The 56,460-nt window shown below is 66.9% G+C and carries 60 protein-coding genes (1 of these 60 only partly in view); 42 read left to right on the forward strand and 18 right to left on the reverse strand.

Annotated elements, in window-relative coordinates; genetic code table 11:
- The first annotated feature begins 42 nt into the window (after positions 1-42).
- The 8 genes from groL to BKG60_RS20025 all read left to right on the forward strand — a co-directional run bounded on the left by groL (position 43) and on the right by BKG60_RS20025 (position 8,714).
- The gene (gene groL / locus BKG60_RS19990) at positions 43-1,665 is read left to right on the forward strand and encodes a chaperonin GroEL (protein WP_070185068.1); all 1,623 of its coding nucleotides are present in this window, start codon (positions 43-45) and stop codon (positions 1,663-1,665) included.
- 219 nt (positions 1,666-1,884) lie between these two features.
- On the forward strand, positions 1,885-3,171 hold the full coding sequence (locus BKG60_RS19995; protein WP_075909894.1) for an Rv0361 family membrane protein: 1,287 nt from the start codon (positions 1,885-1,887) through the stop codon (positions 3,169-3,171).
- An 8-nt stretch (positions 3,172-3,179) separates the two neighbouring features.
- Positions 3,180-4,169: an AAA family ATPase gene (locus BKG60_RS20000; protein WP_242671624.1), complete on the forward strand. Its 990-nt coding sequence runs from the start codon at positions 3,180-3,182 to the stop codon at positions 4,167-4,169.
- 5 nt (positions 4,170-4,174) lie between these two features.
- Positions 4,175-5,074: a DUF58 domain-containing protein gene (locus tag BKG60_RS20005; protein WP_070185252.1), complete on the forward strand. Its 900-nt coding sequence runs from the start codon at positions 4,175-4,177 to the stop codon at positions 5,072-5,074.
- A complete protein-coding gene (locus tag BKG60_RS20010) occupies positions 5,064-5,537 on the forward strand; it encodes a hypothetical protein (RefSeq protein WP_070185251.1) in 474 nt (157 codons plus the stop codon). The genes BKG60_RS20005 and BKG60_RS20010 overlap by 11 nt, the downstream gene beginning before the upstream one ends.
- A complete protein-coding gene (locus tag BKG60_RS20015) occupies positions 5,528-6,595 on the forward strand; it encodes a hypothetical protein (protein WP_075909896.1) in 1,068 nt (355 codons plus the stop codon). Before BKG60_RS20010 ends, BKG60_RS20015 begins: the two co-directional genes overlap by 10 nt.
- Positions 6,592-7,644: a hypothetical protein gene (locus BKG60_RS20020; protein ID WP_075909897.1), complete on the forward strand. Its 1,053-nt coding sequence runs from the start codon at positions 6,592-6,594 to the stop codon at positions 7,642-7,644. Before BKG60_RS20015 ends, BKG60_RS20020 begins: the two co-directional genes overlap by 4 nt.
- Complete coding sequence (locus tag BKG60_RS20025) at positions 7,644-8,714, forward strand: hypothetical protein (protein WP_075909930.1); 1,071 nt, start codon at positions 7,644-7,646, stop codon at positions 8,712-8,714. The genes BKG60_RS20020 and BKG60_RS20025 overlap by 1 nt, the downstream gene beginning before the upstream one ends.
- Positions 8,715-8,734: 20 nt before the next feature.
- Here BKG60_RS20025 and BKG60_RS20030 read toward each other — a convergent pair whose 3' ends face one another.
- Entirely contained in the window at positions 8,735-9,115 is a 381-nt protein-coding gene (locus BKG60_RS20030; protein WP_070946534.1) for a hypothetical protein, read from the reverse strand.
- A gap of 72 nt (positions 9,116-9,187) precedes the next feature.
- Between BKG60_RS20030 and BKG60_RS20035 the strand changes: the two genes are divergently transcribed.
- On the forward strand, positions 9,188-10,009 hold the full coding sequence (locus BKG60_RS20035; protein ID WP_075909898.1) for an SDR family NAD(P)-dependent oxidoreductase: 822 nt from the start codon (positions 9,188-9,190) through the stop codon (positions 10,007-10,009).
- On the opposite strand, the gene BKG60_RS20040 is transcribed toward BKG60_RS20035, so the two are convergent.
- Entirely contained in the window at positions 9,998-10,555 is a 558-nt protein-coding gene (locus BKG60_RS20040; RefSeq protein ID WP_075909899.1) for a carboxymuconolactone decarboxylase family protein, read from the reverse strand. The genes BKG60_RS20035 and BKG60_RS20040 overlap by 12 nt on opposite strands.
- Entirely contained in the window at positions 10,552-12,288 is a 1,737-nt protein-coding gene (locus BKG60_RS20045) for an N-acyl-D-amino-acid deacylase family protein (protein WP_075909900.1), read from the reverse strand. The genes BKG60_RS20040 and BKG60_RS20045 overlap by 4 nt, the downstream gene beginning before the upstream one ends.
- A gap of 87 nt (positions 12,289-12,375) precedes the next feature.
- Here BKG60_RS20045 and BKG60_RS20050 point away from each other — a divergent pair, with 87 nt between their 5' ends.
- Positions 12,376-12,768, forward strand: a complete 393-nt coding sequence (locus tag BKG60_RS20050; protein ID WP_070185259.1) for a VOC family protein — start codon at positions 12,376-12,378, stop codon at positions 12,766-12,768.
- Between the two features lie 3 nt (positions 12,769-12,771).
- On the opposite strand, the gene BKG60_RS20055 is transcribed toward BKG60_RS20050, so the two are convergent.
- Both BKG60_RS20055 and BKG60_RS20060 read right to left on the reverse strand, forming a co-directional pair.
- Complete coding sequence (locus BKG60_RS20055) at positions 12,772-13,266, reverse strand: hypothetical protein (protein ID WP_070185244.1); 495 nt, start codon at positions 13,264-13,266, stop codon at positions 12,772-12,774.
- Positions 13,266-14,777, reverse strand: coding sequence for a serine/threonine-protein kinase (locus tag BKG60_RS20060; protein ID WP_075909901.1), 1,512 nt, complete (start codon positions 14,775-14,777; stop codon positions 13,266-13,268). The genes BKG60_RS20055 and BKG60_RS20060 overlap by 1 nt, the downstream gene beginning before the upstream one ends.
- 55 nt (positions 14,778-14,832) lie before the next feature.
- Between BKG60_RS20060 and BKG60_RS20065 the strand changes: the two genes are divergently transcribed.
- The 6 genes from BKG60_RS20065 to BKG60_RS20095 all read left to right on the forward strand — a co-directional run bounded on the left by BKG60_RS20065 (position 14,833) and on the right by BKG60_RS20095 (position 21,159).
- Entirely contained in the window at positions 14,833-15,351 is a 519-nt protein-coding gene (locus BKG60_RS20065; RefSeq protein ID WP_070185258.1) for a mycothiol transferase, read from the forward strand.
- Positions 15,348-15,920: a phosphatase PAP2 family protein gene (locus tag BKG60_RS20070; protein WP_075909902.1), complete on the forward strand. Its 573-nt coding sequence runs from the start codon at positions 15,348-15,350 to the stop codon at positions 15,918-15,920. Before BKG60_RS20065 ends, BKG60_RS20070 begins: the two co-directional genes overlap by 4 nt.
- 417 nt (positions 15,921-16,337) lie before the next feature.
- Positions 16,338-17,486: a hypothetical protein gene (locus tag BKG60_RS20080; protein WP_075909904.1), complete on the forward strand. Its 1,149-nt coding sequence runs from the start codon at positions 16,338-16,340 to the stop codon at positions 17,484-17,486.
- Between the two features lie 199 nt (positions 17,487-17,685).
- Positions 17,686-19,215 (forward strand): aldehyde dehydrogenase family protein, encoded by a 1,530-nt coding sequence (locus tag BKG60_RS20085; RefSeq protein ID WP_075909905.1) that lies wholly within the window; start codon positions 17,686-17,688, stop codon positions 19,213-19,215.
- A gap of 205 nt (positions 19,216-19,420) precedes the next feature.
- On the forward strand, positions 19,421-20,278 hold the full coding sequence (gene ppk2 / locus BKG60_RS20090; protein WP_070185238.1) for a polyphosphate kinase 2: 858 nt from the start codon (positions 19,421-19,423) through the stop codon (positions 20,276-20,278).
- Positions 20,279-20,313: 35 nt separating this feature from the next.
- A complete protein-coding gene (locus BKG60_RS20095; RefSeq protein ID WP_075909906.1) occupies positions 20,314-21,159 on the forward strand; it encodes a hypothetical protein in 846 nt (281 codons plus the stop codon).
- Between the two features lie 42 nt (positions 21,160-21,201).
- Here BKG60_RS20095 and BKG60_RS20100 read toward each other — a convergent pair whose 3' ends face one another.
- The gene (locus BKG60_RS20100) at positions 21,202-23,223 is read right to left on the reverse strand and encodes a prolyl oligopeptidase family serine peptidase (RefSeq protein ID WP_423226859.1); all 2,022 of its coding nucleotides are present in this window, start codon (positions 23,221-23,223) and stop codon (positions 21,202-21,204) included.
- Positions 23,224-23,292: 69 nt separating this feature from the next.
- On the opposite strand from BKG60_RS20100, the gene BKG60_RS20105 reads away from it, so the two are divergent.
- The 5 genes from BKG60_RS20105 to BKG60_RS20125 are packed head-to-tail and all read left to right on the forward strand — an operon-like array spanning position 23,293 to position 26,285.
- A complete protein-coding gene (locus BKG60_RS20105; protein WP_075909907.1) occupies positions 23,293-23,787 on the forward strand; it encodes a DUF779 domain-containing protein in 495 nt (164 codons plus the stop codon).
- Between the two features lie 35 nt (positions 23,788-23,822).
- Positions 23,823-24,101, forward strand: a complete 279-nt coding sequence (locus BKG60_RS20110) for a putative holin (RefSeq protein WP_075909908.1) — start codon at positions 23,823-23,825, stop codon at positions 24,099-24,101.
- Complete coding sequence (locus BKG60_RS20115; protein WP_242671627.1) at positions 24,094-24,588, forward strand: hypothetical protein; 495 nt, start codon at positions 24,094-24,096, stop codon at positions 24,586-24,588. The genes BKG60_RS20110 and BKG60_RS20115 overlap by 8 nt, the downstream gene beginning before the upstream one ends.
- A 30-nt stretch (positions 24,589-24,618) precedes the next feature.
- Positions 24,619-26,019: a dihydrolipoyl dehydrogenase gene (gene lpdA, locus BKG60_RS20120; RefSeq protein ID WP_070185232.1), complete on the forward strand. Its 1,401-nt coding sequence runs from the start codon at positions 24,619-24,621 to the stop codon at positions 26,017-26,019.
- Positions 26,016-26,285: a flagellar basal body-associated FliL family protein gene (locus BKG60_RS20125; protein ID WP_075909909.1), complete on the forward strand. Its 270-nt coding sequence runs from the start codon at positions 26,016-26,018 to the stop codon at positions 26,283-26,285. The genes lpdA and BKG60_RS20125 overlap by 4 nt, the downstream gene beginning before the upstream one ends.
- Before the next feature lie 56 nt (positions 26,286-26,341).
- On the opposite strand, the gene BKG60_RS20130 is transcribed toward BKG60_RS20125, so the two are convergent.
- Together BKG60_RS20130 and ramB are read right to left on the reverse strand one after the other, a co-directional pair.
- The gene (locus BKG60_RS20130; RefSeq protein ID WP_075909910.1) at positions 26,342-26,893 is read right to left on the reverse strand and encodes a carboxymuconolactone decarboxylase family protein; all 552 of its coding nucleotides are present in this window, start codon (positions 26,891-26,893) and stop codon (positions 26,342-26,344) included.
- Positions 26,894-27,009: 116 nt separating this feature from the next.
- Entirely contained in the window at positions 27,010-28,425 is a 1,416-nt protein-coding gene (gene ramB / locus BKG60_RS20135; RefSeq protein ID WP_070185229.1) for an acetate metabolism transcriptional regulator RamB, read from the reverse strand.
- Between the two features lie 131 nt (positions 28,426-28,556).
- Here ramB and BKG60_RS20140 point away from each other — a divergent pair, with 131 nt between their 5' ends.
- From BKG60_RS20140 to BKG60_RS20155, 4 genes are all read left to right on the forward strand, one after another.
- Positions 28,557-29,378 carry an acyl-[acyl-carrier-protein] thioesterase gene (locus BKG60_RS20140; RefSeq protein WP_070185228.1) on the forward strand — a complete coding sequence of 274 codons (822 nt, stop codon included), beginning with the start codon at positions 28,557-28,559 and terminating at the stop codon, positions 29,376-29,378.
- A gap of 278 nt (positions 29,379-29,656) precedes the next feature.
- Positions 29,657-30,943, forward strand: coding sequence for an isocitrate lyase (gene aceA / locus BKG60_RS20145; RefSeq protein WP_070185227.1), 1,287 nt, complete (start codon positions 29,657-29,659; stop codon positions 30,941-30,943).
- A gap of 94 nt (positions 30,944-31,037) precedes the next feature.
- On the forward strand, positions 31,038-31,898 hold the full coding sequence (locus tag BKG60_RS20150) for a 3-hydroxybutyryl-CoA dehydrogenase (RefSeq protein WP_075909911.1): 861 nt from the start codon (positions 31,038-31,040) through the stop codon (positions 31,896-31,898).
- Between the two features lie 152 nt (positions 31,899-32,050).
- Positions 32,051-32,926 (forward strand): cyclopropane mycolic acid synthase family methyltransferase, encoded by an 876-nt coding sequence (locus tag BKG60_RS20155; protein ID WP_070185226.1) that lies wholly within the window; start codon positions 32,051-32,053, stop codon positions 32,924-32,926.
- 42 nt (positions 32,927-32,968) lie between these two features.
- Here BKG60_RS20155 and BKG60_RS20160 read toward each other — a convergent pair whose 3' ends face one another.
- The 3 genes from BKG60_RS20160 to BKG60_RS20170 form a co-directional block, all read right to left on the reverse strand.
- Positions 32,969-33,865: an endonuclease domain-containing protein gene (locus BKG60_RS20160; protein ID WP_075909933.1), complete on the reverse strand. Its 897-nt coding sequence runs from the start codon at positions 33,863-33,865 to the stop codon at positions 32,969-32,971.
- Between the two features lie 127 nt (positions 33,866-33,992).
- Complete coding sequence (locus tag BKG60_RS20165) at positions 33,993-34,859, reverse strand: polyphosphate kinase 2 family protein (protein ID WP_070185223.1); 867 nt, start codon at positions 34,857-34,859, stop codon at positions 33,993-33,995.
- A 4-nt stretch (positions 34,860-34,863) separates the two neighbouring features.
- Positions 34,864-35,568, reverse strand: a complete 705-nt coding sequence (locus BKG60_RS20170) for a TetR/AcrR family transcriptional regulator (RefSeq protein ID WP_070185222.1) — start codon at positions 35,566-35,568, stop codon at positions 34,864-34,866.
- Between the two features lie 106 nt (positions 35,569-35,674).
- Between BKG60_RS20170 and BKG60_RS20175 the strand changes: the two genes are divergently transcribed.
- The 6 genes from BKG60_RS20175 to deoC all read left to right on the forward strand — a co-directional run bounded on the left by BKG60_RS20175 (position 35,675) and on the right by deoC (position 39,666).
- Positions 35,675-37,003 (forward strand): DUF445 domain-containing protein, encoded by a 1,329-nt coding sequence (locus BKG60_RS20175; RefSeq protein WP_075909912.1) that lies wholly within the window; start codon positions 35,675-35,677, stop codon positions 37,001-37,003.
- Positions 37,004-37,092: 89 nt separating this feature from the next.
- Positions 37,093-37,497 (forward strand): helix-turn-helix domain-containing protein, encoded by a 405-nt coding sequence (locus tag BKG60_RS20180; protein WP_070185220.1) that lies wholly within the window; start codon positions 37,093-37,095, stop codon positions 37,495-37,497.
- Positions 37,498-37,557: 60 nt separating this feature from the next.
- Positions 37,558-38,199 carry a heparin-binding hemagglutinin gene (locus tag BKG60_RS20185; protein ID WP_070185219.1) on the forward strand — a complete coding sequence of 214 codons (642 nt, stop codon included), beginning with the start codon at positions 37,558-37,560 and terminating at the stop codon, positions 38,197-38,199.
- Positions 38,200-38,271: 72 nt separating this feature from the next.
- Positions 38,272-38,556 (forward strand): DUF2516 family protein, encoded by a 285-nt coding sequence (locus BKG60_RS20190; RefSeq protein ID WP_075909913.1) that lies wholly within the window; start codon positions 38,272-38,274, stop codon positions 38,554-38,556.
- Positions 38,557-38,560: 4 nt separating this feature from the next.
- Entirely contained in the window at positions 38,561-38,989 is a 429-nt protein-coding gene (locus BKG60_RS20195) for a DUF2599 domain-containing protein (RefSeq protein ID WP_075909914.1), read from the forward strand.
- Positions 38,989-39,666: a deoxyribose-phosphate aldolase gene (deoC, locus tag BKG60_RS20200; protein ID WP_075909915.1), complete on the forward strand. Its 678-nt coding sequence runs from the start codon at positions 38,989-38,991 to the stop codon at positions 39,664-39,666. The genes BKG60_RS20195 and deoC overlap by 1 nt, the downstream gene beginning before the upstream one ends.
- A gap of 16 nt (positions 39,667-39,682) precedes the next feature.
- On the opposite strand, the gene BKG60_RS20205 is transcribed toward deoC, so the two are convergent.
- Genes BKG60_RS20205 through BKG60_RS20225 form a run of 5 tightly spaced genes read right to left on the reverse strand, consistent with a single transcriptional unit; the run spans position 39,683 to position 43,253 of the window.
- Positions 39,683-40,588: an LmeA family phospholipid-binding protein gene (locus BKG60_RS20205; protein WP_075909916.1), complete on the reverse strand. Its 906-nt coding sequence runs from the start codon at positions 40,586-40,588 to the stop codon at positions 39,683-39,685.
- Positions 40,585-41,400: a carbon-nitrogen hydrolase family protein gene (locus BKG60_RS20210; RefSeq protein ID WP_075909917.1), complete on the reverse strand. Its 816-nt coding sequence runs from the start codon at positions 41,398-41,400 to the stop codon at positions 40,585-40,587. The genes BKG60_RS20205 and BKG60_RS20210 overlap by 4 nt, the downstream gene beginning before the upstream one ends.
- Positions 41,401-41,427: 27 nt before the next feature.
- Positions 41,428-42,237, reverse strand: coding sequence for a class I SAM-dependent methyltransferase (locus BKG60_RS20215; RefSeq protein ID WP_075909934.1), 810 nt, complete (start codon positions 42,235-42,237; stop codon positions 41,428-41,430).
- Complete coding sequence (locus BKG60_RS20220) at positions 42,212-42,724, reverse strand: DUF2505 domain-containing protein (protein WP_075909918.1); 513 nt, start codon at positions 42,722-42,724, stop codon at positions 42,212-42,214. Before BKG60_RS20220 ends, BKG60_RS20215 begins: the two co-directional genes overlap by 26 nt.
- A gap of 22 nt (positions 42,725-42,746) precedes the next feature.
- Entirely contained in the window at positions 42,747-43,253 is a 507-nt protein-coding gene (locus BKG60_RS20225) for a DUF2505 domain-containing protein (protein WP_075909919.1), read from the reverse strand.
- A gap of 26 nt (positions 43,254-43,279) precedes the next feature.
- Between BKG60_RS20225 and BKG60_RS20230 the strand changes: the two genes are divergently transcribed.
- Complete coding sequence (locus tag BKG60_RS20230) at positions 43,280-44,371, forward strand: UDP-N-acetylmuramate dehydrogenase (protein ID WP_075909920.1); 1,092 nt, start codon at positions 43,280-43,282, stop codon at positions 44,369-44,371.
- Between the two features lie 6 nt (positions 44,372-44,377).
- A complete protein-coding gene (locus tag BKG60_RS20235) occupies positions 44,378-45,706 on the forward strand; it encodes a L,D-transpeptidase (protein WP_075909921.1) in 1,329 nt (442 codons plus the stop codon).
- A 130-nt stretch (positions 45,707-45,836) separates the two neighbouring features.
- On the opposite strand, the gene BKG60_RS20240 is transcribed toward BKG60_RS20235, so the two are convergent.
- The gene (locus BKG60_RS20240) at positions 45,837-46,595 is read right to left on the reverse strand and encodes an SDR family oxidoreductase (protein ID WP_070945889.1); all 759 of its coding nucleotides are present in this window, start codon (positions 46,593-46,595) and stop codon (positions 45,837-45,839) included.
- A 251-nt stretch (positions 46,596-46,846) separates the two neighbouring features.
- Here BKG60_RS20240 and BKG60_RS20245 point away from each other — a divergent pair, with 251 nt between their 5' ends.
- From BKG60_RS20245 to regX, 6 genes are all read left to right on the forward strand, one after another.
- Positions 46,847-48,109 (forward strand): ROK family protein, encoded by a 1,263-nt coding sequence (locus BKG60_RS20245; protein ID WP_083650336.1) that lies wholly within the window; start codon positions 46,847-46,849, stop codon positions 48,107-48,109.
- 10 nt (positions 48,110-48,119) lie between these two features.
- Positions 48,120-49,424, forward strand: a complete 1,305-nt coding sequence (mshA, locus tag BKG60_RS20250; protein ID WP_075909923.1) for a D-inositol-3-phosphate glycosyltransferase — start codon at positions 48,120-48,122, stop codon at positions 49,422-49,424.
- On the forward strand, positions 49,421-49,918 hold the full coding sequence (locus tag BKG60_RS20255; protein ID WP_070185205.1) for a type III secretion system chaperone family protein: 498 nt from the start codon (positions 49,421-49,423) through the stop codon (positions 49,916-49,918). Before mshA ends, BKG60_RS20255 begins: the two co-directional genes overlap by 4 nt.
- A 50-nt stretch (positions 49,919-49,968) precedes the next feature.
- Positions 49,969-50,712 (forward strand): phosphoglyceromutase, encoded by a 744-nt coding sequence (locus tag BKG60_RS20260; protein WP_075909924.1) that lies wholly within the window; start codon positions 49,969-49,971, stop codon positions 50,710-50,712.
- A gap of 143 nt (positions 50,713-50,855) precedes the next feature.
- The gene (locus BKG60_RS20265) at positions 50,856-52,043 is read left to right on the forward strand and encodes a sensor histidine kinase (RefSeq protein ID WP_075909925.1); all 1,188 of its coding nucleotides are present in this window, start codon (positions 50,856-50,858) and stop codon (positions 52,041-52,043) included.
- 8 nt (positions 52,044-52,051) lie between these two features.
- On the forward strand, positions 52,052-52,738 hold the full coding sequence (regX, locus tag BKG60_RS20270; RefSeq protein WP_070185202.1) for a two-component sensory transduction protein RegX: 687 nt from the start codon (positions 52,052-52,054) through the stop codon (positions 52,736-52,738).
- 9 nt (positions 52,739-52,747) lie between these two features.
- Here the strand turns inward: regX and BKG60_RS20275 are convergent, their stop codons facing one another.
- Positions 52,748-53,524 carry a DUF3109 family protein gene (locus BKG60_RS20275; RefSeq protein ID WP_075909926.1) on the reverse strand — a complete coding sequence of 259 codons (777 nt, stop codon included), beginning with the start codon at positions 53,522-53,524 and terminating at the stop codon, positions 52,748-52,750.
- Between the two features lie 149 nt (positions 53,525-53,673).
- Between BKG60_RS20275 and BKG60_RS20280 the strand changes: the two genes are divergently transcribed.
- The 3 genes in view from BKG60_RS20280 to BKG60_RS20290 are tightly spaced (at most 29 nt apart) and all read left to right on the forward strand, a layout consistent with a single transcriptional unit that may run on beyond the window.
- Entirely contained in the window at positions 53,674-54,645 is a 972-nt protein-coding gene (locus tag BKG60_RS20280) for a Ppx/GppA family phosphatase (RefSeq protein WP_070185200.1), read from the forward strand.
- 29 nt (positions 54,646-54,674) lie between these two features.
- On the forward strand, positions 54,675-55,769 hold the full coding sequence (locus BKG60_RS20285; protein ID WP_075909927.1) for an FUSC family protein: 1,095 nt from the start codon (positions 54,675-54,677) through the stop codon (positions 55,767-55,769).
- A gap of 22 nt (positions 55,770-55,791) precedes the next feature.
- Positions 55,792-56,460: the 5' portion of a sugar phosphate isomerase/epimerase family protein gene (locus BKG60_RS20290; RefSeq protein ID WP_070185198.1), read on the forward strand. The gene runs 177 nt beyond the window's last position; the window shows 669 of its 846 coding nt (coding positions 1-669); the start codon lies at positions 55,792-55,794; its stop codon lies off the right edge, out of view.

Genomic DNA, 56,460 nt, shown 5'->3' on the forward strand with positions numbered 1-56,460 from the left:
CCAACGAACGTGCGATCCCCTAACCGGAGGAATCACTTCGCAATGGCCAAGACAATTGCGTATGACGAAGAGGCCCGTCGCGGCCTTGAGCGGGGCCTGAACGCCCTCGCTGACGCGGTAAAGGTGACGCTGGGCCCCAAGGGTCGCAACGTCGTCCTGGAGAAGAAGTGGGGCGCCCCCACGATCACCAACGATGGTGTGTCCATCGCCAAGGAGATCGAGCTGGAGGACCCGTACGAGAAGATCGGCGCTGAGCTGGTCAAGGAAGTCGCCAAGAAGACTGACGACGTCGCGGGCGACGGCACCACCACCGCCACCGTTCTGGCCCAGGCCCTGGTTCGCGAAGGTCTGCGCAACGTCGCTGCCGGCGCCAACCCGCTCGGCCTGAAGCGCGGCATCGAGAAGGCCGTGGAAAAGGTGACCGAAGGTCTCCTCAAGTCCGCCAAGGAGGTGGAGACCAAGGAGCAGATCGCTGCCACCGCCGGTATCTCCGCCGGTGACCAGTCCATCGGTGACCTGATCGCCGAGGCCATGGACAAGGTCGGCAACGAGGGTGTCATCACCGTCGAAGAGGCACAGACCTTCGGGCTGTCGCTGGAGCTCACCGAGGGTATGCGCTTCGACAAGGGCTACATCTCGGGTTACTTCGTGACCGACGCCGAGCGTCAGGAAGCCGTCCTGGAGGATCCTTACATCCTGCTGGTCAGCTCCAAGATCTCGACCGTCAAGGACCTGCTGCCGCTGCTGGAGAAGGTCATCCAGTCCGGCAAGCCGCTGCTGATCATCGCCGAGGACGTCGAGGGCGAGGCCCTGTCGACCCTGGTGGTCAACAAGATCCGCGGCACCTTCAAGTCTGTGGCCGTCAAGGCCCCGGGCTTCGGTGACCGCCGCAAGGCCATGCTGCAGGACATCGCCATCCTCACCGGTGGCCAGGTCATCAGCGAAGAGGTCGGCCTCTCGCTGGAGACCGCCGATGTCGCGCTGCTGGGTCAGGCCCGCAAGGTCGTCGTCACCAAGGATGAGACCACCATCGTGGAGGGCGCCGGCGACAGCGACGCCATCGCCGGTCGCGTGGCCCAGATCCGTGCCGAGATCGAGAACAGCGACTCCGACTACGACCGCGAGAAGCTGCAGGAGCGCCTGGCCAAGCTGGCCGGCGGTGTTGCGGTGATCAAGGCCGGCGCTGCCACCGAGGTGGAGCTCAAGGAGCGCAAGCACCGCATCGAGGACGCCGTCCGCAACGCGAAGGCCGCCGTCGAAGAGGGCATCGTCGCCGGTGGCGGCGTGGCCCTGCTGCAGTCGGCTCCGTCGCTGGAGGAGCTGCAGCTCACCGGAGATGAGGCCACCGGCGCCAACATCGTGCGTGTCGCGCTGTCGGCCCCGCTGAAGCAGATCGCCCTCAACGGTGGCCTGGAGCCCGGCGTCGTCGCCGAGAAGGTCACCAACTCGCCCGCCGGCACCGGCCTGAACGCCGCCACCGGTGAGTACGAGGACCTGCTCAAGGCCGGCGTTGCCGACCCGGTGAAGGTCACCCGCTCGGCGCTGCAGAACGCGGCGTCCATCGCGGCGCTGTTCCTTACCACCGAGGCCGTCGTCGCCGACAAGCCGGAGAAGGCGGCCCCCGCGGCCGACCCGACCGGTGGCATGGGCGGTATGGACTTCTAAGTCCTGCTCTTTACGGGAAATCCCCGGTGCGCCTGGCGCGCCGGGGATTTTTCGTCGGACCGAGCGGTCGGTTTGCTCGTCTGCACCCCATGGGCGCTGTGGCAAACCCGTGACCGGTGGGGTGAGATCACCGTGATACGGTGCGGGCGCTGATAGCTGTCGTGGTTTGTTTCGGGGGGAGATCGAATTGTCGACGTTCCGCGCGCGCAGGTTTGCTGCGTGACTCATCCGCCGCATTCGCCGTTCGGGGGACCGAACCCCGTCGACGACCATACGCCTCAGAATTCCGGCTATCGGCAAGCGCCGCCCCCGCCGCCTCCGGCTCCTGCTCCGCAGTGGGGTGCGCCCGCGCCGGGCGCCGCACCCCATCCCGGGTCGCACGGGTTCGACGCGCCCTCGCCCCCTGTGCAGCAGGCGCCGCCCCAGGCTGACTGGCGCGGCCCGTTGCAGCGCGACGTTCACAATCCCCAGATCGGGTTCCCTACACCGGTACCCGCGCCGCGTCGCAACAAGAAGGCATTGCTCATCACGGCCTGCGCCACCGGTGCGGTGTTGCTGATCGTCGGCGTCGTGGTGGGCATCGTGTCGTTCTCCGGCGGCGGCGCCGGTGGTATCGGTGGTGGCGGCGCCAGCACGGCCACCGACGCGGTCAAGGGCTACCTTGATGCCCTGTCGAAGGGAGATGCCAACGCCGCGTTGGCATTCGGATCCGACCAGCCTGCGTCGAAGGATTTTCTCACCGACGACGTCTTGAAGCAGCAGATCGCGAAGTGGCCGATCACCAACATCCGGATTCTCAACGCCAACGAGACCGGCGACATGGCGCAGGTACACGTGGTGGCCAACTTCGGTGACCAGACCTCCGACCAGACCCTGATGGTGAAGAAGCAGGACGGCGGCTGGAAGCTGTCCGGGGCGGCCGCCAAGATCAGCCTCACCGCGAGCGCGCTGACCACCAACCCGGTGACCGGCCAGCCCCTGCCCGCTCCGCCCGTATCGCTTTTCGGCAAACCGATTTCGGGTTCATCGGTGGTTTACGTGTTTCCCGGCTGGCTGGGACTGGATTCGGCGAACAAGTACATCTCGGTGACGGCGCAGCGGCCGGTGCTGCTTGAGGGCTTGGTGGCTCAGGGGGTCGCAATACCTGCCGGGCTCCAGGTGCAGTTGAGCGAGGCCGGGTCGGAGGCGGCCAAGAAAGCGGTCACCGACGCGATCACCGGGTGCGCGAAATCCACCGAGCTCTCACCCCCGGGATGCCCGCAGAGTGTCCGCAACCCGATGTTGGTGGACGGCACCGCGCACTGGGAGGCGCCCGCTGACCTCAGCGGCCTGCAATACAGCTTCATGTCGCTTGACATGGGCGTGCGGGTGATGGGCACAGCGGAGTGGAAGCTCACCGCCAACAGCACCGACGGCACCCCCATGCAGGGCACCCCTCTCGTCCCGTTGATGGGGCAGATCGACATGACCCAGGAACCTCTGACAGTGAAGTGGGCCGGCAAATGAGCGTCGCCATGGCACCCCAGCCCACCCGGGAGGAGATCGACCGGGCGCGCGCGGTGGTCGGCGCGTTGTCCAACGCCTTCGCCGCCAAGGTCGTAGGTCAGAGCGGGTTGCAACAGAGCCTGCTGATCGGTCTGCTGACCGGAGGGCACGTCCTGCTGGAAAGTGTTCCGGGGCTTGCGAAGACGACAGCGGCCCGGGCGGTCGCCGATGCGGTGCAGGCCAACTTCCGGCGCATTCAGTGCACCCCAGACCTGCTTCCCAGCGACATCATCGGCACTCAGATCTTCGACGCCTCCCGGGGCGCCTTCCACACCCAGTTGGGTCCGGTCCACGCCAATATCGTGTTGCTCGACGAGATCAACCGGTCCAGCGCGAAGACCCAGAGCGCCATGCTGGAGGCGATGGAGGAACGCCAGACCAGTATCGCCGGCGAGGTCTACAAGATCCCCGAACCGTTCCTGGTGCTCGCCACCCAGAACCCGGTGGACCAGGAGGGCACCTATCCGCTGCCGGAAGCGCAGATGGACCGGTTCATGTTCAAGGAGATCTTGACCTATCCGACGCCACAGGAGGAGTCGGAGATGGTCTTCCGGATCGACGCGGGGGTGTACACCAACCGCCGTACCGCGGCAGTGGCCTCACTCGAGGACATCCTCTACATCCGCGACGTGGTTCGGCGGGTCTATCTCGACCCCGCGATCGTCAACTACATCACCCAGATGGTTGCGGTGACACGTGCTCCGCAGCAGTACCTTCCGGCGAACCTGGCCCGGCTCATCGAGTACGGCGCCAGCCCGCGCGCGACCATCGCCTTCACCAAGTCCGCGCGGGCGCTCGCCCTGCTGTCGGGGCGCAACCATGTGCTGCCCGACGACGTCAAGGCCCTCGCGCACCGGATCCTGCGGCATCGGCTGATTCTCGGCTTCGAGGCAGTGGCCCAGAATGTCACACCGGAAGTGTTGATAGACAACATTGTTCGGATAGTGCGTACTCCGTAGTCGCTATGGGAGTGCTACTGCAGGAGGTGAAGGCGCAGACCCTCGCCGGTAACCGGCTGTCCGGTCCGAGCGGGGTGTCCCGTGGCCTTCTCGAGGGGGAGCATCGCTCGATGTTCCACGGGCGCAGCCTGGAGTTCGACGACCTGCGCCCTTACATCCCGGGCGACGACGTCCGCGACATCGACTGGAAGGCCTCGGCGCGTTCGACCGACGTGCTGGTGAAGCGGTTCGTCTCCTACCGGCAGCAGCGGGTGCTGATGGTCGTCGACCTCGGCCGGAACATGCTCGCGCTGGCCGCCGGGGGAGAGGTTAAACAGCGGGTAGTGCTCAATGCGGTCGGTCTGGTGGGGCTCATCGCGATCAGCAAGGGCGACGAGATGGGTCTGGTGTACGGGGACGCCACCGGCTCGGCGCACATGCCGAACCGGCGTGGCGAGGCGCACCTCGAGCACATCCTGGAGCGGGTCAACCGACATCAGGTGGCCGACAGCGCGCGCAGCGAGCTTGCCACCCAATTGGATTACGTGCAGCAGCATTTCCGGCGCCGGCACATCGTCTTCGTGATCTCCGACGAACCGGATGTCTCACCGCTTCTGGCCGAGCAGTTCCGCAAGGTCGGAGCTCGCCACGACGTGTACTGGATCACGGTGCGGGATGCGCCGCTGATCGGTGTACCGGCATTCGGCGGCGAAGGTTATGACGTCGAAAGCGGTAGAACCCTGCTGCGCGAGGAGATCCTCGGCCACCGGGTGCTGGAGGCATACCGTCGGGCCGAGGCACGACGGGAGGCCGCCTTCGCCGAATACGTCGACAGCTCGGCGATCCCGTGCGCCCGGGTGTCCGCGAGCGGCGAGCTGTTCGGTGCCGTCACCCTGATGCTGAAGAAGGCCAGCCGTGGCAAATGACTATCTCAAGTGGATCGTTGCGCCGCTGCCGTATTCGGTGGGATGGCTGGTGCTGGGCGTGCTGTTGATCCTGGGGGTCATCGGATGGTTCGTCGGGGTCGTGGTGTGGACGCTTCCGGTGCAACGGCTGCGCAGCATCCCGGTGATTCGGGACATCAGTGCACGGGTGCTGCGACGCAAGTTCGGCACCGCGATCGGCAGGGTCAGCGACCGCTACGACGCCGGAGAGCTTACATCGCGTCAGGCATACACCGCGATGAGCCGGATACTGCGGAACTTCCTCTACCTCCAGACCGGGGTCGCCGCGCCGTACATGGCGCTGGGCGAGGTGGCCGGTAGTGCCGCCGCGGCGGCAGCACCGGCCGTGTCGGCCCTGTACTCGAAACAGTTCGAGCTCGAAGACAATCCGGACGTCGCTGCCACAGCAGCCCAGGTGCGGAGCACGATCCAGTCATGGAGCTGAAGTGGGGATGGGTCGTGATCGTCGGCCTGGTGGCGCTCGTCGCCATCGTGCTCGCCGCGTTCCTGTGGCCGATGCGGCGGCAACCACGACGGTTGCGCCCGTTGGCCTGGGTCGGTCGGCTCACCGAGATGCCCGAGTATGTGCGGGCCTACCGACGTTACCGAATCTTGTTGACGGCCATCGCTGTCACCACGGTGGCCGTGCTGATGTGCGCCATCGTCGCGACTGCCCGCCCGGTCAGTTCCCAGGCCACCGCGGCTGAGGTCAACCGTGCGCATCCCGAGGATGTGATGCTCTGCCTGCAGGACGATCCGGCCTCCCACGACGCGTCGGTGCTGCTGTCCTACTTCGCCGGCCAGGCCGCCGGATTCGACTCGCAACGGCTCGGCCTCACTTCCCGTGCCAACCGGGTGATCCCGCTGACCCGGGACTATCCCTTTCTTGAGGACGAACTCGGTCGGTACGCCAGCCTGGAGCGGCTGCGGTCCGAGCAGAGCCCCACTCCCGAGGACACCGCCGTCCTGCAACGCGCCCAATACGAATTCGGCAGGGCGGTCGGTTACACGGACTACCAGCTGACCGTCAACGACGCACTTGCCATGTGTATGAAGGGCTTTCCCGGAGCAGGCAAGCCGTCGGACACCCGGCGTTCGGTGATCTACATGGGCCCGGCCGGCTCGGCGGCAACGCCGATCTTCTCCGATGACGGGCTGGCGGACCTGGCCCGGTCCTCGGGAATCCAGGTCAACGTGTTGACCAGTTCGACTCTCGACGCCAGCGGCGGGCTCAGCGAGCTCACCAAGGCCACCGGTGGACGCTTCATCAGCTACGTCACGGCAGCAGATGCCGACGGCGGAACCCCGCACGGCGACCAGGATTCGTTGGACAAGGCGCTACGCAGTCACCTCGACGACATCCGCTCACATCCGCCGGAGGTGACGGCTTCGGACGGGACGATCATGGTCCAGCAGTTGCGTGACCGCCCCAACCTGGTGCTCACCGTCGGGCTCGCGATAGTGATCGTCTTCGCCATCAGCCTCGCGGGGGTGCGGCGATGACATTCGAGCCCGTCCTGGCCTGGTGGGTGTTCCTCTTGTTGGCGGGGCTGACGCTGGTACTGCGGATGTACACGCTCTATCGGGTGCTCGTGGTGGTGGGGAAAGACAGCCAGCGCAAGGTCGTCGTGCGGTGGAGTCTGTTGACGCTGGTGATCGTGTGCTTGTTGGCGGCCGCGGTGCGGCCCGGGATCGAGGCCGACACCCACCCGGTGAACCAGGCAGCCGCCGACGCCGCCGCCAACAACAACGTGAACGTGTTCTTCGTGGTCGACCGATCGCTGAACTCCCGCGCAGAAGACTTCGGCAACAACCAGTTTCGGATGGCCGGGATCCGCACCGACATGCAGGCGATCGTCGACCAATACCCGTCCGGACGCTTCTCGATAACGTCGTTCGCGACCAAGGACCGGGTCGATTGGCCGCTCTCCGACGACGTCTGGAGTCTGCGGGCGCTGCTCAAGAACTATTCGGCCTACGAATCGGAATTCGACTCGGTCTACCAGGTGGACGTGGGTGCCGCGGCCGATCAACTGAACCGTCAGCTCGAGCTTGCCGCCCGGCAGTACCCGGGCTCGAACAACCTGGTCTTCTATCTCGGCGAGGGCGCCGGGATCTCGAAGCGGACAGCAACCGCCTTCGACATCCCGTCCGGGTTGGTGGCCGGCGGCGCAGTGCTGGGATACGGCACACCGGCCGGCGGGCCAGTGGCCAGCAAGATCGGTGCCAACGGCGAGATCACCTACTTCCCGGACCCGGCAGGCGGTGGCGGACAGTTCCTTTCCCCGCTGGACGAAGCCTCGCTGCGGACCGTGGCCGAGCAACTGCACGTGCCGTACTTCCAACGTGGTCTCGGTGACTCGACGTCGACGATCATCCCCGCGGTGGACGAGGGATCTTCGACAGCGGTGCAGCAGCAAGTTTCGATGCCGGGCGATCGCACCGAGTTCTATTGGATCTTCACGGCCATCGCGATGCTGTTGATGTTCTATGAGCTGTTCGCGATGGCGCGGGAGTACCGGGTCTCCCGCAGGACCGGGCGGGACGCATGATGCCGAGCGGACGTGGTATCCCGGCATTCCGGTTGGTGCTCAACACGATCGGTGCGTACTTCTCGCACGGACCGAGCCGCAAAGTCCTGCGACGACGGCTGATCGTGTTCTCGATTCTGCCGGCCGTGCTGCTCGTGGGGATTGCGGTCAAACTGATCACGATGGTGGTCTACGGCAGTTCCGCCAGATCCGACTACCTCGCCTACAACTCCTACGGTCTGGCCGACGATGTGCGGACGCTCAAGTCGCTCAACGTGATCGACTCCTACAAGCCCTATTTCGCCGACGGTGACCGCTACGTGCTGGAAGGGAAACTGGCCGAGGCCGAGTCGGAGTTCAAGAAGTCGCTGTCGCTGGTCAGCCAGGCGCGATCATGCCCGGTGCGAATCAATCTCGAAGTGGTGCTGGAGACACTCGGAGATCTCAAGAACGCCGACAAGCACCGTGACGAGGCGAAGTCGCTCTGGACCGAGGCGCTGAAGGTGACGCAGGAGGCACCCGGGGGCTGTTTCGACACGACGACCGAACCCGACGAAGAGCGCCGCAAGCACCTCAACGAGACCGAACAGCGGCTCCAGGACAAGTTGAAGGATCCCGAGTCGCCGGACGGTGGCCAGGGCCAGGGCCAGGGCCAGGGCCAGGGCCAGGGCGGCGGCGGCCAAGGGCAGGGCCAGGGGGACCAGGGGCAGAACGATCAGGGTCAAGGTCAAGGCGAAGGCCAAGGTCAAGGTGGCCAGGGACAAAACGGCCAAGGTGACGGTGGCCAAGGTCAGGGCGAGGGTGACCCGGGCCAATCCCTCCAGGGCGACCCGGGGCAGAACAGCCAGGGCCAAGGTGAGCAAGGCCAAGGTGAGCCGGGAGAAAACGGCCAGGGCCAGGACGGCGAGAGCGGTCAGGGCAGCGGTGAGTCGAAAGCCGACCCGACGCCGGACACCGTCGGTGCGGACCGTGTCGCCACCGAATCGGATGGTGTGGCCACGCACCAGTTGAATCCGGGACAGGGTGATCCGGGCGACGTGATCCAGCGAGTGCTCGAAGACACCAACGCCAGCGGTTCTGACCGGGAGTGACAGCGGGGGCGCTTGCGGCGTCAGTTCTCCGACAACACGATGCAGTCGCTGTCGCACTGGCCGGGCGGTCCGGGCTTCACCGCCTTGCGATGCAGCACCGCGCGGCTGGGCACGATCTGCTGCGCCTCGTCTTCGTTCGCACCGGCTTGGCCCCGCCCGTCGACGATCAGCGAATACCCACCGGGCTTGGCCGGTGGGCACACCAGGGTGGCGTTCTCGTGCGAGGCCAGGTTTCTGCGGGTGTGCCCGCCGACCGGCCCGACGTGGATGACGCCGTCGACGAGATGCGGTTCCACCGCGACCGTGTGCGCGTGGTAGTTGTCGTCGACCGTGACGAGGTAAGCGAACGTGTAGTTCGCCAGCTTGTCGGCCAGCTGGTTGAGATCCACTTTCACGCTCATGACGTGAGAATAGGCCGGTCCGGGTCCCGGTGGGCCCGACCTGGACATGTGGCAGCGGGTACTTTCGAGCCCATGCCGCTGCCACCGCCCTCACCCACCAGCACCGCCGTCATCACCGGGGCCTCGTCGGGGATCGGCGCGGAGCTGGCCCGGGAGCTGGTATCCCGGGGGTACGGCGTCACCCTGGTGGCCCGCCGTGCCGACAAGCTGACCGAGCTTGCCGCCGAACTGTCCGAGGCGCGGGTCGAGGTGATCCCGTGCGACGTGGCCGATTCCGGCGCCCGGGCAACGCTTTTCGATGAGGTCGAGCGTCGCGGGCTGACGGTGGACATTCTGGTCAACAATGCGGGTATCGGCACCTTGGGCGCGGTGACCCGTTCCACCCCGGAGGCCGAGATCGCTCAGGTGCGGGTGAACGCCGAAGCCGTGATCGACCTGTGCACCCGGGCCGTGGCGTCGATGGTGCCGCGTGGCCGCGGCGCCATCCTCAATGTGGGCTCCACGGCGGGCTTTCATCCGTTCCCGGGGCAGGCGGGTTATGCGGCCACCAAAGCGTTCGTGCGCAACTACACCGAGGGCCTGCGCGCCGAACTGGCCGGAACCAGTGTCACGGTGACGACGCTGAACCCGGGCCCGGTGCGTACCGAGTTCCTCAAGTCCGCGGGCATGGACGAACGTGCGTTCGCCGCCGCGTTCCCCAAATTCCTCTGGATGCCGGCCCGCGACGTGGCGCGGGTGGGTGTGGACGCGCTGGCCCACGACAAGGGTGAGGTGATCGCCGGTGCGCCCAGCCGGATCAGCACCCGGCTGGCGCAGTTGATGCCGCGCCGGCTGTTGTTGCCGATGCTTGCCAAGCAACATCCGGCGCTGCGCCGGGACCGGTCAGCGAGCTGAATCCGGCCAGCGCCGCATCCACCCCTCCACCGGAAGGTCCAGGCCGTTGCACAAGGTGCAGATGGTCCGGTACCAGCCGACGGCGATCAGCAGTTCCATGCGCTGCTCTTCATCGAGGTTGTCGCCCAAGGCATCCCACGTCGTCGTCGACCATGAGCCGGTGCGTTCCAATTCGTCGACCGCGTCGATGAGCACTCGTTCAAATGCCGACCAGTCCGCGTCTGCGCCGGTGACCAGGGCATCGCATTCGGAATCGGAAACCCCGGCGATCGGACCCCAGAACGCGGCCTGCCCGCCCCATTCGTAGGCGCAGCCCAACCGCGCACAGATCCGCAGGATCGCGATGGTGCGCACCCGCGGTGGCAGCAGCGTGTCGACGTAGAGCGCCTCACCGAGCTTGCGCAGCTTGCCCGCCAGCTTCGGATGCCGTTGCAGGCAGCGCACCAGCAGCAGTGGCTCGTAGGTCCGGTCGGGGTGGCCCCAACTCTGGATGCCCGCGGCGTCCTCTACGCTCCACGGCGGGGCCAGGGGTGCGACGCGGCTCATGCGAGCGGCGCCGGCTGCCGGCCGCGGACCAGACGGCCCGGACGCGCTGCGGTGGGGACGCCGTTCTCGGCGATCACCGCACCGGAGACGACGGTCGCGATGTAGCCATCTGCGGTCTGGTCGAGGCGACGCCCGCCTCCGGGCAGGTCGTAGGCGACGACCGGCCGGTGCAGCCGCAGCGCCGCATGGTCGATCACGTTCAGATCAGCCTTGTAGCCCAGCGCAATTCGACCGCGATCGGCCAGCCCGGCGACGCGTGCCGGAACCGAGGTCAGCTCCCGCACGGCCTCGGCGACGCTCAGCATGCCCGCGCCCCGGTCGCGGACCCAGTGTGTCAACAGGTAGGTGGGGAAGCTGGCGTCGCAGATCATGCCGTAATGCGCGCCGCCGTCGCCGAGGCCGAGGATGACGTCGTCGCGCCGGATCAACTCGGCAACGGTGTCCAGCGAGTTGTCGCGGAAATTGGCCAGCGTGACCAGCAGCATCGAGTGCCCGTCGTCGTCGAGCAGGCGGTCATAGGCCTCCTCGAGCGGGTCGACGTTGCGGGCCCGGGCCCGCGCTCCGATCGAGTTCGACGGGTCAGGCTCATAGTCGGGCTGCTCACCCAGCGGATACATGTAGTCCCAGGCCTGCACGGCGAACATCAGCGGATGTCCATCGCTGGCCGCCGAATCACTCAGGATCCGTTCGCGGACTTCGGGTTTGCGCATCTCGGCGACCCGCTCGGCCAGTGGCAGGTGAGCGATCTCGCGGTAGCTGGGGTAGAGCACGAACGGGTTACCCGAGAGCTCAAGGCCGAGCACCAGCCCGATGGGGCGGGGGAAGATCTGGGCGGTCACGACGGGGTCAGCTGCTGCCGCGTTGTTGTTCGCCTTCTCCACCATCCGCAGCGCATCTTCGAAGAAGGCCGGCCCGGCGTTGCCGATCGCCAGCGTGAACGTGACGGGCAGGCCCACGTCGGCGGCGACGTCGAAGACTGTTTGCAGCGCCGGTTCGTAATCGCCCGCGACGAGATCGGGCACGAACTGGATCAGCCCGCCACCAGCGTCGTCGACGCCACGGGCGATCGCCTCGATCTCGGCATAGCCGGCGTCGTAGCTGGGAATCGGCTTGCCGCTCTCGGTCTTGTGAATGGTCAGCCTCGACGAGGCGAACCCCAGGGCGCCGCAGTTCACGGCCTCGGCGGCAAGCTTGCGCATCAGCTCCAGATCCTCGGCGGTGGCCGGCTCCCGGTCGACGCCGCGCTGGCCCATCACGTACACCCGCAGCGGGGAGTGCGGCAGGAACGCCGCCACGTCAATATCAAGTTGTCGATCCGCCAGCGCGTCGAAGAACTCGGGGAACGTCTCCCAGGTCCACGGCAGACCGTCGACCATGACCACACCCGGGATGTCCTCGACGCCGGCCATCACGTCGACGAGCACGTCGTGATCGTCGGGGCGGCACGGAGCGAACCCGACGCCGCAGTTGCCCATCACCGCCGTGGTGACCCCGTGCGCCGAGGACGGGTTGAGCCGGTCCGACCAGATCGCCTGGCCGTCATAGTGGGTGTGCAGGTCGACGAAACCTGGGGTGACCAGCAGCCCGGTGGCGTCGATCTCACGTTCGGCCGGCTCGGTCGCGGACCCCACCGCCACGATGAGGCCGTTGCGCACGGCGACATCGCCCACGTACGGGTCGCCGCCCAGGCCGTCGACGATGGTGCCGCCACGGATACACAGGTCATAGCTCATCTAACTAACCTACGACGACGATCCGCGTATGCCTATGGGGTGCGCCGAAATCCGTTGCATGTCGGCGGTGCGTGCCAGGATCGGGACGTGATCGATCACTTCGGCATCAACTGCACCGATTTCACCAAGGCGACCGAGTTCTATGACACCGTGCTCGGCGTGCTGGGCTACACCCGGCAGCTCGATTACGGCGTGGCCATCGGCTACGGCACGGAAGGGCATCCGGATTTCTGGATCGCCGACGCCAGTGCGGGCGACGCCAAGGGCCCCAACCGCGAAATCCACGTGGCGTTCCAGGCCGCGGGCGTCGACGCGGTCACCGCTTTCTACGATGCCGCGCTCAAGCTGGGGGCCGAGTCACTGCACGCACCGCGGCTGTGGCCCGAGTACCACCCGGGCTACTTCGGTGCCTTCGTCCGGGATCCGGACGGCAACAACGTGGAGGCGGTGTTCCACGGGGCCGCACCGGCAGCGCAGTAATCGCTAGAGCGGTTCCAATTCCGAGATCAGCCAGTCGCCGTCGACGCGGGTGAGGGTGACCCGGTAGGCCAGCGCATCCTTGGTGGATTGGTTGCCGGCACCCGCGGTCTCGGTCTTCTGGTCGACGAACGCCACCACACTGGCGTCGTCGACCGTCAGCGACTCCACACCCGTGTCACGGACCGTCGCGATCTGGGTGACATTGTCCGCCTTGGTGCGAATCGTCTTGAGGTACTCATCGACGGCCGAGCCGGTCAGCAGCGCGGTGACCGCGTCGATGTCTGCCCGGCTGGTCGCGGGACTGTAGCTCAGCACCTTGACCACGTTGGTGGCCACGAACTCGGTGACCTGCTGGCGTGCATGATCGTCGTCGGCGACGGGGGCGGGCGCCGGCCGGCTCTTGACCGCCAGCTGCCAGGACCCCAGCCCGATGGCTGCGACGATGCCGATGATCAGGGCGCCCACCAGCAGCGTCCAGCCTCGCGTACGTGTGCCCATCAGTTCACGAACTCCAGCTTCGAGGCCTTGTAGGCGCCATCGGCATTTTCGACGGTGACCCGCACCCGTTGCAGCGAGACCACGCCGACCCGATTTGTCGTGACGGTGACTTTCGTGTCGACGGTGACGAGCACGACTGCCTCATCGGAGAACAACGATTCGACACCGGCCCCGGTGACCGTCCCCTCGGTTTTGACGCCCAATTCCTGGGCCTTGTGTTTGATCTGGGGCGCCTGGCTCTTCAGGTCGGCGCGGAATTCGTCGGTGGCCCCGTCCATCATCGCCGCGAGATCGCTGTCGGCGGTGTCGGCGCTGACGGTGACGCTGTGCAGGGCGAAGGTCCGGGCCGCGTCGACGTACGGCTGCCACGACGGCGTGCTGCGCGCCACCGGAGCCTCACGGGCGAACTGGCTGATGGCGAAGCCGAGCGCACACACCAGCAGTACGGCCAGCACGGCCGGCACCGCAACCCTTGCGGGGCTGCGCTTCTGGGCACCGCGGGGTTGCGGGATCGGGCTGGGCCCCGACCAGTGCGGCGACGGATGCGGCGCATTGAGAACCGGGGGAGCGGGCGCGGAGAAGGCCGGGGCTGCGATGACCCGAGGGGGCTCTGTCGAGACCCGGCGGGGCGCAACCGGTGGCACCGTGGGAGGGCGCTGCGGAACCGGGCTGCTGGGCCGCGCGTCGGCCAGCGCCTTCGCGAAATCGATGCAGCGGGCATAGCGGCCCTCGCGGTCCTTGGCCATGCCCTTGAGCATCACCTCGTCCAGGTAGGCCAGCTCCGGACGTTCGTTGCGCAGGCTGGGCGGGAGCTCGTTGAGCTGCTTGCTGATGACGACGGCCGGATTGGAATGGTGAAACGGCGAATGCCCGGCCAGGAGTTGGAAGGCACTGGCGGCCAAAGCATATTGATCGGCCCGTCCGTCCATCGACTGTCCCAGGAGCTGCTCGGGGGCCGAGTACGCCATCGAGCCCACGGCCATGTTGGTCGCGGTGATCCCGCTGATGTCGTCGACGCGCCGGGCAACACCGAAGTCGGCCAACAGAATTCGACGATGAGCGGCTTCGGGGCTGGTCAGCAGGATGTTGGCGGGCTTGACGTCGCGGTGCAGCAGGTTGCGCTGGTGTGCATAGTCGAGAGCTTCGGCGATGGCAGTGACGATTTCGACAGCCTCGGCCAGCGGCAGCCCGGAGGGGTGCCGTTCGCGCACATGCTGAGAGGCGTCGGTGCCGTCGACGTAGTCCATCGCGATCCACAGCTGCCCCTCGAACTCACCGCGATCGTGCAGGCCGACGATATGGGGATGCCACAGCGAGGCGGCGATGTCGGCTTCGCGGTTGAACCGGTCGCGGTACTGGGCGTCACCGGTCAGCGTGGCCGGCAGGATCTTGAGCGCGTCCTCGCGGGGGAGGCGCGGATGCTGGGCCAGATACACCTCGCCCATGCCGCCGGAACCGAGCAGACGTTGAATCGTGTACCCGGCGAACACGTCACCGGCATTCAACGGCATGCCCGTGATCGTAGTCGGGACGGCCCCGCGCCGGTTCGCGAGTAGCGTCGAGGCCATGGCTGCCGCTGATTCCGATGCCGTCCGAGAACTGCTGCGCGACGCATTCACCAGGCTCATCGAGCACGTCGACGACCTCACCGACGGGTTGACCGAGGAGGTGTCGAGCTACCGGCCCACCCCGCAGGCCAACAGCATCGCGTGGCTGATCTGGCACAGCGCCCGCTGCCAGGACCTGCAGTTGTGTGACATCGCCGGCATCGAGCAGGTGTGGACCCGCGACGGCTGGAAAGACCGCTTCGGGCTCGACCTGCCGGCAGGCGACATCGGATACGGGCACAGCCCGGACGACGTTGCGAAGGTGCAGGCACCGGCCGACCTGCTGGCCGGGTACTACCTCGCGGTGCACAAGGCCACGCTGGCCTACATCGCCGGGGTGACCGCCGAAGATCTGGGCCGCATCGTCGACGAGCACTGGGATCCGCCGGTGACGGCCAGCGCCCGGTTGGTCAGCATCATCGACGATTGCGCACAGCACCTCGGTCAGGCGGCCTATCTGCGCGGCATCATCCCTTGACCGCCCGGTGGTGGCCGCCGATCGGGCTGGCCGCCATGGTCTTGCTCGGTTGGGCGGTGCATGGCGCGCCGTTGCCGGTCGACGACTGGTTTCAAGCGCTCGGTACCGACATGGGGCCGCGGCGGGCGATCTTCCTCCTGTTCACCAAGCCGCCCCTGGTGGCGGCCGCGTTGCTGATCGGCATCGTGGTGGCGGTGCGGCAGCACCGGAAGCGACTGGCAGTTGCCATGGTGGTGAGCCCGATCTTGGCCATCACCGTCGTGCGGCTGATCAAACCCGTGTTCGGCCGGGAGAAAGAAGGGGCGCTGGCCTATCCCAGCGGGCACACCACGTTCCTGGTGACGGTGACGGGCCTGCTGGTGCTGGTGGCGGGCCTGCGGTTGTGGGCGCTGGCGGTCGCGGTGTGCGTGGTGCTGCTCGGCACCTTCGGGCTGTCGATGACCTTTCACTACTTCACCGACACCGTCGGCGGCGTGTTGCTGGGCACCTCGGTGGTGTGCCTGGTGGCGCTGTGGACCCGGGGTGAGGCATCGACGCCTACCGGTAGGGCTGCTTCTGGTCTTCGCTGAGCGCTCCCTGTTCGGCATCGCCCGTTTTTGGTGATAGCAACTCGTAGCCCACAGTCCACGATCACTGCGCGGCCGGTGTTCGCGATCTTGAGCGCCAAGGTGGGCCTAACTATCAAGTATCACTTGATCATTCAGGCCGACGGGCCGCGCCGCATGGTTGCGTACCGCAAGACTTTTGGATTCAAGGGTACGCGTCAGCAAACTTCAAGATCCATGCCCATCTGGACATATGGCTGCTTCGTTGCCTTTGCGGCAACGGTGTGAAATCCGTATGTGTTTGCATTCGCAAATACCCCTCTGTGTCACCTGAGAAAAAGCTGAGATCTGGATTAATGCAGCGTAAATTTCGGCGCGTGCCGAGCAATCGGTCAGCCCAAACAGCAAGTCATCGAGGGGATTCCATATATGAACAGTCGTGTGAGCAGCCGCGTCTCGAGCGGTCTCACTGCATGCGTCGCCGTCGCCACCGCCGGCGTCATCGCGATCACTCCGGTCGCGTCGTCCACACCCGCTCCGCCCCGCGTCGTCGACGCTCAGGCCGCACTGATGGCCAGCTTCGAAGGCAAGGACCAAATCGCTTTGACGATCATCGCCGGTGAGCGGTTGGTCGACCAGTTCTTGCAGGCCCCGCTCACCCCTTTCGTCCTTGCGGCGCAGTTCGCGGGCGGTGACAACGAGCGACTGTTCTCCCAGATTCGGCAGATCGTCGATTCACCGCTCTATGTCGCGGATCCGCTCATCGAGGCCATCGCCATCACGTTGCCGGAAGAGTTCGGTGGCGGCTCGGATCACGTAACCAACACCACGACCGGCGACGGCGCCTTCATGCAGTTCCGCAACAACGAACTGCTGGGCCTGCGCGACGACATCAACGCGCAGTTCGCTTCGGCGCTCGACGTTTCGGATTGGCGGTCGCTGAACGACAACTACACCGCGCAGCTCGCGGCGGGCCTGCAGGAGTCGGCGCTGCGCAGTGTCAACGGAGTCGTGCTCGGCACGGTCGGCCTGGTGGCTGTCGCGCAGGCCGTGGCGAGCGGGGACAACCTTGCGATCTACCAGGCGGTCAAGGAGTACATCGATGCTCCGCTGTGGGCAGCGGATCCGGCCATCGAGGGTCTTGCTCGAGCGCTGCCGAAGTCGCTCGGCGGCGGCACGGACGGCGTACCCACCACACAGGCCCCTGACGATGGCGCGCTGATGACGTTCCGCAACAAGCAACTGATCGGTGCGCGAGATCGGGTGCGGTTGGCTGCGGCCAACGTGCTCGACGTCCGCGACAAGGTGGACAACACGGGCAACGTGATCACCTCCAGCACCCTCAACCGGACGCAGTTGCTGGCGGCCACGGACGACGAGGCCGACAAGGGCTCGAACGTGAGCAACCTCAAGCCGCACGTGACCAGCCTCAACGCGCAGCTCAACGACGCCAAGGGCAAGGCCGAGAAGCGGGCGGCCAAGTCCAAGGCGAATGTGGACCGGGTGGTGAAGAAGGTCAAGGAGGCAGCGGGCAAGACAGCCAAGAAGCTCGGCTCGAAGAAGGCGGAGTCCAAGGGCTCGGAGGACTAGTCGGGGGCAGCGCGGTGGGTGGCGATGGGGGGTCGTCGCCCACCGCGCGACTCCCCCCCCCGAAACCGACGCAATGGTCGCTCACGCACACGCGTGGGCGACCATTGCGTCGATCTCGGCGCAGCCGGACGCGGCGGCCACTTGACAGGTGTCAACCCCGGTGCGACGTGGGTCACAAACGGCGATTAACATAGGCCCCATGACAGCGACGCCAGATGTAGATCTGACCGGAGAGTTCACGGGTTCCGGCACTATCCACAACCCCGCGACCGGTGCCGTCGCCGGCCAGGTGACCTGGACCGACGCGGCCGACGTGCCGCGAATCGCGGCCGGTTTGCGGGAAGCCCAGAAAGAGTGGGAGGCACGCGGCGCGAAAGGCCGCGCCAAGGTGCTCTCCCGTTACGCGGTGTGGTTGGGGGATCACCGCGAAGAGATCGAGAAACTCCTGATCGCCGAGACCGGCAAGTCGGCCATGGACGCCGCGCAAGAGGTCCCGCTGCTGATCATGATCCTCTCGTACTACATCAAGGTCGTCGAGGAGGCGATGGCGCCGGATTCCCGTCCTGCCGCGCTGCCCATCATGTCGATCAAGAAGATCGCCGTGCACTACCGGCCGCGTCCCGTCGTCGGGATCATCGCGCCGTGGAACTACCCCGTGGCCAACGCCATGATGGACGCCATCGGTGCCCTGGCCGCCGGGTGCGCGGTGCTGCTCAAACCGTCCGAGCGCACCCCGCTGACCGCTGAAGTGCTGCTGCGCGGCTGGCTGGATTCCGGAGCCCCCGAGGTCTTCGCGCTGGCGCAGGGTGCGCGCGCGGTGTCCGAGGCCGTCATCGACAACTCCGACTACATCCAGTTCACCGGTTCCAGCGCGACCGGCGCCAAGGTCATGGAGCGGGCCGCCCGCCGCCTGACCCCGGTGAGCCTGGAGCTCGGCGGCAAGGATCCGATGATCGTGCTGGAAGACGCCGACGTCGAGCTGGCCGCCAACGCCGCGGTGTGGGGCGCGATGTTCAACGCCGGCCAGACCTGTGTCTCCGTGGAGCGGGTGTACGTCCTTGAGTCGGTGTACGACCAGTTCGTCGCGGCCACCGTGAAAGCCGTCGAGAACCTCAAGATGGGCACCGGGGAGGGATACCACTTCGGCTCCCAGATCGACGACAGCCAGGTCGCGATCACCGAACGGCACGTCAACGATGCCGTCGCCGCCGGCGCCAAGGCACTGACCGGTGGCAAGCGCCCCGAAGGTGGGGGCAGCTTCTTCGAGCCGACCGTGCTCGTCGACGTCGACCACTCGATGGCCTGCATGACCGAGGAGACCTTCGGGCCGACCCTGCCGATCATGAAGGTGTCCTCGGTCGAAGAAGCCGTCCGGCTGGCCAACGACAGCGCCTACGGCCTGAGCGCGTCGGTGTTCTCCAAGGACGTCGACCGGGCCAAAGCCGTTGCACTGCAGCTGGATTGCGGAGCGGTCAACGTCAACGACGTCATCTCCAACCTGATGTGCACCACGGCACCCATGGGTGGCTGGAAGACCTCGGGCATCGGTGCGCGGTTCGGCGGCATCGACGGCGTGCGCAAGTTCTGCAAGCAGGAGACCGTCGTGGTGCCGCGCACCAACATGGGCGCCGGCGGCAGCTACTACAACAACTCCGAAAAGGCGATCGTCCGGATGAACAAGCTGCTGACCAAGATGGCGCTGGCGCGTCCACGCCGTAAGGCCAAGTAAGCGGGGTTGCTCGCGGCAGGAGATGCTTCCGGAGGTCTCGCAGACGTCGTGCCCTTCTCAAGGATGCCGAGCGTGACCGTTGACGCCACCGATGATTACCCCCGGGCGGTCAGGCGGACTGAGTAGTGCACTACTGCAATTTGTGGCTACCGGACGTTCACCGCAGCATCATCGACCTGTCCTCACGGTCGGCTACGTTGCGCCGGTGACTCTCGACATCACCGGATACACGGTCCGTGACGACGACGATGACGATCCTGAACTGCTGCTGGAGCCCAGCGGCGAAGTCGTCGACACCTGGCGCGAGGGCTACCCGTACGACGAGCGCATGCACCGCCTCGACTACGAGGAGCAGAAGCGGCTGCTGCAGATCGAGCTGCTGAAGCTGCAGAAGTGGAGCCAGACCAACGGTTTGCGTCACGTCATCGTCTTCGAGGGGCGCGACGCGGCAGGCAAGGGCGGCACCATCAAACGGTTCATGGAGCACCTGAACCCGCGCGGGGCCCGGGTCGTCGCGCTGGAGAAGCCGACCGAACGGGAACGCACCCAGTGGTATTTCCAGCGGTACGTGCAGCACCTGCCCGCTGCCGGTGAGATCGTGCTGTTCGACCGGTCCTGGTACAACCGCGCCGGGGTGGAACGCGTGATGGGCTACTGCACCCCCAAACAGCACGCCGAATTCATCCGCCAGGCCCCGTTGTTCGAGCAGATGCTGGTCAACGACGGCATCAGCCTGACCAAGCTGTGGTTTTCCGTCACGCAGTCCGAGCAACGCACCCGGTTCACCATCCGTCAGGTCGACCCGGTGCGGCAGTGGAAACTGTCCCCGACCGACCTCGCCTCGCTGGACAAATGGGAGGACTACACCGCCGCCAAGGAAGACATGTTCGCCTGGACGGACACCGAGATCGCACCCTGGACCGTGGTCAAGAGCAACGACAAGAAACGCGCCCGCATCAACGCCATGCGCTACGTGCTCGGTAAGTTCGATTACGACAACAAGGATTTTGACGTGGTCGGCCACGCCGATCCGCTGATCGTTGGGCGTGCCCTGTCGGACTGAGCAGTCTGGCCGCCGCCCGGGAGTAGGAGGACGGCGTGCGATTCGTCATGACGCTGTTCCTGTGGGCGTTGACGACGATCCTGCTGGCGGCCGCGGTGCCCTCGGCATGGGTGCAGAAGAACATCGTCGACGAGCAGGGCTACTCGGCCTTCGCCGCGGCCGCTGCCGCCGACCCGCAGTTGCAGCAGGCCGTCGCCGGTGAGCTCACCACGCAGGTGCACTCTTTGGCAGCGGAGCACGGGGCGAACGTGGACTCGCGGCAGGTCCGCGCTGTCGCAGGGGCTTACACCTCGGGCCCGGATTTTCCCGGGCAGTTCGCATTGGCCAACCAGGTCGCCCACACCTGGATGTTCACCGATCGGCTGGCCCGCAACGAGGACGGCAGCTGGGTGATCGACCTGGCCCCGATGCTTTCTGACGACTCGTTCCGCAAAACCCTCTCCGAATTCGATGTCGAAGTACCGCAGACACTTACGGTGCCCATCGCGTCATCGGCACCGGACAGCTTGCGGCCGGGCATCCTGCGTCCGCTGGCGGTGTGGGGCCCCTGGGCGAGCGTCGGGGTGACGGTGCTGGCCGGCGTCTTCGCCCTGCTGACCTTGGCGGCTGCCCGCGCCCGTGGTAAAGCTCTTGCTGCACTGGGGGTTTCGGCGCTGCTGGTGGGCGCGGCCGGTTGGGCCGGGTTGGAATCCGGGCGACGCTACCTCAATGAGGCGCTCAACCACACCAGTGGCGACATCCGGCAGATCGCCGACGCCATGGCCGGCCACGCGATCGACAGCCTGCACCAGTGGCTCAACCTCACCCTGGCCGCCGGCGGTGCGCTGGTGGTCTTCGGCGTGCTCGTCGCGATGCTGGGCGGGTTGCGCCGTCGGGACTGAAATCCCGTTGACCCTGCGGTCACGGTGCGAAAGTGCGGGTAGTCACGCCCTGCGCGCAGCGTCAATCGCGGCTGGACCCAGCGTCTGCCACAAGAACTCATAGGTGAGCGCCGCCCTGAACGCCGCCTGCTTGTTGTCGGCCGCGCCGCCGTGGCCACCCTCGATGTTCTCGTAATACAGCACCCGGTGCCCGGCGGCCTCCAGCGCCGCCGTCATCTTCCTGGCGTGGCCGGGGTGCACCCGGTCATCGCGGGTCGAGGTGGTGATCAGGATCGGCGGATACTTCGCGTCGTTCGAAATATTCTGGTACGGCGAGTATTTCGACATGAATTCCCAGTCCGCCGGATCGTCGGGGTTGCCGTACTCAGCCATCCAGGACGCGCCGGCGAGCAGCAGGTGGAAACGCTTCATGTCCAGCAGCGGCACACTGCACACCAACGCCCCGAACAACTCCGGGTACTGGGTCAGCATGACGCCCATCAGCAGGCCGCCGTTGCTACCGCCGGAGGCGCTGAGCAACTCCACCGTGGTGATGCCGCGGCGCACCAGATCCGCAGCCACCGCGGCGAAATCCTCGTACACCACATGGCGGTTCTCGCGCATCGCCTGCTTGTGCCAGTTCGGACCATACTCGCCGCCACCGCGAATGTTGGCCTGCACGAAGGTGCCCCCGCGGGCCAGCCAGGCGCGGCCCGCGCCGCCGAGGTACGCCGGCGTCAACGAGTGCTGAAATCCGCCGTAACCGCTGAGGTGGGTCGGGCTCGGCTGTTCGCGGCGCCCCACAACGAAATACGGAACCTTGGTGCCGTCCTTCGATGTGGCGAAATACTGCTCGACACCGATGCCGGTGGCGTCATAGAACGCCGGAGCCGACTTGATCTCGACCAGCGGGCCGCCGGCGGTGCCGTACAACAGCCGCGACGGAGTGGTGAATCCGCTTGAGTTGTAGAACACCTCGTCACCGTGGTGATCGCAGTCGACGACGATGGTGTCCGTCGCCGGCGGGATGTCCGGTGCGTCCCTGCGTTCCCACGTCCCCGGCGTGACGACCTCGACGTGGCTGGCGACATCACGCAACGTGACGAGGATCAGTTTTTCCTTGGTCCACTGCACACCAGCCAGGCTGCTGTGCGCGTCCGGCTCGTAGATCATCGTGAGATCGGCCGTGCCGGAGAGAAAACCGTCGAACTCGGTGCCCAGCAGGGCGCCCGCCGGGTAGGTGACATCACCCACCTGCCAGTCGGTGCGCAGGGAGATCAGCAACCATTCGCGGTGCAGCGACAGCGACGAGTCGGTCGGAACCCTCAACTCGATCAGCTCGCCGTCACGCACCTCGTAGCGGATGCGGTTGTAGAAGTCGGTGTAGCGGCCCAAGCGGGTGTGCTCGAAGCCCGGGGTCCGGTCGACCGAGGCGATCACCCGGACGTCCGTCGGCTCCGCCTCGTACACCGTCTCGGCCTCGGCCAACGGCTGGCCACGACGCCAGCGCTTGGCGATCCGCGGATAACCGGATTCGGTCATCGACCCCGCACCGAAATCGGTGCACACCAGCAGGGTGTCTTCGTCCTCCCAGGACACCGAAGACTTGGCTTCGGGCAACTCGAACCCGCCGGAAACGAATTCCCTTGTCCGCATGTCGAACTCACGCACCACTGTGGCGTCGGCGCCGCCGCGGGAAAGACTGATCATGGCCAGCGTGTAGTCGGGCTCGATCACCTCGGGCCCGGCCCACACCCAGTTCTCGTCCTCGGCGCGGGCCAGCTCGTCCAGATCCAGGATCACGTCCCAGTCCGGATCGTCGGTGCGGTAGCTGTCCAGCGTGGTGCGCCGCCACAGGCCGCGCGGATGTGCCTCGTCGCGCCAGAAGTTGTAGAGATGCTCACCGCGCCGGCTCGGATACGGGATACGCGCATCGGTGTCGAGAATCTCCAGCACCTCGGAGCGGATCGCCTCGAAGCGGTCACCACTCAGCTCGGCCAGCGTCGGCTCGTTGTGCGCCCGCACCCACGCCAACGCGTCGTCGCCGGTGATGTCCTCAAGCCACAGGTAAGGGTCCTTCGCCACACCCACATTGTTACCGCGCGCGTAATGTGAGCCGGACAACACCACCGTCGAACAGAAGCGAGGGACGTCATGGCCCAGGCACCGGCGCGGGCCCTGATCACCGCGGCCGCCGCCGACCTGCTGGCGCGGCTCCAGGAGCGCCACGGCGCACTGATGTTTCACCAGTCCGGCGGCTGCTGCGACGGGTCGTCCCCGATGTGTTACCCCGACGGCGATTTCATCGTCGGTGACCGCGACATCCTGCTGGCGGTTCTCGACGTCGGCACCGGCGTTCCGGTGTGGATCTCCGGCCCCCAGTTCGAGGCGTGGAAGCACACCCAGCTGGTGATCGACGTGGTCCCCGGCCGCGGCGGTGGCTTCAGCCTCGAGGCGCCCGAAGGCATGCGGTTCCTGTCCCGTGGCCGGGCCTTCACCGACGCCGAGAACGACGCGCTGGCAGAGCAGTCCCCGGTGACCGGAACGCAGTACAGCGCCGGTGCCCGCCCACCCGAGACCGGCAGCCACATCGTCGACGAAGCCGCCGACGCCTGCCCGATCCCCGGGGGACGCGCCGCGCGGATGTAGCGGGCCCGCACCCGCCACGGCGTTATCGTCGAAGAGTGATCCCGCTGCCACGGCCGTGGCTGCTGACCAGCGCCATGTTGGTCGGCGTAGCGGTCGGGCTGTTGGCGGGTATCGCCACAACCCTGCTGGTCACGGCCACCGTCCGGCCCGATGCGGTGATCGCCCTCGTCCTCGGCGTACCCGGTGTCCTCGGGATACTGATGGTCCTGGTGTCAGGACGGCGGTGGGTCACCACGCTCGGCGCGTGTGTGCTGGCCGTCGCGCCCGGCTGGTTCGGTGCCCTGACAATCATCCAGGTGGCATCCCATGGCTGACAACGTCGACACCTCCACCGCCGACTTCTCCCCGCTGTTCGACACCGGGGAGAACGAGATCCTCGACGAGGAGCTGTCGGGGAACCTGGCGCCCGCCGAGGGCATGACGGCGGACGAGACGGCCTCCGACGACGTACCCTCGGCCCCGCTGCCCGCCCCGATCCCGCCCATCGTGGTGGAAGGGTCCTACCTGTCGGTGAAGTGGTGGACGTTCGTGGGCGTGCTGGCCGGAGTGTGGGTCGTCTCCGCGGCGGCGGGAGCCGGCCTCTACTACTACTGGTATCAGTCGGCCGACAAGACCTGGCCGGTGTTCGTCGTGCTCGCCTACATCGTCGTCACCACCGTCGGCGCCCTGGTGGCGTCGACCGCCCAGCGCAAGCCCCTGCTATCGGCCCTGGCCATCGCCCTGATGTCGGCGCCGCTGGCCGCGATGGCCGCGGCGGCGGTTTTCTACGGCGCCTACGTATTCGGCTGGATCGCCCGGTAGGACGATTGCGCCGCCCATTAGGGTGGGGTCGTGACCCACTTTGACGTCGTCGTTCTCGGAGCTGGTCCCGGTGGATACGTCGCGGCCATTCGTGCCGCCCAACTGGGGCTGAAGACCGCAATTGTCGAACCCAAGTACTGGGGTGGCGTGTGCCTCAATGTCGGGTGCATCCCGTCCAAGGCGCTGCTGCGCAACGCGGAACTCGCGCACATCTTCAACAAGGAAGCCAAGACCTTCGGCATCACCGGTGAGGCCACCTTCGACTACGGGGCCGCCTTCGACCGCAGCCGCAAGGTCGCCGACGGCCGTGTCGCCGGCGTGCACTTCCTGATGAAGAAGAACAAGATCACCGAGGTTCACGGGTACGGCACGTTCACCGGGCCCAAGTCGATGTCGGTGAAACTCAACGAGGGCGGGACCGAAGAGCTCACCTTCGACAACGCGATCATCGCCACCGGGTCCTCGACCCGCCTGGTGCCGGGTACCTCGTTGTCCGACAACGTGGTCACCTACGAGACCCAGATTCTCTCGCGCGAACTGCCGGGGTCGATCATCATCGCCGGCGCCGGCGCGATCGGCATGGAGTTCGCCTACGTGCTGAAGAACTATGGCGTCGACGTCACCATCGTCGAGTTCCTGCCGCGTGCGCTGCCCAACGAGGACGCCGAGGTCTCCAAGGAGATCGAGAAGCAGTACAAGAAGCTGGGCGTGAAGATCCTGACCGGTACCAAGGTCGAGGGCATCTCCGACAAGGGCGGCGACGGGTCGGTTGTTGTCACGGTCAGCAAGGACGGCAAGACCGAGGAACTCAAGGCCGACAAGGTGCTGCAGGCCATCGGCTTTGCGCCCAACGTCGAGGGCTTCGGTCTGGAGGCGGCGGGCGTGGCACTCACCGACCGCGGGGCCATCGCCATCGACGACTACATGCGCACCAATGTGCCGCACATCTATGCCATCGGCGATGTCACCAGCAAGCTGCAGCTGGCCCACGTCGCCGAGGCCCAGGCCGTGGTGGCCGCTGAAACCATCGGCGGTGCAGAGACTCTCGCGCTCGGCGACTACCGGATGATGCCACGCGCCACGTTCTGCCAGCCGCAGGTGGCCAGCTTCGGCCTCACCGAGGAGCAGGCCAAGGCCGAGGGATACGACGTTGTGGTCGCCAAGTTCCCGTTCACCGCCAACGGCAAGGCCCACGGCCTGGCCGATCCGACCGGCTTCGTGAAACTGATCGCCGACAAGAAGCACCTCGAACTGATCGGCGGCCACCTGATCGGCCCGGATGTGTCCGAACTGCTGCCAGAGCTGACCCTGGCGCAGAAGTGGGACCTGACGGCCAACGAGCTGGCCCGCAACGTGCACACCCATCCGACCTTGTCGGAGGCGCTGCAAGAGTGCTTCCACGGTCTGACCGGCCACATGATCAACTTTTGAGAAACGAAATCGTCGCCGGGATAGGCGGATTGGTGCTCGGCCACATTCTGTGGCTGACTGCCATCACTTTGGCAACCGAGGGCTCCCGGGTGAACGTCTGGGTGCTCTTGGTGGCCGCACTGTCGCTCATCGGCGGAGCGGCCGGCGGCTACTTCGGCTGGCGGAAGTACCAGCAGAAATCCCGTACCTGGGCGGTGTTCCTGTGGCTGCTGCCGGTGTCGCCGGTGGTGTTCTCGCTGGTGCTGCTCGGGGTCACCTACCTGTAGACGTGCGATTTGTGCACCTCGCGTAACGCTGACCGTTACGCGAGGTGCACAAATCACTAGTCAGGGAAGTCGAGCGGGATCCGCAGCGTGGTCATGGTGGCGGCCAGGCCATCGTATTGGCTTGCCAGCATGCAGAATTCGATGAGCTGAGGCTTGGTCAGGATCGCTGACAGCGCCGCCCAGGTTTCGGCCGAGACCGACCGGGTGACGACGAACTCGTCGGTTGCGGTGATCAGCACCCGCTGCCGATCGGTCAGGCCCTCGGCGTCGGGGCCTTCGAAGATGCGGGCCTGAGTTTCGGCATCCACGCCGCGGCTGCGGGCCAGCCGGCGGTGCTGCTGCAATTCGTATTCACAGTCGCGCAGATGTCCCACCCGCAGGATCACCAGCTCGGCGTCCTGACGCGGCAGTTTTCCCAGCGGGCCGAGCAACAGCCCCGAATACGGCAGCCAGGCCAGAAACAGCAGCTTGTGCTGCCCCAGCACGTTCATCAGGGTGAACCGCGGTGCGCGGATGGCCCGGGCGCCCAGCTTGGCGATGGCCCAGTTGACCGGGCCCAGCTCACGGAATCCGCCCGGCGCGATGCGGGCCGGCTCGAGTGCACTCACCCCGCCGAGTGTGGCACAGGTGCGCTCACGGCGTGAGCGCCGGTTTCTACGTGCGGGCTTCTGATCGGCGGGTCATCACGACCAAGGTGTAGAAACCGGCGGCGTTGTCCAGCGGACTACGGCTGGCGCACCAGGTACGGCGACACCGTCGAACGGTGCTCGTTGAGGTCCAGGGCCTTGCCGAGCGCGGGGAACGCGCGCTGCGGACAGTTGTCGCGCTCGCACACCCGGCAGCCCGATCCGATGGGCGTGGCCACCTCGCCGGAGAGATCCAGCCCCTCGGAGTACACCAGCCGATGGGCGTGGCGCAGCTCGCATCCCAGCCCGATCGCGAACGTCTTGCCGGGCTGCCCATAGCGCGACGCGCGACGCTCCACGGTGCGGGCCACCCACATGTAGTGGCGGCCGTCGGGCATCTGGGCGATCTGCACCCCGATCTTGCCCGGGTTGCCGAAGGTCTCGTAGACGTTCCACAACGGGCAGGTGCCGCCCGATGAGGAGAAGTGAAAACCGGTGGCGGACTGGCGCTTCGACATGTTGCCGGCACGGTCGACGCGGACGAACGAGAACGGCACGCCGCGCATCGAGGGCCGCTGCAGGGTGGACAGCCGGTGCGCGATGGTCTCGTAGCTCACCGAATAGAACGCCGACAGCCGCTCCACGTCGTAGCGGAAATTCTCGGTGACACCGTGGAATTGGCGATAGGGGAGCACGGTGGCCGCGGCGAAGTAGTTGGCCAGCCCGAGCCGGGCCAGGGTGCGGGACTCGTCGCTGGTGAACATGCCCTCGTCGACCATCTTGTCGATCAGATCGCCGAACTCGAGGAAGGCCAGCTCGGCCGCCATCTTGAAGACCTGTTGGCCGCTGGACAGGTGATTGCCCATCTCCAGGGTCTTGGTGGCCGGGTCGTAGCGGTGCAGCACGGTGTCGCCAAGATCGATACGCCGCACGATCCGCACGCCGTGCACCGTCGTCATCCGGTTGGCCAGCTCCCCGGCCAGATCGCCGCGGTGCATGCGGATCTTGGCGGTCAGATCCTCCGCGGCGGTGTCGAGTTCGTGCAGGTAGTTCTGCCGCTGGTAGAAGTAGTCGCGCACTTCCTCATGGGGCATGGTGATCGACCCGCTACCGCTGCCGTCGGAGTAGCGGTCCTCGGTGGCGGCGGCCAATTGTGTGGTGGTCAGCCGGTAGCGACGGTGCAGGTTGACCAGTGCGCGGGCAAAGTTCGGATACGCCGCGACCATGTCGGCGACTTCGCCGGCGTCCATATCGGCGCCGAGATCGCGGTCCATCGCGACCTCGCGCATCTCGGCGACCAACCGGGTGTCGTCGTGCGAGGCGAAGAACGTCGCGTCGACCCCGAACACCTCGGTGATGCGCAGCAGCACCGCCACCGTGAGCGGGCGGACATCGTGTTCGATCTGGTTGAGGTAACTCGGGGAGATCTCGAGCATCTGAGCCAGCGCCGCCTGGCTCAGACCACGCTCGCTGCGAAGTTGACGCACCCGCGACCCCACGAACGTTTTTGCCACGATGAACCAGGCTACCGCCGGATTAACACAGTTGCGAAGACGTCATTGGCTCCCTTGGCAGTTCGTCTGATACTGGCAGGATCGGGCTGCCTGGCATGATCGGCTCAGGCGACAGCGACTGGAGATGAATCATGACGGGAACCGCGCAGAGTTCGACCACCGGGCTGAACAAGGTGATGATGCCGGTGCCTGATCCCCATCCCGACGTCTTCGACCGGGAATGGCCGCTACGGGTGGGCGACATCGACCGGGTGGGACGGCTGCGGTTCGACGCGGCCGCCCGCCACATCCAGGACATCGGCTCTGACCACCTGCGCGAACTCGGATTCGAGGAGACTCATCCGTTGTGGATCGTGCGGCGCACGATGATCGACCTGATCAAGCCCATCGAATTCCAGGATATGCTGCGGATGCGGCGGTGGTGTTCGGGAACCTCGAACCGGTGGTGCGAGATGCGGGTGCGCATCGACGGTCGCAAGGGCGGGCTGATGGAATCCGAGGCGTTCTGGATCAACATCAACCGGGAGACCCAGGGGCCCGCCCGCATCTCTGACGACTTCCTGGCCGGCCTGCGCCGCACCACCGATGAAGCGCGCCTGCGCTGGAAGTCCTACCTGAAGGCGGGCAGCCGCGAGGACGCCGCCGAGATCCGCGAGTACCCGGTGCGGGTGTCCGACATCGACCTTTTCGACCACATGAACAACTCGATCTACTGGACGGTGATCGAGGACTACCTGTACTCCAATCCCGAGCTGCTCCAGAAGCCTCTGCGGGTGACCATCGAACACGACGCCGCGGTGGCGCTCGGCGAGAAGCTCGAGATCCTGTCGCACGTTCACCCGGCCGGATCGACCGACAAATTCGGCGAAGGGCTCTCTGACCGCACTGTTAGAACGCTCACATATGCCGTCGGCGACGAGACAAAAGCGATCGCTTCGCTGTTCTCGCTCTGACCCCTCCCGGTTTAACAGTACGAGCGTACTGACCTGCGCCTTTGGGCTACTCGTCGGTAGCTTCTGAACCGGTACAGCCATCATATTTCTTCGCAAACTTTGCAAGTTAGCTAAGCGCTTTGGCGAAACTTGGCAATGGAAACGGGTGGACCTGCGGATATGTGCTGTGCCATCGTCGGATTAGCACAACAGTGAAGCTGCCTCGGCGTTAGCAATTAACAACGCGAACGACGCGGCGGTGGAGCAAGGCGACTGAAACAAACCGAAGGAGCAGTCCTATGTCGACCGTGGGCACCCCCAAATCACCGGAGCAGATCCAGCACGACTGGGATCACAACCCCCGTTGGAAGGGCATCACCCGTACCTACACCCCGGCCGACGTGGTTGCCCTGCAGGGTTCCGTCGTCGAGGAGGCCACCCTGGCCCGCCGCGGTGCCGAGGTGCTGTGGGAGCAGCTGCACGACATGGACTTCGTCAACGCGCTCGGCGCGCTGACCGGCAACATGGCCGTCCAGCAGGTCCGCGCCGGCCTGAAGGCCATCTACCTGTCCGGCTGGCAGGTCGCCGGTGACGCCAACCTCTCCGGCCACACCTACCCGGACCAGAGCCTGTACCCGGCCAACTCGGTGCCGCAGGTCGTCCGCCGCATCAACAACGCGCTGCTGCGTGCCGACGAGATCGCCAAGGTCGAGGGCGACACCTCGGTCGAGAACTGGCTCGCCCCGATCGTCGCCGACGGTGAGGCCGGCTTCGGTGGCGCGCTCAACGTCTACGAGCTGCAGAAGGCCATGATCGCCGCCGGTGTCGCCGGTTCGCACTGGGAAGACCAGCTGGCCTCGGAGAAGAAGTGCGGCCACCTCGGTGGCAAGGTGCTGATCCCCACCCAGCAGCACATCCGCACCCTGACCTCGGCCCGCCTGGCCGCGGACGTCGCCGACGTCCCGACCGTCGTCATCGCGCGTACCGACGCCGAAGCCGCCACCCTGATCACCTCCGACGTCGACGAGCGCGACCGTCCGTTCATCACCGGTGAGCGCACCGCCGAGGGCTTCTACCGGATCAAGAACGGTCTCGAGCCCTGCATCGCCCGCGCCAAGGCCTACGCGCCGTACTCCGACCTGATCTGGATGGAGACCGGCACCCCGGACCTGGAGCTGGCCAAGAAGTTCGCCGAGGGCGTCAAGGCCGAGTTCCCGGACCAGATGCTGGCCTACAACTGCTCGCCGTCCTTCAACTGGAAGCAGCACCTGGACGACGACACCATCGCCAAGTTCCAGCGCGAGCTGGGTGCGATGGGCTTCAAGTTCCAGTTCATCACCCTGGCCGGCTTCCACGCCCTCAACTACTCGATGTTCGACCTGGCCTACGGCTACGCCCGCGAGCAGATGAAGGCTTACGTCGAGCTGCAGGAGCGCGAGTTCGCCGCCGAGGAGCGCGGTTACACCGCCACCAAGCACCAGCGTGAGGTCGGCGCCGGCTACTTCGACCGGATCGCCACCACGGTTGACCCGACCAGCTCGACCACCGCGCTGGCCGGTTCCACCGAAGAGGGTCAGTTCCACTAGAGCTCGATCGCCGAGCAGACGAAGTCTGGCTTGACAGAGCAGGTCCCGCCCAGAGGTTTTGGGCGGGACCTGTCTGCGTATAGAAAGAGAAACCGTGAGCAATCAAATTGAACGTGTAGGTGTGATCGGGGCCGGCCAGATGGGCGCCGGCATCGCCGAGGTGTCCGCGCGGGCCGGCGTGGACGTGCTGGTGTTCGAGACCACCGACGCACTCGTCACCGCGGGCCGCAACCGCATCACCAAGTCCCTCGAGCGCGCCGTCAGCGCCGGCAAGGTCACCGAGCCCGAGAAGGACGCCGCGCTGAGCAAGCTGAAGTTCACCACCACGATCGACGACCTGGCCGATCGTCAGCTGGTCATCGAGGCCGTGATCGAGGACGAGGACGTCAAGGCGAAGATCTTCGCCGACCTGGACCGCGTGATCGCCGATCCCGACGCGGTGCTGGCCTCCAACACCTCCAGCATTCCGATCATGAAACTCGCAGCAGCTACCCAGAATCCTGCCAGGGTGCTGGGCCTGCACTTCTTCAACCCGGTCCCGGTGTTGCCGCTGGTCGAATTGGTCAGCACGCTGGTGACCGCCGACGCCGCCGCGGCTCGCGTCGAGGAGTTCGCCGGCACGGTTCTCGGAAAACAGGTTGTCCGTTGTTCTGACCGGTCCGGTTTCGTGGTCAACGCGTTGCTGGTCCCGTACCTCTTGGCGGCGATCCGGATGGTCGAAGGTGGCTTTGCCACAATTGACGATGTCGACAAGGCAGTGGTGGCCGGACTCTCCCACCCGATGGGGCCGCTGCGGTTGTCCGACCTGGTGGGCCTGGACACCCTCAAGCTCATCGCCGACAAGATGTTTGACGAGTTCAAAGAGCCTTTGTACGCCGCGCCGCCGCTGCTGTTGCGCATGGTCGAGGCGGGACAGCTGGGCAAAAAATCGGGCAAGGGCTTCTACACATACTGAACCGACCCGCGCTGGCACTATGGCCGAGGCTTAGCTAGTCTACCCACAGTAGGGCCTGCTGGCTCGCTCAATAGAGTCTGCGTGAAAAATCACGCGTCGGCCCCAAACCGTCGGTCGTCAGCAGCAGAAAACGCAAAGAGGTAATTTTTCGCATGTCCAACGTCGAGTCCGATCTTGCTCCGTACTACGAGGAGTCGCAGTCGATCTACGACATCTCGAATGAGTTCTACGCACTGTTTCTCGGGCCGACCATGGGTTACACCTGCGGTTACTACGAGCGCGAGGACATGAACCTCGAGGAGTCGCAGAACGCCAAGTTCGACCTGGCGCTGGGCAAGCTCGACCTCAAGCCGGGTATGACCCTGCTGGACATCGGCTGCGGTTGGGGCGGCTGCCTGGAGCGGGCGCTGATCAACCATGACGTCAACGTCATCGGCATCACGCTGAGCAAGGAACAGTCCGACTACGCCCGCAAGCGGCTGGCCAAGATCGACACCAACCGCAACGTCGAGATCCGGCTGCAGGGTTGGGAAGAGTTCAACGAGCCCGTCGACCGCATCGTCTCGATCGGCGCGTTCGAGGCGTTCAAGCAGGAGCGCTACCCGATCTTCTTCGAGCGGGCTTACAGCATCCTGCCGGACAACGGCGGCCGGATGCTGCTGCACACGATCCTGGCGCACACCCAGCAGTTCTTCCGTGAGAACAACATCAAGCTGACGATCAGCGACCTGAAGTTCATGAAGTTCATCGGCGAGGAGATCTTCCCCGGCGGGCAGCTGCCTGCCGTAGAGGACATCGAGAAGCTGGCTGACGGCTCAGGCTTCAAGCTGGAGCGCATCCACCTGTTGCGTCCGCACTACGCGCGCACGCTGGACATGTGGGCGGCCAACCTGGAGGCCAAGAAGGACGAGGCCATCGCCCTGCAGGGCCAGGAAGTCTACGACCGGTTCATGAAGTACCTGACCGGTTGCGCCGACTTCTTCCGTCGCGGCATCACCAACATCGGCCAGTTCACTCTGGTCAAGTAGCTCGTTTCGCTTTCGCCGAGACTACGGTTTCTGGCGCGATCTCTATGATTTCGCGCCAAAACCCGTAGTCTCGGCGCATTTGTAGGGTGCGTAGCCCGCCCCGCGCAACGCCGCCCAGGCGCGGGCGACCACCTCGGGCCCGCGATATTCCAGTTGGCGCGCGCTGACCCGCACGATCGTCCAGCCCTTGGACGCCAGGAACTCCAACCGGACGATGTCGTTTTCTTGGGCCTCGGGTGTGGTCCAGTGCTGGTCCCCGTCGTACTCGATGCCCACCAGCCACTCCGGCCAGCCCATGTCGATCCGGCGACGCACTCGTCCCGACTCATCTGCCACCGGGATCTGGGTGACCGGGCGAGGCAGTCCGCCGCGTACGAGCAGCAAGCGCAGCCTGGTCTCCTGCGGGGATTCCGCCCCGGCGTCGGCCAGATCCAGCGCTTGGCGGAGCCGGCGAATACGCCGCGCGCCCGGATAGCGCTCGGCGATCGTGGAGACGGCGGCGATGGCCCCGCGGGTGCTGTTGAGCAGCGCGTCGATCCTGATGATCGCGGTGTCGAGCGGCTGGAATCGCCCCATGTCATAACAGGTGCGGGCGATGGTGGTGCAGGTCATGTCACCGACCACGGTGACCTCGTCGTCAGCGATGACGCCAGTGTGGATCAGAATGCCCGGCGGGGCCGGGTGTCGGAAGCGGGCCAGTTCGGCCGGCGCCTTGTCGGGAACCCATTTGCTGCCAAGGGCCGCCGCCGCGGAATAGCCCGACAGCGTGGCGCAGCGCCGCGACCACAGCCACGCGGCCCGGGCCCGGGTGTACGCGTCGATAGTGAGATCCCTTGGTATATAGACATTTTGATGAAGCTTTCGATATTGCGTCCGCAGCGCATGCCGAGTGAGCGTCCCGGCGGCGAGCGCCTCGGTCGCCACGACAAGGTCTCCCACGCCAAAATCCCCCACACCGATTTCGACGCAGCGGGCGGTCTTCCAGTTCCACACCTCGCCGAGACGACGCTCTGTGGCGCGAAATCTCCAAAATCGCGCCATAAAGCGTCGGCTCGGCGCGAGAAAATCAGGCGTCAGCCAGGCGCTTCTTCTCGGCCTCGACATCGAAGTCCGGTGGCGGCCAGGACATGTTGAGACCTTTGAGCGCCTCGATGAGCAGCTCGGTGATGGCCAGCCGGCTGTACCACTTCTTGTCAGACGGCACGATGTGCCAGGGGGCGTAGTCGGTCGAGGTCTTGTCCAGCATGGCCTGATAGGCCTCCTGGTATTTGGGCCACAGCAGGCGCTCGTCGATGTCGGCGGGGTTGTATTTCCAGTACTTGTCGGGCCGCTCCAGTCGTTCGGCCAGGCGATCCTTCTGCTCGGCGAGCGAGACGAACATCGCCACCTTCACCAGCGTGGTGCCGGCATCGACCAATTCGCGCTCGAAGGCGTTGATCTCGTCGTAGCGGGCGCCCCAGACGTCCGGCGGCACCAGGTTGTGCACGCGGACGATCAGCACGTCCTCGTAGTGCGAGCGGTCGAACACCCCGATGTGTCCGGCCGGTGGCAGCGCGTTGCGGATGCGCCACAGGTAGTGGTGGGCGCGCTCTTCCTCGGTCGGCTTTCCGAAGCTGGTGTACCGGACGCCCTGCGGGTTTGCCGCGCCCACAACGTGTTTGACGATCCCGCCTTTACCTGCGGTGTCCATGCCCTGCAGGATCAGCAACACCGAGCGGTTGTCGTCACCACTCTTGGTGCGCGCGTAGAGCATTTCTTGCAGCGAGGCGAGCCGCAGATTCCGTTCGGTTTGCAGGGTGGGCGCGTCACTCTTGTTGCCGCGGAATCCCGGCGTGCCGTTGGTGTCGATTCGTGCGACCTTGTCGCCTGGGCGGAAGGCCAGCTGGACGTGTGGTTCGTGGGTCCACAGGGCAGGAAGATCTCTGTCGCTCACCCGCTCAGTCAAGCAGCTGAGGCGGCAGCACCGGCGACGGGTGCGGTAGCGAGTTGAACTTTTCCAGCGACCCACCCACCTCGACGATGCCGCACAGCGCGTTCCACGACAGCATGGTCAGGTAGTCGATCAGCTCGTCGGCGGTCATCCGGGGATTCGACATCCAGGAGTGGGTGGCCAGCTGTACACCGCCGACGGTGTGGAACGCCCATGGCTCGGCGCCGCGGGTGTCCATGCCGACCGTGGCCATCCGGCGGCGCAGCATCACGGCCAGCATGCGGGCGATGATCTGCTCGGAATCGGCGACGGCTTTGCTCTTGCTGGCCGAGTTGTTGGCCATCACGAACGGATAGATCTCAGGTTCGGCGGCGACGGTTTCCACGTACACCTTGATGATCTCGCGGGTCAGCGCGAAACCGTCGAGGTTGGAGGACAAGGCGGCAGCCATGTTCGGGATCAGGGTGGTTTGGGCGAACCGCATCATGACCGCTGTGGTGAGGTCGTTCTTGTCGACGAAGTAGCGGTAGAGCACGGTCTTGGAGACGCCGATCTCGGCGGCGATCTCATCCATGCTGACGTTGCTGCCCCGGCTCCGGATTGCTTCCAGGGTGCCGTCTACCAGCTCATTGCGCCGCTCCACCTTGTGCTGGTGCCAACGTCGCTTGCGTCCATCGGTCTTCACCGTCACCGGTGGAGTCTGCTGTGCCACAGTCGCAGTAGTCCCATTCCCTAGTTCCACTCGATAGTACGGCGAATCTGCGCATACCGGTCCGTGGGTCAGGCCGACTGTCGCGGTGATAGCGCAAGATGGAAACGTGGCACATCGATCCGACGAGGGAGCCCGCGTGCATGCGGGTCCGCGGCCGAGTTTTGCCGAGACACTGGCCGGGGCGGACAGCGTCGCGGACGCTGAACGCATTCGGGGTTTGCGGAGGATGAAGCTCGTCGCGCTGAGTTTCCTCGTCGGCGCGACGGTCGTCTTTCTCCTGTGCACCTGGGCACAGTCGCGCGGCGCGGGAGGCTGGGTCGGCTATGTGCGGGCCGCGGCCGAGGCCGGCATGGTCGGCGCACTGGCCGACTGGTTCGCGGTGACGGCGCTGTTCAAGCATCCGCTCGGGTTGCCGATCCCGCACACGGCCATCATCAAGCGCAAGAAAGACCAGCTGGGGGAGGGGCTGGGCACGTTCGTCCGGGAGAACTTCATGTCTCCCGAGGTGATTGCGAACAAGCTGCACGACGCCCAGGTGGCCGGCCGATTCGGCAAATGGCTGTGTGACCGTTCGCACGCCGAGCGGGTGGCCGCCGAGGCCTCGACGGTGCTGCGGGTCGGCGTGGAGATGCTGCGTGACGACGATGTTCAGCATGTGCTGGACCGGATGATCGTCAAGCGCATCGCCGAACCCAAGTGGGGGCCGCCGATCGGCCGGGTGCTGTCGACGCTGCTGCAGGAGGGCCGTCAGGAGGCGCTGATCCAGCTGTTGTGCGACCGGGCGTTCCAGTGGTCGCTGAACTCCGGTGAGGTCATCGAGCGCGTCATCGAGCGGGATTCGCCGACCTGGTCGCCCCGTTGGGTGGACCACCTGGTCGGGGACCGGATCCATCGGGAACTGATGGACTTCACCGACAAGGTGCGTCGTAACCCCGACCACGAGCTGCGGCGATCGGCCACCCGGTTCCTGTTCGAGTTCGCCGACGACCTGCAGCACGACGAGGCCACGATTCAGCGTGCCGAGAACGTCAAAGACCAGATCATGGGGCGTGACGAGGTGACCCGGGCGGCCGAGACGGCGTGGGCGGCGGCCAAGCGGATCATCCTGGAGTCGGTGGACGACCCGTCCTCGGCGTTGCGGACCCGGATCGCCGACTCGGTGATGCGGATCGGTGAGTCGTTGTGTGATGACGCCGAGCTGCGCGACAAGGTCGACAGCTGGATCGTCCGGGGGGCAAAACACCTGGTCGCCGAGTATGGGACCGAGATCACAGCAATCATCACCGAGACCATCGAGCGCTGGGATGCGGATGAGGCGAGCCGCCGGATCGAACTCCATGTGGGCCGTGACCTGCAGTTCATCCGGATCAACGGCACCGTGGTGGGCTCGCTGGCGGGTCTGATCATCTATTCGATAGCCCAACTACTCTTCTGACCTGCGCTAACTAGTGCTTGCAAAAGTTAGCACCCCGTCGTAGCGTGAATTTCGTCGTTAACGGATACCCGGGCTACGAGGGGAATGACATGGCGCAGGAAGAAAATCTCGCGGCTGTCGTCTCCAACGCTGCGCAGGACATCGGGAGCTTCATCCGGTCCCAGCGTGAGGCGGCACAGGTATCGGTACGGCAGTTGGCCGAGAAGGCCGGCGTCAGCAATCCCTACCTGAGCCAGATCGAACGGGGATTGCGGAAACCCTCAGCCGACGTGCTCAACCAGATCGCGAAGGCACTGCGGGTGTCTGCGGAAGTCCTCTATGTGCGCGCCGGGATCTTGGAACCCAGCGAGCCCAGCGAGGTCCGCGACGCCATCGTCAACGACGTGGGAATCACCGAACGGCAGAAGCAGGTGCTGCTCGACATCTACACGTCGTTCCGTCAGCAGAACGAAGCTGATGCAGCTGCTGCAGGTGAGGAGCCGACAACTGATTGACATCTCACCAACTGCCTGATCACCACTCGCACGAAAGTCCATCCTGAGAAAGGAATTCGCATGACCGAGAAGACTCAGCCCACCATCGAAGACCTCAAGGCCCCGCTGCTGGCCGCCGTCGGCGCAGCCGACCTGGCCCTGGCCACGGTCAACGAGATCGTCGCCAGCCTGCGTGAGCGTGCCGAGGACGCCCGCACCGACGCCGAGGCTCGCGTCGAGGAAGGCCGAGCCCGCCTGACCAGGCTGCAGGAAGACCTGCCGGCCCAGTTCGACGAGCTGCGCGACCGGTTCACCTCCGACGAGCTGCGCAAGGCCGCCGAGGGCTACGCCGATCAGGCCACCGCGACCTACAACAAGCTCGTCGAGCGTGGCGAGGCGGCGCTGGAGCGCCTGCGCAACCAGCCGGCTCTCGAGGAAGCCGCCAGCCGGGTCGAGGGCTACACCGACCAGGTGACCGAGCTGACCCAGGACGCGCTGGGCACGGTGGCCTCGCAGACCCGCGCCGTCGGCGAGCGCGCCGCCAAGCTGGTGGGCGTCGAGCTGCCTAAAAAGACCGAGCAGGCCGTGACCAAGGCCGAGCCGGCCGCCGCCCCCGCCAAGAAGGCTCCGGCCAAGAAGGCCGCGCCGGCCACCGCCGCCAAGAAGGCCGCCCCGGCCAAGAAGACCACGGCCGCTCCGGCCAAGAAGGTCACCCAGAAGTAATTCCGGTGTTGTCCGGCGGGGCCGCAGCCCCGCCGGTCGACGCTGACGATGACGCCCGCATAGGCTGGTGAGGTGCAACTTGCCAACCTTGCGGGCGTCATCATTTCGATACTCGGCTACCTGGTCGTTCTCGTGGCCGCGTATTCCTTCGTGCATGCGGCCCGGCAACGCCCGGACGCCTATACGGCCACCGGCAAGCTCACCAAGCCCGTCTGGCTGGGCATTCTCGGCGTGAGCGCGGTGCTGACGCTGCTGGTGGGGGGTGTGCTCATCCCCGTCATCGCGGCCTGCGCCGCCGGTGTCTACCTGGTCGATGTGCGGCCCAAACTGCTCGAAATTCAGGGAAAGTCGCACTGATCCGATGCGTTCACGACCGGCCGCGTTCGGCGCGGCGTGCCTTGCGCTGGGCGCGGCCCTGATCCCGGCCCCCGCCGCCGCCGCGGACCCCGCCCAGGCCTCCGGCGACCACCTGTACGTCGACCATGTCGCGTGGGCCAAGTGGGGCGACCTGTCGAGCCTGCGCGTCTACCCCACCGACACTGCCCGCGCCCTCACCCACCAACCCGGCAGCACCGCCCAGGCGGATCAGGCCTGGGTCGAGGTCTTGGCCCTGTCCCCGGACGCCGACCTGCCCGGGATGCGTGAGCAGTTCCTGTGTCACTGGACATTCGCCGAACTCGCCGAGCCCGGCAAGACCAGCTGGAACCTGGAGCCGTGGCGGCCCGAGGTCGCCCCCGAGGCGATGCTGGCCAGCGGGTGCAATCCCGGCGGCAGCGAGGAGCCGTTCTGATGGGCGGCTATACGCGTGCCTACGTGGCGGCACTGGTCGACCACACCCTGCTCAAGCCCGAGGCCACCGTCACCGACGTAGAACGACTGGTGTCCGAGGCCGTCGACCTCGGTGTGTTCTCGGTATGCGTGTCACCGCCGCTGGTGTCCACCGCCGCGGCGACCGCCCCGCAGGGCCTCGCGGTGGCTGCGGTGTCGGGTTTCCCGTCAGGCAAACACCTGGCCGAGATCAAGGCCCGCGAGTCGCAGCTGGCCGTGGCCGACGGCGCCGCCGAGATCGACATGGTGATCGACGTCGGGCTCGCGTTGAGCGGCGATCTGGATGCCACGGCAGCCGAGGTGGCCGCCGTGCGCGCCGCTGCTCCCAGCGCCACCCTCAAAGTCATCGTCGAGTCCGCGGCGCTGTTGGAGCTCGCCGGTGAGGCGCTGTTGCAGGACGTGTGCCGGGCCGCCGTCGACGCCGGAGCGGATTTCGTCAAAACGTCCACCGGCTTTCACCCCAGCGGTGGTGCCAGCGCCCGCGCCGTGGAACTGATGGCGCGGGCGGTCGGCGACGGTGTCGGGGTGAAGGCCAGCGGTGGTATCCGCACCGCCGAGGCGGCCACGGCCATGCTCGACGCCGGGGCCACCCGGCTGGGTCTGTCGGGCACCCGGGCAGTGCTCGACGGCCTCGCCTAGCGCTCAGAGCGAAAAACTAGATCTTGCCGAAACAGGGGTCGTCGGCGGGCTTGGGCATCGACGCATTCGTGGTCGAGAACTTCGCCACGACGCCGTTTTCGGTCACCTGCACGCTGTCGGCGTGGATCCCCATCGGATAGTCCTCGGTGATCTGGGCGGTGAACTTGTCCAGGATCGGCTGCAGGGTCTCCCGCGGCCAGGACAGCCCGATCGCGCTCAGGTCGATGATCTGCAGCGCGATGCCCTTGTTGACCACCGCGGGCTTGGCCGTGATGGTGCCGAGCAGGCCCTTGAGCTCGATCGTCCCGTTGGACGGGTTGGTCTTCACATCCGAGATGGCCGAGCCGATGAACGGCAGCTGCACCATGTCGGCCACGGTCTGGCGGATGCCGTCGGTGCTCCAGTCGATGTCGGCGACGAGCGAGCCCACGGTGCCGCTGGAATCGGCAGTCTCCTTGATCCGGACGTCTTTGATGCCGAGCTTGACCTTCATGCCCTTGGCCTCGCGGATCTGGTTGCCCGCGGTTTCGACGTTGATGTTGGTGTAGTGCCCGCTCATGTGCTGCAGCAAAAACGGGGGCAGCGGATCGAACGAGGCCTTGGCGCCGTCGCCGACGACGCACTCCACCGTGGACGCGACGATCTGGTCTGCGCGGTTGCGGGCATACAGCTCACCGCCCAGCACGCCGGCGGCCACCAGGGCCACCACGATCACCACGACGAGCACCACCGACAGCGGGTCCGACAGCAGCTTCTTGACCTTCGCCAGGGGCGAGGAGTCCTGCGGCGGCGGCGCGGGTTGCTCCACCGTACCGACGTGCCCCGGCTGAACCGGCTGGTCAGGGGCCGGAGGCGGCGGAGGCAGCTCCGCTGAAGGTGCTGGCGGGGACTGGTCGGTTGGGCGAGCCCAGGGATCGGTCACCCCAGCGATTGTGCCTTACCCGACTGAGCGAACTGTGAGCGGTTCTGCAGCACCGCGATGGTGTCGCGGACCTGGTCGGCGGCATCGAGGTCGATGTCGAAGACCAGCAACTGCTCGTCGGCACCGGCCGAAACGAGAACCTCGCCGGTGGGGGAGGCCACCAGGCTGCCGCCGACGCCCGTCGGGCCGGCCTTGGCGATCTCCTCACCCGGGTAGGCCTGATCCACCGCGGCGACGAAGCCTGTGGTGTCCAGAGCACGCGCCCGGGCCAGCAGGGTCCACTGGTCGAGTTTGCCGGGCCCCGATCCCCACGAGGCATGCACGGTGACCAGCCGGGCCCCGCGCCGGGCCAGCTCCACGTAGAGCTCCGGGAACCGGACGTCGTAGCAGGTGGTCAGGCCCACCGTGGCTCCCTCGACGGTGATCGTCACCGGCTCGAAACCTGGTGCCACAGTGCGTGATTCGGTGAACCCGAACGCGTCGTAGAGATGGATCTTGTGGTAGTGCGCGTCGACCCCGGGTCCCGTCGCGATCAGAGTGTTGGTGACCCGTCCGTCCGCGCTGGGCACGAACATCCCGGCCACCACCACGATCCCGGCGCGGGCGGCGATCTCCCGCACCGCCGTCGCCCACGGCCCGTCCAGATCCTCGGCGACCGGCCCCAGGGGAACGCCGAACCGGCACATCGTGGCCTCGGGAAACAGCACCAACCGAGCGCCGGCGTCGGCGGCGCGGCGGGTGAACTCGTCGACCAACTTCAGATTCGACGACGGGTCCGTGCCGGTGGCGATCTGCGCCAGGGCAATTCGCATGAAGACAGCGTAGCGGCCCCGCGCGGCCTAATTTGTGGCTGGCGCCACGGCAGCCCACGGCACCGTCAACACCCCGTCGCGTAGCCGGCGGCGCGGTGCGGCGACCGGACAACCTTCGGCGCGCAGCAGTTCCACCATGGCCCGCCAGCGCACCCGGGGCCCGAACACGCCGTGCCCGGCCGCGCTGGCCCAGGCCCGGTCAGCGGCGCTGAGCAGGGCGTGGATCGGCTGGCCTTCGACGTTGCGATGGATCAGCACCTTGGGCAGCCGCTCGGCCAGGTCCGAGGGGCGTTCGATGCTGAACGGGTCACAGGCCAGGGTGAGGCTCACCGGCCCGCTTTCGTCCAGCAACACCCAGCAGCAGCGCCGGCCCAGCTCGTCGCAGGTGCCGTCGACGATCAACCCGCCGGGCGCGAGCCGGCGCGTCATCGTGGCCCAGGCGTCCGGCACCGCCTCCACCGGGTACTGACGCAACACGTTGAACGCCCGCACCAGCACCGGCCGTAGCCCGGCCAACTCGAACCCACCGAGCTCGAACCGCACCTCGGTGCCGTCGGCCACCGCGCGTGCGGTGGCCACCCGCTCGGGGTGGATTTCGAGGCCCACCACCCGGATGTCGGCGCGGATCACGCGCAGCCGCGCCGCCAATTCCAAGGTGGTCACCGGCAGCGCGCCGTAGCCGAGATCGACCACCAGCGGATCGGCCGCGGCCCGCAGGGCGGTGCGCACCCGCGGCGAGTGCACCAGCCAGCGGTCGCTGCGGCGCAGCCGGTTGTACCCGGTGGTGCCACGGGTGACCGCGCCGACGGGTCTAGACGTGCTCGGAGATCCACTCAGCGGTGAACGCCCCCTCGATGGTGAACACGTCGCTGACGGACTGCAGAACCATGTCTTCAAGCTTGCCGCCGATCAGGGGCATCGGCACCTTGCACTTGCTGTCGACTTTCAGCCGGCTGCCCTCGGCGCCCCCGGCCAGCACGTAGCGCCCGTCGAGCCGCCCCGGGACATGGGACACCGACGCCGTGTAATGGCCTTTCGCGCCACGCGGGTCGAAGGGGCCGAAATATTGCCTGCGGGTGATGGCCATGTCGAGCGGGATCACCGGCCGCAAGATCGGGGGCAGCTCCGCGCGTGGCAGGACCTGCCGGAACTCGACCTCGATTCCGCGCTCGTCGGAACGGAATTCCGTGATGTCGGATTTCCCAGGGGTCAGGTCGTCGTATCGGTCCATCAGGGCCTGCCAGTACTCGCTGTTCGCGTACGCGGCGTAGATCGTTTCGGAGGGTACGTCGAACGCCATCGTCGACTGCCGGCTTCGGCTCATGGCTACCGACGGTACCGCCGGCTCATTGCCGATCGGTGATCCACACCGAAGTGAATCGCTGCTCGGCCTTGAGCAGATCGACCAGCTGTGTGCCGATGAAGCCCTCGATCTTGCCGCCGACCAGTGGCACCCGCACCTCGACCGTGACGTGCACCGACAAGCGGCACCCGCCCTCGGTGGCGGCCAGTGTCGCCGACCCCGACAGCGCCACCGGCGCCCCGGAGATGGAGCCCTCGACCGTGCCATGGGCAGTGCCGTTCCGGATCGGCTGCCAGTGCTCCTGGCGCCGGATTCTCAGATCGCCGCGGTGAAACTGCGACACCAGCCCGGGCAGCCGGTCTGCGCGCAGGATCTGGGTGGTGACCGCGTCGATACCGCCGTCGGCGGTCACGTTCAGGGCGTCCAGCGTGGTTTCGTCGGCCCCGGAATCGGCAAGCCGGGCCCGCCAATACCGTTCGTCGGCGAATGCGCGATGGATCTGTTCGACGCTGCCCTCGTAGTCGCTGGCCATGTCGAATGATCGCGGCATAGCTGGTCAGGCTACCGTTACGGGCCGTGGTCAGTTCGTATGTTGCCGGTGTCGCAGTTGCCGAGGCGGTTGCGCTGGCGCCGCTGACCACGCTGCGGGTCGGTCCGGTGGCGCCGCGGGTGCTCACCTGCACCAGCACCGACCAGCTCATCGACGTGCTGGGTGCCGTGGCCGAGCCGATCCTGGTGCTCGCCGGTGGGTCGAATGTGGTGCTGGCCGACGACCTGGCCGACACGATGCCCGACCTCACCGTGGTGCGCGTGGCCAACACCGCCGTCACGGTCGAGGGAAAGCTGCTGCGTGCCGAGGCCGGTGCGGTGTTCGACGACGTCGTGGTCGCCTCCCTGCAGCACGGGCTGGGCGGGCTCGAATGTCTTTCGGGGATACCGGGATCGGCCGGGGCCACCCCGGTGCAGAACGTGGGGGCCTACGGGGCCGAGGTCGCCGACACCATCAGCCGGGTGCGGCTGCTCGACCGCCGCACCGGTGAAGTCCGCTGGGCCGCACCGGAAGAACTCAGGTTCGGCTACCGCACCAGCATCCTCAAACACTCCGATGCCGTGATCGTGCTCGAAGTGGAGTTCACGCTGGACGACACCGGCCGCAGCGCACCATTGCGCTACCGCGAACTGGCCAACGCGCTGGGGGTCGAACCGGGGGAGCGTGCCGACCCGCTGCGGGTTCGCCAGGCCGTGCTGCAGCTGCGTGCGGGCAAAGGCATGGTGCTCGACGAGCACGACCACGACACCTGGAGCGTCGGATCGTTCTTCACCAACCCGGTGGTGTCGCAGGCCGAGTTCGAGCGGGTGCAGGCCACGTTCCGGGCGGCCGCGGGGCGCCAGGCCGCGCCGGTGCCGCACTACCCCGCCCCTGACGGGGTGAAGCTGGCCGCCGGCTGGCTCGTCGAGCACGCCGGATTCGGCAAGGGGTACCCCGGAGACGGCGCCCCCGCGCGGCTTTCCACCAAGCATGCGCTGGCATTGACCAATCGTGGCGAGGCGAACAGTGCCGACGTGATTGCCCTGGCCAGGGCGGTGCAGGCGGGTGTTTTGGACCGCTTCGGCATCGCTTTGCAGCCCGAGCCGATTCTGATTGGGTGCGATCTATCAGTACCCTAGATCCACGTGAGCCCTGCCGGTGATATAGAGGCCGATGCGCCGTTGTTCAGTCGGCGTCGTGCCCTGACGGTGTTGACCGTCGGAGTGGGAGCCGGCTTGTTGGCTGCCTGCTCGGGTGAATCACCCATCTCCGCGCCTGCGGCCGAGGAACCCGCAGCTCCGACGGTCAGTTACGAGCCCGCCGCCGACGCCGAGGATGTGCTGCCGACGGCGCCCGTCGGGGTCAAGGTCGAGAACGGCTCGTTCCAGCGCGTCAGCCTGACCAACGCCAGCGGCAAGGTGGTCGCGGGCAAATTCAACAGCGACCGCACCGCGTTCACTGTCACCGAACCCCTCGGCTACGAATCCACCTACACGTGGGCGGGCTCGGTGGTGGGCAAGGACGGCAAGGCCGAACCGGTGCAGGGCAAGTTCACCACCGTCGCCCCACAGAAGCAGGTCAACGGTCAGTTCCAGCTCGCCGACGGCCAGGTGGTCGGCGTCGCCGCGCCGATCATCCTGCAGTTCGACGCCGCGATCGACGACCAGTACCGCGCGACCATCGAGAAGGCCCTGCAGGTCACCACCACGCCTCCGGTCGAGGGCAGCTGGGCCTGGTTGCCCGATGAAGCCGGCGGATCGCGCGTGCACTGGCGCTCCCGGGAGTACTTCCCGGCCGGGACGAAGATCAGCGTCAAGGCGCCGCTGTACGGCGTCAGCTTCGGCGATGGCGCCTACGGAGCGGCCGACTCCACGCTCGACATCGAGATCGGCCGGCGCCAGGTGGTCAAGGCCGAGGCATCCAGCCACCGGATCCAGGTGCTCGACGGATCCGGTGCGGTGATCATGGACTTCCCGTGCAGCTACGGCGAGGGCGATCTGGACCGCAACGTCACGCGCAGCGGCGTCCACGTGGTCACCGAGAAGTACGAGGACTTCTGGATGACCAACCCCGCCGCCGGCTACAGCAATGTGCACGAACGGTTCGCGGTGCGGATCTCCAACAACGGCGAGTTCATCCACTGCAACCCCAACAGCATTGGCTCACAAGGCAATACGAACGTGACCAATGGCTGCATCAACCTGAACCTGGAGAATTCGCAGCAGTACTTCAACAGCGCGATGTACGGCGACCCGGTCGAGGTGACCGGTACCCGGATCCAGCTGTCCTACGCCGATGGCGACATCTGGGACTGGGCGGTGGACTGGAACGAGTGGAAGTCCATGTCGGCGCTGTCCTCGGAGGATTCCCCGTCGAACCTGCCGGCCAGCGCACCGGCGACGCCGACGGATGCGCCCACCCTTTCGGGCACGCCGACGACCACCACACCGCCACGTCCCGAGCCGGGTGGCTGATTCCTGCGCCGAAAGCGACGTCGTGCGGCCCATCGGTCGCCGTTTTCGACACAAGGGTCGTGACGATTGAAGAAGCGCAGCCGTGACGTCGAAATCGGCGAGCTGCGGATGACGGGGATACCTCGGCGCATCACACCTGACGGTTGAAGCGTGAACCGGTGGCCCCGCTGACCTGGTCACGAGGCCTGATCACGATCAGGTCGAGGTCGACGTGAGACGGGCGGGAGGCGACGAAACCGATCACCTCGGCGATGTCCTCGGCCACCAGCGGCGTGACCCCCTCGTAGACTTTCTCGGCTCGCTGCTCGTCTCCGTCGAAGCGGTTCAGCGAGAAGTCGGTCTGCACCATCCCGGGCGCAACCTCGGTGAGCCGCACGGGTTTTCCGAGCAACTCGCTGCGCAGGGTGCGGTGCAGGACGCCCTGGGCGTGTTTGGCCGAGGTGTAGCCCGCCCCGTTGTCGTAGATCTCGACGGCGGCGATCGAGGTGACGGTGATGATCAGCCCGTCGCCGGAGTCGATGAGCTTGGGCAGCAGCGCGCGGGTGACGCGCAGGGTGCCCAGCACGTTGGACTCCCACATCCAGCGCCAGTGGTCGATGTCGGCGTCGGCGACCGGCTCCAGTCCGCGGGCCCCGCCGGCGTTGTTCACCAGCACGTCCACGCGGTCCAACTGGGCCGCCATGGCGTCGACGGCAGCCTGATCGGTGACATCGGCCACGATCGCCGTGCCGCCGATCTCATCGGCCAGGGCCTGGATCCGGTCCGCCCGGCGGGCCACGCAGATAACCTGAAAGCCCAAGGCGGCAAGGGATTTCGCGGTAGCAGCGCCGATTCCGGCGCTGGCGCCGGTCACCACTGCCACCTTTGTGTCTGCCTGAGATGTCGTCACCTGTCCAACACTAGATGGCGTGCTAGGTTCTTGATGTGTCCGGAAACCTCCAGTCCCGCCTCGCGCGGCGTGCGTGTTGTTGTTGCGCACCCCGCCGCGTCTGAGGCGACCCCGGACACCGTTCTCCCGTCCTGCTGAGTCGTCAGGTGCGGCCTCTGCCCACCAGCCGACAATCAGTAAGGACCATTCCCGTGACCACCGTCATCGCCGATGCTCGCCGCGCCTCCACCCGTGCCGCCTCATCCGGCAACCTGTCCCGCACGCCGCCCGCAGCCTCGCGCTATCCGCAGTCGCGGCTCCTGCACATCGTCGCGCCCTCGCTCAAGGTGCCCGACGCCGCCGCGGCATCGGTGTTCGGTGCGGTCCGCAGCCGCGGCCCCGTCGCCCGTGACGTCATCGCCCAGCTCACGCAGCTGAGCATCGCGACCGTCAACCGTCAGGTCACCGCGCTACTCGACGCCGGCGTCCTGCGGGAGCGGGCCGATCTGGCGGTGTCGGGGGCCATCGGACGGCCCCGCGTGCCCGTCGAGGTCAACCATGAGCCCTATCTCACGCTCGGAATCCACATCGGTGCGCGCGCCACCAGCATCGTGGCTGCCGACCTGTTCGGTCGCACCCTCGACGTGGTCGAGACGCCGACCCCGTCGGGACCGCAGGGCGCGGCGCTGGCCGCGCTGGCCTCCAGTGCCCGCCGCTACCTGAGCCGCTGGCACCGCCGCCGCCCGTTGTGGGTCGGGGTCGCCGCCGGTGGCGTCGTCGACAGCGCCACCGGGTATCTCGATCACCCGCGGCTCGGCTGGGCCGACGCCCCGGTGGGCCCGGTGCTCGCCGAAGCCCTCGGACTGCCGGTGTCGGTGGCCTCGCACGTCGACGCGATGGCCGGCGCCGAACTGCTACTGGGCGGACAGCGTCGGGCACCGGAGGCCGCCGGTGCCCCGGCCCGGACCAGCCTCTATGTGTATGCCCGTGAGACCGTCGGCTACGCACTGTCCATCGACGGCCGTGTGCACTCCCCGGCCAGCGGGCCCGGCACCATCGCCGGCCTGCCCGCTCGGTCCGAACTGCTCGGTGGCTCAGGGCAATTGGAATCCACCGTGAGTGACGAAGCGGTGCTCAACGCGGCCCGCAAGCTGCGGATCATCCCGGCCGAGGGGCCGTCGTCAACACTGGCGGCGGTGCTGCGTGCGGCCCGGCAGGGCAACGGCCAGGCGGTCGAGCTGCTGGCGGACCGGGCCCGGGTGCTCGGTGAGGCCGTCGCGCTGCTTCGTGACCTGCTCAACCCCGATGATCTGGTGCTCGGCGGGCAGGCGTTCACCGAATACCCCGAGGGCCTGCCGGTCGTGGAGGACGCCGTCACCCGACGGTCGGTGCTGGGACACCGCGATATCCGGCTGACGGCCTTCGGCAACCGGGTCCAGGAGGCCAGCGCCGGCATCGTTTCGCTGGGCGGCCTGTACGCCGATCCGATCGGTGCCATGCGGCGCGCTCAAGCCCGTCGATCCGCCGCGGTGTAGACATGTCTGTGTGCGTCTAGCCACGGACCTCGAGATCCCGCACCGCGTTGCGGTGTTATCCGTACACACTTCGCCGCTGGCGCAGCCGGGTACCGGCGATGCGGGCGGGATGAATGTCTATGTACTGCAGACGGCGCTGCAGCTGGCCCGTCGCGGTGTCGAGGTGGAGGTTTTCACCAGGGCCACCTCGTCGTCGGACGCCCCGGTGGTGCCGGTGGCGCCCGGGGTGCTGGTGCGCAACGTGGTGGCCGGGCCGTTCGAGGGCCTGGACAAATACGACCTGCCCACCCAGCTGTGCGCCTTCACCGCGGGGGTGTTGCGCGCGGAGGCGACCCACGAGCCCGGCTACTACGACGTCGTGCACTCGCACTACTGGCTGTCGGGTCAGGTCGGCTGGCTGGCCTCCGACCGCTGGGCGGTGCCGCTGGTGCACACCGCGCACACCCTGGCCGCGGTGAAGAACGCCTCCCTGGCCGCGGGTGACTCGCCCGAGCCACCGCTGCGCGCGGTGGGGGAGCAGCAGGTGGTCGACGAGGCCGACCGTCTCATCGTCAACACCGAACATGAAGCGCAACAACTGGTTTCACTGCACCATGCCGATCCGACGCGGATCGACGTGGTGCATCCGGGGGTCGATCTGGACGCCTTCACCCCGGGGGATCGCGATGCGGCGCGGGCCGTCCTTGGCCTCGCGCCCGACGAGCAGGTGGTCGCGTTCGTGGGCCGGATCCAGCCGCTCAAGGCGCCCGACGTGTTGTTGCGTGCCGCGGCCAAACTGCCCGGGGTCCGGGTGCTGGTCGCCGGCGGGCCGTCCGGCAGTGGCCTGGCCGAACCCGACACCCTGATTCGGCTGGCCGACGAACTGGGTATCACCGATCGCGTGACGTTCCTGCCTCCACAATCTCGCGAACAACTGGTCAACGTGTACCGCGCCGCCGATCTGGTCGCGGTGCCCAGCTACTCCGAATCCTTCGGTCTGGTCGCCATCGAAGCCCAGGCTTGCGGCACGCCGGTGGTGGCGGCAGCCGTCGGCGGGCTGCCGGTCGCGGTTGCCGACGGGGTCAGCGGTGCCCTGGTGAACGGCCATGACGTCGACGACTGGGCGGCCGCGATCGACGACGTGCTGCAGCGTGATCCCGGCCCGCTGAGCGTGGCCGCCGCCGCTCACGCCGCGCAGTTCTCCTGGGGCCACACCGTCGACGCCCTGCTCACCAGCTACGGCCACGCGATGAGCGACTACCGGTCCCGCCACCGCAGGCCGTCGGGCCGCAGGCCCGGGCGGCGGTTCGCCCTGCGTCGGGGGGTGCGGACATGAGCGACGTGGCAAAGACCATCACCGACACCCTCGACGAGCACGAGCTGGTCTACCAGCACCACAAGGGCGCCCACGGCGGACTGCCCGGCATCGTGGTCGAGCTGCCGGGGGAGCGCAAGCTCAAGACCAACACCATCCTGAGCATCGGCGAGCACTCGGTGCGGGTCGAGGCCTTCGTGTGCCGCAAGCCCGACGAGAACTTCGAAGGCGTCTACCGGTTCCTGCTCAAGCGCAACCGCAGGCTCTACGGGGTTGCCTACACCCTCGACAACGTCGGCGACATCTACCTCGTCGGCCGGATGGCCCTGCACTCGGTCACCGCCGAGGAGATCGACCGGGTGCTGGGCCAGGTGCTCGAAGCCGTCGACTCCGACTTCAACACCCTGCTGGAGTTGGGGTTCCGATCCTCCATCCAGAAGGAGTGGGAGTGGCGGGTCTCGCGCGGTGAGTCGCTGAAGAACCTCGAAGCTTTTGAGCACCTCATCGACGACTGAGCGTCCGTGAGAAGATCACACGACCCGCACGCGAGGAGGAAAACTCACCCATGCCGACGCTGATCCTGCTCCGCCACGGTGAGAGCGACTGGAACCAGAAGAACCTGTTCACCGGATGGGTTGACGTCGACCTCACCGAGAAGGGCCGCACCGAGGCGGTGCGTGGCGGCAAGCTGCTGGTCGAGCAGGACGTGCTGCCCGACGTGGTGTACACCTCGCTGCTGCGCCGCGCGATCACCACCGCCAACCTCGCCCTGGACGCCGCCGACCGGCACTGGATCCCCGTGCATCGCGACTGGCGGCTCAACGAGCGGCACTACGGCGCGCTGCAGGGCCTGGACAAGGCCGCCACCAAGGAGAAGTACGGCGAAGAGCAGTTCATGGCATGGCGGCGTAGCTATGACACCCCGCCGCCGCCCATCGAGAAAGGCAGTGAGTTCAGCCAGGACGCCGACCCGCGCTACGCCGACATCGGCGGCGGCCCGCTGACCGAATGCCTCAAGGACGTGGTGACGCGCTTCGTGCCGTACTACGAGAACACGATCGTGCCCGACCTGCGGGCCGGCAAGACCGTGCTGATCGCCGCCCACGGCAACTCGCTGCGCGCGCTGGTCAAATACCTCGACGGAATGTCGGACGAACAGGTCGTCGGCCTGAACATCCCGACCGGTATCCCGCTGCGCTACGAACTCGACGACAACCTCAAGCCCCTGGTCGCCGGCGGTGAGTACCTCGACCCGGAGGCAGCCGCTGCCGGGGCTGCCGCGGTCGCCGCGCAGGGCGCCAAGAAATAGTTCGCTGGGCACTCGGGCCTGCCGGCAAACGGCAGGTTACCGGGGGTTAACGACAGCCGAACTCCTGTATTTGTCGGTGTGACTTGTCCCGTTTTGGCCGCACGCTGCTGGGATGACGTTCACCGGGTGCGTACGATTTTCGCGTGAGCTTGGTGTCGGCGTTACTGCTGACGGCGGTCGTGTCGTTGCTCGCGCTGATCGTCGGCGCGGGTGTGGCCGCCGCAGTCGTACCCCGCCTCATGGCCAGGCGGCAGCGTCGCGAAGCCGATGAGGCGGGTATGACGGTGTCGCAGATGCTGCAGCACATCGTCTCCGCATCCCCCAACGGCATCGTCGTGGTCGACACGTTCAACGACGTCGTCTACGCCAATGACCGGGCCACCGAGCTGGGCGTCGTGCGCGACCGGCTTCTCGACGACCGGGCCTGGCGGGCCGCTGAGCAGGTGTTCGCCACCGGCCAGCCCATCGACGTCGACCTGTCGCCGCGCAAGCTTCCGCACCCTGGACGCTCGGGCATCTCGGTGCGCGGCTGGGTGCGGTTGCTGTCCGACGAGGACCGCCGGTTCGCCGTCGTCTACGCCGACGATCAGTCCGAGCACGCCAGGATGGAAGCGACCCGGCGGGACTTCGTGGCCAACGTCAGCCACGAGCTCAAGACCCCGGTGGGTGCCATGCGGGTGCTGGCCGAGGCGCTGCAGGCCTCCGCCGACGATTCGGACATGGTGCGCCGGTTCTCCGACAAGATGGTCGCCGAATCGCTGCGGCTGGCCGACATGGTCGGAGAGCTGATCGAACTGTCCCGGCTGCAGGGCGCCGAGCGCCTGCCGGACCTGGGCGCCGTCGACGTCGACACCGTGGTGTCCGAGGCGCTGTCACGGCACAAGGTGGCCGCCGACAAAGCCGACATCTCCATCACCACCGACGCACCGACCGGCTACCGGGTTCTGGGTGATCAGACCCTGCTCGTCACCGCCGTCGCCAACCTGGTGTCCAACGCAATTGCATACTCGCCCAACGGATCCGGAATATCCGTCAGTCGGCGCCGGCGGGGCGGCAGTGTCGAGATCGCGGTCACCGACCGCGGTATCGGAATCGCCAAGGCCGATCAGGAGCGGGTCTTCGAGCGGTTCTTCCGGGTCGACAAGGCCCGGTCGCGCGCCACCGGCGGCACCGGGCTGGGCCTGGCGATCGTCAAACACGTGGCCGCCAACCACAACGGAACCATCCGGCTGTGGAGTCAGCCGGGCACCGGGTCGACGTTCACGTTGTCGATCCCGGCCTTTCCCGAAACCGATGAGCCCAAGAGTGGCTCAGACGACCGAGAGGATTAGCGAGACCGATGACCAGCGTGTTGATCGTTGAGGACGAGGAGTCGCTGGCCGATCCCCTGGCATTCCTGCTCCGCAAGGAAGGCTTCGAGGCCACCGTGGTGGCCGATGGTCCCTCCGCACTGGCCGAGTTCGAGCGCTCCGGCGCCGATATCGTCCTGCTGGACCTGATGCTGCCGGGGATGAGCGGTACCGACGTCTGTAAGCAACTGCGTGCGCGGTCCAGCGTGCCCGTGATCATGGTGACCGCGCGCGACAGCGAGATCGACAAGGTCGTCGGCCTCGAGTTGGGCGCCGATGACTATGTCACCAAGCCGTATTCAGCCCGCGAGCTGATCGCGCGGATCCGGGCGGTGCTGCGGCGCGGCGCCGACACCGACGACCCTGGTATCGGCGACGGCGTGCTCGAGGCCGGCCCGGTGCGGATGGACGTCGAACGGCATGTCGTCAGCGTCAACGGGGAGCAGATCACGTTGCCGCTCAAGGAGTTCGACCTGCTGGAGTACCTGATGCGCAACAGTGGCCGGGTACTCACCCGTGGTCAGCTGATCGACCGGGTGTGGGGCGCCGACTATGTGGGCGACACCAAAACCCTTGACGTGCATGTCAAGCGGTTGCGGTCGAAGATCGAGTCCGACCCGGCCAACCCGGTGCACCTGGTCACCGTGCGGGGCCTGGGCTACAAGCTGGAGGGCTGAGCCGCCGGGTCACTCGGCCGCGCGGGTCGCCGGGTGCACGGCCACCAGGCCCAGGGCGCTGCGGCGCCGGCACATCGCGGCCAACTCGGCGTAAGCCTTCTCGCCGAGCACCGCGATGAGCTCGGGGGCGTAGGACTCGAACACCGGGCGGGCACCCACATGGGCGGCCGGGTCGCCGGTGCAGTACCAATGCAGGTCCGCGCCTCCTTCGCCCCAGCCGCGACGGTCGTACTCGGTGATGACGGTCCGCAGGACCTGGGTGTCGTCGGGCCGGGTGATCCATTCCTGGCTGCGCCGGATCGGCAACTGCCAGCACACGTCGGGCTTCATGGTCAGCGGTTCGACGCCGAGCTTGAGGGCCTTGCTGTGCAGCGCGCACCCGATCCCGCCCGGGAAGCCGGGACGGTTCAGGAAGATGCAGGCGCCCTTGTGCTTTCGGGTCCGCAGGTTGGGCTTGCCGTCGTATTCGTCGTCTTCCAGGTAGCCCTTGCGGCCCAACCCCTTGTCCCGGAACTGCCAGTCCTCATCGGTCAGTTGCTTGACGGCGTCGTCGAGCCGGGCCCGGTCGTCGTCGTCAGAAAGGAACGCGCCATGCGAACAGCAGCCGTCGTCGGGGCGGCCCTCGACGGTGCCCTTGCAGGCCGGCGTGCCGAACACACACGTCCAGCGGGACAGCAGCCACGTCATGTCGGCCGCGATCAGATGTGTCGCGTCCTCCGGGTCATAGAACTCCACCCATTCGCGGGCAAAGTCGAGTTCGACTTCGCCGGGATGCACATCTGTCACGGCGCAAACGGTACTCGCATATGGCGGAACGCATTTCCCAACCGCGGTACGACGCGCGGTGGGGCATGCCACAACCCGCGTCCGCCGCTGCCGCGGGTTGCGGGAGGTCCGGCCACGAAGCGCTGGTCGGCTGCGGTTAGGTTGGTGCGGTGCGGTTAGGCGTGCTCGATGTCGGTAGTAACACGGTTCACCTCCTGGTGGTGGATGCGCGCCGTGGCGGGCACCCGACCCCGATGAGCTCCACGAAGGCGGCCTTGCGGCTGGCCGAGGCGATCGACGGCTCGGGCAAGCTGACCCGCAAGGGGGCGGACAGCTTGGTGGCCACCGTTGACGAGTTCGCCAAAATCGCCACCAGCTCGGGATGTGCCGAATTGATGGCGTTTGCCACCTCCGCGGTGCGCGACGCCACCAACTCTGAGGAAGTGCTGGCAAGAGTGCGGGCCGAGACGGGGGTGTCCCTCGGTGTGCTCAGCGGTGTCGACGAGTCGCGGCTGACCTTTCTGGCGGTGCGCCGCTGGTACGGCTGGAGCGCAGGCCGGATCATCAACATCGACATCGGCGGCGGATCGCTGGAGCTGTCGAGCGGGGTGGACGAAGAGCCCGAGGTGGCGCTGTCGCTGCCGCTGGGCGCAGGCCGGCTGACCAGGGAATGGTTGGCCGAGGACCCACCTGGGCGGCGCCGGGTCGCGATGCTGAGGGACTGGCTGGCCAACGAACTCGCCGATGCCGGTGCGACGATGCGCCGCTCCGGAAATCCGGACCTGGCGGTGGCGACGTCGAAGACGTTTCGGTCGCTGGCCCGACTGACCGGGGCAGCGCCGTCGGGGGCGGGCCCGCGGGTGAAGCGAACCCTCACCGCGGCTGGATTAAGACAGCTCATAGCTTTCATCTCTAGGATGACAGCGGCTGACCGTGCCGAGCTGGAAGGGGTGAGTGCCGAGCGGGCACCACAGATCGTGGCCGGTGCTTTGGTAGCTGAAGCTAGTATGCGAGCACTGGAGATCGATTCCGTCGACATTTGCCCCTGGGCGTTGCGGGAAGGGTTGATTCTGCGGAAACTCGACAGCGAGGCCGACGGCACAGCCTTGGTAGAGACGTCGGCGCGGGACGCCGGACGTTAAGGACAGCTAGCCCCAAAGGCAACATAGGTATGACAGGACCAGAGAACAACCCATCCGGCACCCGACCGATCTCGGTAGCGGAGTTGCTGGCGAAGAACGGGACGATCGGGGCACCCCCGGTCGGCGGTCGTCGTCGGCGTCGTCGCGGAAACAGCGACGCGGTGACCGTCGCCGAACTCACCGGCGAAATCCCGATCATCACCGATGACATCGAGTTCGAACCCCACGAGGCGTCGGTTCCCGCCGCTGACCCACTGGTCGATACCGCCGTCGTGGCACCGATCCTGGACGAACCGCAGGCGCCGCCGGAACCGCGGCGCGACGAGCCCCGGGTCCGCAACGGTGGGTCGCGCCCGGCTCGGGTCGAGCCGCCCGCCAGGCCGGCCGAGCCCGAAGAGGTGCGCACCGAGGCCGAGGACGACTACGACGCGCATCTGGCCGCGCGCGACGCCGACCCGGAACCCGTCGAGTTTCGGCCTCGCCCGCGCCGCGCGCCGTACAAGCGCCCGGCGCGCGACTACCAACCGTCGGGCACCGGCGCCGAGCGCATGAGCCCTGATCCGCTCTACGACCTCGACGAGGACGAGCCGGCCGACGCGTTGGTCGAAGCCGACGTCCACGACATCGACGCGGTGGACACCGATGACGCCGCATACGACGACTACGACGACGAGTACGGGGACCGTTCCTACGGTTCGATCGGGACGCTGTTCGGCGGTGACTCGGATGTCGACGACGCTCGGCGCCGTCCCCGCGGCGGTGTCGACGAACTCGACGACGAGCTGTCCGAGGGGGCCCGCGAGGCCGATGCCTTCGACGAGCACGACGAGTACGACGAGTACGACGAGGAAACCGGGCCCAGCTCGCCGCTGGTGCGAGGGCTGTGGATCGTCGGTCAGTGCGTGATCGCGGTGGCTTTCGGTGCCGGCCTGTTCGTCGCCTTCGATCAGCTGTGGAAGTGGAACACCATCGTCGCGCTCGTGCTCGGCGTGCTGGTGATCCTCGGCCTGGCCGGAGGCGTGCGGGTGGTGCGCAAGACCGAGGACATCGGCAGCACACTGACCGCCGTGGCGGTCGGGGCGCTGGTGACCTTCGGGCCGTTGGCGCTGCTGCAGGCGAGTTGATACTCCAGTACACAATTGGGTTGTGCGCCCAGCCATCAAGATCGGCCTGTCCACCGCTTCGGTCTATCCGCTGAGGACCGAGGCCGCGTTCGAATACGCCGCCAGGCTCGGTTACGACGGTGTCGAGCTGATGGTGTGGGCCGAATCGGTCAGCCAGTCCGTCGAGGCTGTTGCGGCCTTGTCCGCTCACTACGGGGTGCCGGTGCTGTCGGTGCACGCGCCCTGTCTGCTGATCTCGCAGCGGGTCTGGGGCGCCAACCCGATCCCGAAACTGGAACGCAGCGTGCGCGCCGCCGAACAACTCGGCGCACAGACCGTCGTCGTGCATCCGCCGTTCCGCTGGCAGCGCCGCTACGCCGAGGGTTTCAGCGATCAGGTCGCGCAACTGGAGGCCGACAGCGAGGTGCTGGTGGCGGTGGAGAACATGTTCCCTTTTCGGGCCGACCGGTTCTTCGGTGCGGGCGGCACGTCCATCGAGCGCATGCGTAAGCGCGGCGGCGGGCCCGGCCCGGGTATTTCCGCGTTCGCACCGTCCTACGACCCGCTGGACGGCAATCACGCGCACTACACGCTCGACCTGAGCCACACCGCCACGGCGGGCACCGACGCCCTGGACATGGCCCGGCGCATGGGCGACGGCCTGGTGCACCTGCACTTGGCGGACGGCAAGGGTGCGTCCACCGACGAGCAC

The organism is Mycobacterium syngnathidarum (assembly GCF_001942625.1).
Classification (GTDB): Bacteria; Actinomycetota; Actinomycetes; order Mycobacteriales; family Mycobacteriaceae; genus Mycobacterium; species Mycobacterium syngnathidarum.

Coding starts and splice junctions, on each gene's coding strand:
- BKG60_RS20055 (WP_070185244.1), bottom strand. CDS start 13,266: ATGGGCACACGTACGCGAGGCTGGACGCTGCTGGTGGGCGCCCTGATC.
- BKG60_RS20045 (WP_075909900.1), bottom strand. CDS start 12,288: ATGAGCTATGACCTGTGTATCCGTGGCGGCACCATCGTCGACGGCCTG.
- BKG60_RS20115 (WP_242671627.1), top strand. CDS start 24,094: ATGGCTGACAACGTCGACACCTCCACCGCCGACTTCTCCCCGCTGTTC.
- BKG60_RS20025 (WP_075909930.1), top strand. CDS start 7,644: ATGCCGAGCGGACGTGGTATCCCGGCATTCCGGTTGGTGCTCAACACG.
- BKG60_RS20195 (WP_075909914.1), top strand. CDS start 38,561: ATGCGTTCACGACCGGCCGCGTTCGGCGCGGCGTGCCTTGCGCTGGGC.
- BKG60_RS20015 (WP_075909896.1), top strand. CDS start 5,528: ATGGAGCTGAAGTGGGGATGGGTCGTGATCGTCGGCCTGGTGGCGCTC.
- BKG60_RS20000 (WP_242671624.1), top strand. CDS start 3,180: ATGGCACCCCAGCCCACCCGGGAGGAGATCGACCGGGCGCGCGCGGTG.
- BKG60_RS20040 (WP_075909899.1), bottom strand. CDS start 10,555: ATGAGCCGCGTCGCACCCCTGGCCCCGCCGTGGAGCGTAGAGGACGCC.
- BKG60_RS20085 (WP_075909905.1), top strand. CDS start 17,686: ATGACAGCGACGCCAGATGTAGATCTGACCGGAGAGTTCACGGGTTCC.
- groL (WP_070185068.1), top strand. CDS start 43: ATGGCCAAGACAATTGCGTATGACGAAGAGGCCCGTCGCGGCCTTGAG.
- BKG60_RS20140 (WP_070185228.1), top strand. CDS start 28,557: ATGACGGGAACCGCGCAGAGTTCGACCACCGGGCTGAACAAGGTGATG.
- BKG60_RS20020 (WP_075909897.1), top strand. CDS start 6,592: ATGACATTCGAGCCCGTCCTGGCCTGGTGGGTGTTCCTCTTGTTGGCG.
- BKG60_RS20035 (WP_075909898.1), top strand. CDS start 9,188: ATGCCGCTGCCACCGCCCTCACCCACCAGCACCGCCGTCATCACCGGG.
- BKG60_RS20155 (WP_070185226.1), top strand. CDS start 32,051: ATGTCCAACGTCGAGTCCGATCTTGCTCCGTACTACGAGGAGTCGCAG.
- BKG60_RS20220 (WP_075909918.1), bottom strand. CDS start 42,724: ATGAGCCGAAGCCGGCAGTCGACGATGGCGTTCGACGTACCCTCCGAA.
- BKG60_RS20210 (WP_075909917.1), bottom strand. CDS start 41,400: ATGCGAATTGCCCTGGCGCAGATCGCCACCGGCACGGACCCGTCGTCG.
- BKG60_RS20060 (WP_075909901.1), bottom strand. CDS start 14,777: ATGCCGTTGAATGCCGGTGACGTGTTCGCCGGGTACACGATTCAACGT.
- BKG60_RS20255 (WP_070185205.1), top strand. CDS start 49,421: ATGAGCGACGTGGCAAAGACCATCACCGACACCCTCGACGAGCACGAG.
- deoC (WP_075909915.1), top strand. CDS start 38,989: ATGGGCGGCTATACGCGTGCCTACGTGGCGGCACTGGTCGACCACACC.
- BKG60_RS20285 (WP_075909927.1), top strand. CDS start 54,675: ATGACAGGACCAGAGAACAACCCATCCGGCACCCGACCGATCTCGGTA.
- BKG60_RS20225 (WP_075909919.1), bottom strand. CDS start 43,253: ATGCCGCGATCATTCGACATGGCCAGCGACTACGAGGGCAGCGTCGAA.
- BKG60_RS20185 (WP_070185219.1), top strand. CDS start 37,558: ATGACCGAGAAGACTCAGCCCACCATCGAAGACCTCAAGGCCCCGCTG.
- BKG60_RS20005 (WP_070185252.1), top strand. CDS start 4,175: ATGGGAGTGCTACTGCAGGAGGTGAAGGCGCAGACCCTCGCCGGTAAC.
- BKG60_RS20260 (WP_075909924.1), top strand. CDS start 49,969: ATGCCGACGCTGATCCTGCTCCGCCACGGTGAGAGCGACTGGAACCAG.
- BKG60_RS20180 (WP_070185220.1), top strand. CDS start 37,093: ATGGCGCAGGAAGAAAATCTCGCGGCTGTCGTCTCCAACGCTGCGCAG.
- BKG60_RS20105 (WP_075909907.1), top strand. CDS start 23,293: ATGGCCCAGGCACCGGCGCGGGCCCTGATCACCGCGGCCGCCGCCGAC.
- BKG60_RS20030 (WP_070946534.1), bottom strand. CDS start 9,115: ATGAGCGTGAAAGTGGATCTCAACCAGCTGGCCGACAAGCTGGCGAAC.
- regX (WP_070185202.1), top strand. CDS start 52,052: ATGACCAGCGTGTTGATCGTTGAGGACGAGGAGTCGCTGGCCGATCCC.
- aceA (WP_070185227.1), top strand. CDS start 29,657: ATGTCGACCGTGGGCACCCCCAAATCACCGGAGCAGATCCAGCACGAC.
- BKG60_RS20065 (WP_070185258.1), top strand. CDS start 14,833: ATGGCTGCCGCTGATTCCGATGCCGTCCGAGAACTGCTGCGCGACGCA.